This is a genomic window from Paenibacillus mucilaginosus 3016, assembly GCF_000250655.1.
Taxonomy (GTDB): Bacteria; Bacillota; Bacilli; order Paenibacillales; family NBRC-103111; genus Paenibacillus_G; species Paenibacillus_G mucilaginosus.
In genome coordinates, this window is record NC_016935.1 from 1274958 (window position 1) to 1332628 (window position 57671).

General features: G+C 55.8%; 51 protein-coding genes, 2 pseudogenes and 1 riboswitch (2 of these 54 cut by a window edge). Of the genes and pseudogenes, 37 read left to right on the plus strand and 16 right to left on the minus strand.

Translation table 11 applies throughout. From position 1 onward, the window contains the following. A protein-coding gene (locus PM3016_RS05800) for a copper amine oxidase N-terminal domain-containing protein (RefSeq protein WP_013917420.1) crosses the window boundary here: on the plus strand, positions 1-1111 show its 3' portion. The gene continues 482 nt to the left of window position 1, outside the view; 1111 of the gene's 1593 nt are visible here — the last part of the coding sequence; its start codon lies off the left edge, out of view; the stop codon is at positions 1109-1111. Positions 1112-1622: 511 nt separating this feature from the next. Here the strand turns inward: PM3016_RS05800 and PM3016_RS05805 are convergent. Together PM3016_RS05805 and PM3016_RS05810 are read right to left on the minus strand one after the other, a co-directional pair. Then, positions 1623-1823, minus strand: a complete 201-nt coding sequence (locus PM3016_RS05805) for a type II toxin-antitoxin system antitoxin (RefSeq protein WP_014368735.1) — start codon at positions 1821-1823, stop codon at positions 1623-1625. Positions 1824-1834: 11 nt separating this feature from the next. Next, complete coding sequence (locus PM3016_RS05810; RefSeq protein ID WP_013917422.1) at positions 1835-2680, minus strand: SPFH domain-containing protein; 846 nt, start codon at positions 2678-2680, stop codon at positions 1835-1837. 93 nt (positions 2681-2773) lie between these two features. Between PM3016_RS05810 and PM3016_RS05815 the strand changes: the two genes are divergently transcribed. From PM3016_RS05815 to PM3016_RS05835, 5 genes are all read left to right on the plus strand, one after another. Then, the gene (locus PM3016_RS05815) at positions 2774-3178 is read left to right on the plus strand and encodes a thioredoxin family protein (RefSeq protein ID WP_269083261.1); all 405 of its coding nucleotides are present in this window, start codon (positions 2774-2776) and stop codon (positions 3176-3178) included. A gap of 270 nt (positions 3179-3448) precedes the next feature. Further along, complete coding sequence (locus tag PM3016_RS05820) at positions 3449-4399, plus strand: COX15/CtaA family protein (protein WP_014368736.1); 951 nt, start codon at positions 3449-3451, stop codon at positions 4397-4399. Between the two features lie 92 nt (positions 4400-4491). Next, complete coding sequence (locus PM3016_RS05825) at positions 4492-5469, plus strand: DMT family transporter (protein ID WP_014368737.1); 978 nt, start codon at positions 4492-4494, stop codon at positions 5467-5469. A gap of 142 nt (positions 5470-5611) precedes the next feature. Then, positions 5612-6367: a Cthe_2314 family HEPN domain-containing protein gene (locus PM3016_RS05830; RefSeq protein ID WP_014368738.1), complete on the plus strand. Its 756-nt coding sequence runs from the start codon at positions 5612-5614 to the stop codon at positions 6365-6367. A 78-nt stretch (positions 6368-6445) separates the two neighbouring features. Beyond that, positions 6446-7258 carry an SDR family oxidoreductase gene (locus PM3016_RS05835; RefSeq protein WP_014368739.1) on the plus strand — a complete coding sequence of 271 codons (813 nt, stop codon included), beginning with the start codon at positions 6446-6448 and terminating at the stop codon, positions 7256-7258. 89 nt (positions 7259-7347) lie between these two features. Here PM3016_RS05835 and PM3016_RS05840 read toward each other — a convergent pair whose 3' ends face one another. Then, complete coding sequence (locus PM3016_RS05840; RefSeq protein WP_013917428.1) at positions 7348-7596, minus strand: NifU family protein; 249 nt, start codon at positions 7594-7596, stop codon at positions 7348-7350. Between the two features lie 80 nt (positions 7597-7676). On the opposite strand from PM3016_RS05840, the gene PM3016_RS05845 reads away from it, so the two are divergent. Next, entirely contained in the window at positions 7677-7931 is a 255-nt protein-coding gene (locus tag PM3016_RS05845) for a YuzB family protein (RefSeq protein WP_013917429.1), read from the plus strand. On the opposite strand, the gene PM3016_RS05850 is transcribed toward PM3016_RS05845, so the two are convergent. Beyond that, on the minus strand, positions 7932-8996 hold the full coding sequence (locus PM3016_RS05850) for an NAD(P)/FAD-dependent oxidoreductase (protein WP_013917430.1): 1065 nt from the start codon (positions 8994-8996) through the stop codon (positions 7932-7934). A gap of 29 nt (positions 8997-9025) precedes the next feature. Next, the gene (gene mqnE, locus PM3016_RS05855) at positions 9026-10126 is read right to left on the minus strand and encodes an aminofutalosine synthase MqnE (protein WP_013917431.1); all 1101 of its coding nucleotides are present in this window, start codon (positions 10124-10126) and stop codon (positions 9026-9028) included. A gap of 543 nt (positions 10127-10669) precedes the next feature. Here mqnE and PM3016_RS05860 point away from each other — a divergent pair. Next, entirely contained in the window at positions 10670-10867 is a 198-nt protein-coding gene (locus PM3016_RS05860; RefSeq protein ID WP_014649595.1) for an aspartyl-phosphate phosphatase Spo0E family protein, read from the plus strand. Positions 10868-10992: 125 nt separating this feature from the next. Then, positions 10993-11352: an iron-sulfur cluster insertion protein ErpA gene (erpA, locus tag PM3016_RS05865; RefSeq protein ID WP_013917433.1), complete on the plus strand. Its 360-nt coding sequence runs from the start codon at positions 10993-10995 to the stop codon at positions 11350-11352. Between the two features lie 251 nt (positions 11353-11603). Here the strand turns inward: erpA and PM3016_RS05870 are convergent, their stop codons facing one another. Continuing rightward, positions 11604-11900, minus strand: coding sequence for a magnetosome magnetite crystal formation protein family (locus PM3016_RS05870; protein WP_013917434.1), 297 nt, complete (start codon positions 11898-11900; stop codon positions 11604-11606). Positions 11901-12218: 318 nt separating this feature from the next. Between PM3016_RS05870 and sda the strand changes: the two genes are divergently transcribed. Beyond that, positions 12219-12374 (plus strand): sporulation histidine kinase inhibitor Sda, encoded by a 156-nt coding sequence (gene sda / locus PM3016_RS05875; protein WP_013917435.1) that lies wholly within the window; start codon positions 12219-12221, stop codon positions 12372-12374. A 102-nt stretch (positions 12375-12476) separates the two neighbouring features. Here sda and PM3016_RS05880 read toward each other — a convergent pair whose 3' ends face one another. Beyond that, a complete protein-coding gene (locus PM3016_RS05880; RefSeq protein WP_013917436.1) occupies positions 12477-13463 on the minus strand; it encodes an NAD(P)/FAD-dependent oxidoreductase in 987 nt (328 codons plus the stop codon). A gap of 425 nt (positions 13464-13888) precedes the next feature. Between PM3016_RS05880 and PM3016_RS05885 the strand changes: the two genes are divergently transcribed. The 3 genes from PM3016_RS05885 to PM3016_RS05895 all read left to right on the plus strand — a co-directional run bounded on the left by PM3016_RS05885 (position 13889) and on the right by PM3016_RS05895 (position 17051). Further along, positions 13889-15079 (plus strand): NAD(P)/FAD-dependent oxidoreductase, encoded by a 1191-nt coding sequence (locus PM3016_RS05885; RefSeq protein WP_014368741.1) that lies wholly within the window; start codon positions 13889-13891, stop codon positions 15077-15079. Positions 15080-15082: 3 nt separating this feature from the next. Beyond that, positions 15083-15355 (plus strand): hypothetical protein, encoded by a 273-nt coding sequence (locus PM3016_RS05890; RefSeq protein ID WP_013917438.1) that lies wholly within the window; start codon positions 15083-15085, stop codon positions 15353-15355. Between the two features lie 169 nt (positions 15356-15524). Next, entirely contained in the window at positions 15525-17051 is a 1527-nt protein-coding gene (locus PM3016_RS05895) for a glycosyl hydrolase family 18 protein (protein WP_014368742.1), read from the plus strand. Between the two features lie 78 nt (positions 17052-17129). Here the strand turns inward: PM3016_RS05895 and hemQ are convergent, their stop codons facing one another. Continuing rightward, complete coding sequence (gene hemQ, locus PM3016_RS05900; RefSeq protein ID WP_013917440.1) at positions 17130-17876, minus strand: hydrogen peroxide-dependent heme synthase; 747 nt, start codon at positions 17874-17876, stop codon at positions 17130-17132. A gap of 436 nt (positions 17877-18312) precedes the next feature. Here hemQ and PM3016_RS05905 point away from each other — a divergent pair, with 436 nt between their 5' ends. From PM3016_RS05905 to dnaI, 3 genes are all read left to right on the plus strand, one after another. Beyond that, a complete protein-coding gene (locus PM3016_RS05905) occupies positions 18313-18597 on the plus strand; it encodes a YuiB family protein (RefSeq protein ID WP_014368743.1) in 285 nt (94 codons plus the stop codon). A gap of 186 nt (positions 18598-18783) precedes the next feature. Beyond that, positions 18784-20292, plus strand: coding sequence for a replication initiation and membrane attachment family protein (locus PM3016_RS05910; protein ID WP_013917443.1), 1509 nt, complete (start codon positions 18784-18786; stop codon positions 20290-20292). A 43-nt stretch (positions 20293-20335) separates the two neighbouring features. Continuing rightward, the gene (gene dnaI / locus PM3016_RS05915) at positions 20336-21292 is read left to right on the plus strand and encodes a primosomal protein DnaI (protein WP_013917444.1); all 957 of its coding nucleotides are present in this window, start codon (positions 20336-20338) and stop codon (positions 21290-21292) included. 95 nt (positions 21293-21387) lie between these two features. Here the strand turns inward: dnaI and PM3016_RS37815 are convergent, their stop codons facing one another. Then, positions 21388-21537 (minus strand): hypothetical protein, encoded by a 150-nt coding sequence (locus tag PM3016_RS37815; protein ID WP_013917445.1) that lies wholly within the window; start codon positions 21535-21537, stop codon positions 21388-21390. A 167-nt stretch (positions 21538-21704) separates the two neighbouring features. Here PM3016_RS37815 and trxA point away from each other — a divergent pair, with 167 nt between their 5' ends. Both trxA and uvrC read left to right on the plus strand, forming a co-directional pair. Next, complete coding sequence (trxA, locus tag PM3016_RS05920; RefSeq protein WP_013917446.1) at positions 21705-22022, plus strand: thioredoxin; 318 nt, start codon at positions 21705-21707, stop codon at positions 22020-22022. Positions 22023-22190: 168 nt separating this feature from the next. Further along, positions 22191-24203, plus strand: coding sequence for an excinuclease ABC subunit UvrC (gene uvrC / locus PM3016_RS05925; RefSeq protein ID WP_013917447.1), 2013 nt, complete (start codon positions 22191-22193; stop codon positions 24201-24203). On the opposite strand, the gene PM3016_RS05930 is transcribed toward uvrC, so the two are convergent. Beyond that, complete coding sequence (locus tag PM3016_RS05930) at positions 24139-25821, minus strand: CPBP family intramembrane glutamic endopeptidase (RefSeq protein ID WP_014368744.1); 1683 nt, start codon at positions 25819-25821, stop codon at positions 24139-24141. The two genes, uvrC and PM3016_RS05930, sit on opposite strands and share 65 nt — an antisense overlap. 232 nt (positions 25822-26053) lie before the next feature. Next, a riboswitch (cyclic di-AMP (ydaO/yuaA leader) is annotated at positions 26054-26198 on the plus strand. Positions 26199-26272: 74 nt separating this feature from the next. Here PM3016_RS05930 and PM3016_RS05935 point away from each other — a divergent pair. From PM3016_RS05935 to PM3016_RS05945, 3 genes are all read left to right on the plus strand, one after another. Next, entirely contained in the window at positions 26273-27625 is a 1353-nt protein-coding gene (locus PM3016_RS05935; RefSeq protein WP_013917449.1) for a TrkH family potassium uptake protein, read from the plus strand. A gap of 14 nt (positions 27626-27639) precedes the next feature. Continuing rightward, positions 27640-28302: a potassium channel family protein gene (locus tag PM3016_RS05940; protein ID WP_013917450.1), complete on the plus strand. Its 663-nt coding sequence runs from the start codon at positions 27640-27642 to the stop codon at positions 28300-28302. A gap of 68 nt (positions 28303-28370) precedes the next feature. Then, complete coding sequence (locus PM3016_RS05945) at positions 28371-29600, plus strand: cation:proton antiporter (RefSeq protein WP_014368745.1); 1230 nt, start codon at positions 28371-28373, stop codon at positions 29598-29600. Between the two features lie 59 nt (positions 29601-29659). On the opposite strand, the gene PM3016_RS05950 is transcribed toward PM3016_RS05945, so the two are convergent. Then, positions 29660-30571: a LysR family transcriptional regulator gene (locus tag PM3016_RS05950; RefSeq protein ID WP_014368746.1), complete on the minus strand. Its 912-nt coding sequence runs from the start codon at positions 30569-30571 to the stop codon at positions 29660-29662. 270 nt (positions 30572-30841) lie between these two features. Between PM3016_RS05950 and PM3016_RS05955 the strand changes: the two genes are divergently transcribed. The 5 genes from PM3016_RS05955 (at position 30842) to PM3016_RS05975 (ending at position 36485) form a co-directional block, all read left to right on the plus strand. Continuing rightward, positions 30842-31498, plus strand: coding sequence for a succinate dehydrogenase cytochrome b558 subunit (locus PM3016_RS05955; RefSeq protein WP_014368747.1), 657 nt, complete (start codon positions 30842-30844; stop codon positions 31496-31498). A 16-nt stretch (positions 31499-31514) separates the two neighbouring features. Beyond that, the gene (gene sdhA / locus PM3016_RS05960; RefSeq protein ID WP_014368748.1) at positions 31515-33275 is read left to right on the plus strand and encodes a succinate dehydrogenase flavoprotein subunit; all 1761 of its coding nucleotides are present in this window, start codon (positions 31515-31517) and stop codon (positions 33273-33275) included. A 2-nt stretch (positions 33276-33277) separates the two neighbouring features. Then, positions 33278-34045: a succinate dehydrogenase iron-sulfur subunit gene (gene sdhB, locus PM3016_RS05965; protein ID WP_013917455.1), complete on the plus strand. Its 768-nt coding sequence runs from the start codon at positions 33278-33280 to the stop codon at positions 34043-34045. 177 nt (positions 34046-34222) lie between these two features. Further along, positions 34223-35296, plus strand: a complete 1074-nt coding sequence (locus PM3016_RS05970) for a LacI family DNA-binding transcriptional regulator (protein WP_013917456.1) — start codon at positions 34223-34225, stop codon at positions 35294-35296. A 49-nt stretch (positions 35297-35345) separates the two neighbouring features. Then, the gene (locus tag PM3016_RS05975) at positions 35346-36485 is read left to right on the plus strand and encodes a glycoside hydrolase family 88 protein (protein WP_014368750.1); all 1140 of its coding nucleotides are present in this window, start codon (positions 35346-35348) and stop codon (positions 36483-36485) included. 104 nt (positions 36486-36589) lie between these two features. On the opposite strand, the pseudogene PM3016_RS05980 reads toward PM3016_RS05975, so the two are convergent. Continuing rightward, positions 36590-37536: pseudogene (locus PM3016_RS05980) on the minus strand (cation diffusion facilitator family transporter). A 606-nt stretch (positions 37537-38142) separates the two neighbouring features. On the opposite strand from PM3016_RS05980, the gene PM3016_RS05985 reads away from it, so the two are divergent. After that, positions 38143-39597 carry a GMC oxidoreductase gene (locus tag PM3016_RS05985; protein ID WP_014368751.1) on the plus strand — a complete coding sequence of 485 codons (1455 nt, stop codon included), beginning with the start codon at positions 38143-38145 and terminating at the stop codon, positions 39595-39597. A 572-nt stretch (positions 39598-40169) separates the two neighbouring features. Continuing rightward, positions 40170-40817, plus strand: a complete 648-nt coding sequence (locus PM3016_RS05990; protein WP_041619386.1) for a ThuA domain-containing protein — start codon at positions 40170-40172, stop codon at positions 40815-40817. Positions 40818-40915: 98 nt separating this feature from the next. On the opposite strand, the gene PM3016_RS05995 is transcribed toward PM3016_RS05990, so the two are convergent. From PM3016_RS05995 to PM3016_RS06005, 3 genes are all read right to left on the minus strand, one after another. Further along, complete coding sequence (locus PM3016_RS05995; RefSeq protein ID WP_085979946.1) at positions 40916-42706, minus strand: helix-turn-helix transcriptional regulator; 1791 nt, start codon at positions 42704-42706, stop codon at positions 40916-40918. A 180-nt stretch (positions 42707-42886) separates the two neighbouring features. Further along, on the minus strand, positions 42887-44227 hold the full coding sequence (locus tag PM3016_RS06000; RefSeq protein WP_014368754.1) for an erythromycin esterase family protein: 1341 nt from the start codon (positions 44225-44227) through the stop codon (positions 42887-42889). 105 nt (positions 44228-44332) lie between these two features. Continuing rightward, positions 44333-44911 carry a sensor domain-containing protein gene (locus tag PM3016_RS06005; RefSeq protein ID WP_013917464.1) on the minus strand — a complete coding sequence of 193 codons (579 nt, stop codon included), beginning with the start codon at positions 44909-44911 and terminating at the stop codon, positions 44333-44335. A gap of 203 nt (positions 44912-45114) precedes the next feature. On the opposite strand from PM3016_RS06005, the gene PM3016_RS06010 reads away from it, so the two are divergent. Then, positions 45115-45330, plus strand: a complete 216-nt coding sequence (locus PM3016_RS06010) for a spore germination protein (RefSeq protein WP_013917465.1) — start codon at positions 45115-45117, stop codon at positions 45328-45330. A 92-nt stretch (positions 45331-45422) separates the two neighbouring features. On the opposite strand, the gene PM3016_RS06015 is transcribed toward PM3016_RS06010, so the two are convergent. Then, the gene (locus PM3016_RS06015; RefSeq protein WP_413783338.1) at positions 45423-46760 is read right to left on the minus strand and encodes an amino acid permease; all 1338 of its coding nucleotides are present in this window, start codon (positions 46758-46760) and stop codon (positions 45423-45425) included. Positions 46761-47081: 321 nt separating this feature from the next. Between PM3016_RS06015 and PM3016_RS06020 the strand changes: the two genes are divergently transcribed. The 8 genes and pseudogenes from PM3016_RS06020 to PM3016_RS06055 all read left to right on the plus strand — a co-directional run. Continuing rightward, the gene (locus PM3016_RS06020) at positions 47082-48635 is read left to right on the plus strand and encodes a response regulator transcription factor (RefSeq protein WP_013917468.1); all 1554 of its coding nucleotides are present in this window, start codon (positions 47082-47084) and stop codon (positions 48633-48635) included. 1 nt (position 48636) lies between these two features. Beyond that, positions 48637-50379, plus strand: coding sequence for a sensor histidine kinase (locus PM3016_RS06025; RefSeq protein ID WP_014368756.1), 1743 nt, complete (start codon positions 48637-48639; stop codon positions 50377-50379). Positions 50380-50637: 258 nt separating this feature from the next. Beyond that, entirely contained in the window at positions 50638-51555 is a 918-nt protein-coding gene (locus PM3016_RS06030; RefSeq protein WP_014368758.1) for an ABC transporter permease, read from the plus strand. Between the two features lie 31 nt (positions 51556-51586). Continuing rightward, the gene (locus PM3016_RS06035; protein WP_013917472.1) at positions 51587-52468 is read left to right on the plus strand and encodes a carbohydrate ABC transporter permease; all 882 of its coding nucleotides are present in this window, start codon (positions 51587-51589) and stop codon (positions 52466-52468) included. A gap of 322 nt (positions 52469-52790) precedes the next feature. Then, positions 52791-54416, plus strand: a complete 1626-nt coding sequence (locus tag PM3016_RS06040) for an extracellular solute-binding protein (protein ID WP_014368759.1) — start codon at positions 52791-52793, stop codon at positions 54414-54416. Positions 54417-54628: 212 nt separating this feature from the next. Then, positions 54629-56197 (plus strand): ABC transporter substrate-binding protein, encoded by a 1569-nt coding sequence (locus PM3016_RS06045; protein ID WP_014368760.1) that lies wholly within the window; start codon positions 54629-54631, stop codon positions 56195-56197. A gap of 74 nt (positions 56198-56271) precedes the next feature. Continuing rightward, positions 56272-56813: pseudogene (locus PM3016_RS39075) on the plus strand (methyl-accepting chemotaxis protein). Positions 56814-57115: 302 nt separating this feature from the next. Beyond that, positions 57116-57671, plus strand: the 5' portion of a protein-coding gene (locus PM3016_RS06055) for a Gfo/Idh/MocA family oxidoreductase (RefSeq protein WP_014368762.1). Its footprint extends 734 nt past the window's final position; the window shows 556 of its 1290 coding nt (coding positions 1-556); it begins with the start codon at positions 57116-57118; its stop codon lies beyond the right edge, outside the window.

The following is a 57671-nucleotide window of genomic DNA, read 5'->3' on the forward strand; positions in this document are numbered from 1 at the left end:
GGTTGAGGAGGCACCGGGCCTGGGCGGCTTCTTCGTGAACAACTTCCCGAATCCGAGCAAGATCACGGCCGGACAGGTGACCGAGACGGTCTATGGGGAGAGCTTATCCCTGACGAAGGTTCATGCCGAAGTGTACGGCACCGAGCTGGTTACGCTCATCAAGGGCTTCCTGACGAACGTGCTGGCGGACGATGCCGGCTTGAAGGAGTTCATCGGCACGCTGTATGACCTGTATGCCCCATTCGTGAAGACGATCCTGGAAGAGCAGAACGAGGCGGGCAGCGAGCAGATGAAAGCGGCAATCGAACCGTATCTGAACAACAAGACGCTGGCTGTAGAATTCCTCCACACTTACATCAAGACCAGCCTGCAGCAGGCGATCGCACAGTATGACCAGACGGTAGCTTCCATGACGGAAGGCGGCGGGGAAGCCCTGAAGCCGATCCTCAGCGACAAGCACTGGATCAAGCTGGACCTGTGGGTCGACAAGGACTACCTGCCGCGCAAGTCGGCCTTCGAATGGAACCTGACCCTGCCTGAGAACGGCAGCAGTGCCATTCAGGGGATCAAGGTGACGAGCACCTCGGAGAACTGGAACCTGAACAAACCGGTGTCCGTATCCAAAGTGGACGTATCGGATGGCGTCACCGAGTGGGAGCCGTCCAGCCGGATCACGGCAGGCAAGCTGCTCGCCGCACTCGAGCCGAATTCGGCGCTCTACAAGCTGCTGAAGGATGACCTGCACGTAACGCGCAAGAATATCCGTCTGGCTGCCGCACCTGCGGGAGAGGTATACGGGACGCAGCCTTACAATGATAACGGCACGGTCATGGTACCGGTCCGCTTCGTAACCGAGCAGCTGGATGCAGATGTGAAGTGGAACGGCGAGACGAAGCAGGTCACGATTACCGATCCGCTCAGCGGCTCCATCATCGAGCTGACGATCGGCAGCACGGAAGCCGTCGTCAGCGGCAAGACGCTGACACTGGAGAAGCCGGCGCAGCTCGTGAACAGCACCACTTACGTGCCGGTGCGTGTCGTCTCCGAGGGCATGGGCGCGGATGTGGCCTGGGAGCAGGAGACCCAGACCGTTGTAATCACCCGCGAATAGCCGCATAAGACGATCCCATAAAAAGCAGCAATGCCAAAAAGCCGTACCTGAGGGTGCGGCTTTTTTGTTGCACGTTGGTTCCGTGTTCGTGGAATTTTCTCTGGACATGTTCGTTACAGCTGCAGGGGGAGCATCCTTGCCCATGGAGTTCGGCCGCGTGAGATTCATGTTCATGCCGCAGGGGAAGGTAGGGGGGCCTGACACGGTCGGAAGCTAGGCAGAGGGGGGGCGTCCCGGACCCTCAGAGGCAGGAGACTCTTCAACGCTGCTGTTCACCTGCCGGATCACGGCGAAGTCCTGCCGCCCAGCGGTGGCTGCATCTTCTCCTTCTGTGAACGGAACCGCCCTGAGTCTCTTCGTGCCTTCCTGCGGATAGGCAGGGCAGGCACATCCCGCTGCCGAACCGTACCGCGGCGGTTGGCCGCATGGGCCGCGGCACGTTCAAACCGAACAGCCCCTGTGATCCCGCTCCGCGGGGATCCAGGGGCTGTTCGGTTTGCAGCTGCAGGGCTTACGGCGCTCCGTCCGGGTCCTGCTCTTCTTTGCGGGCGGCCGGCCGGGCGGAAGGCACTCGGCCGGCGCGGATGGCGGCTTCCCGCAGGAGGAATTCGATGTGTCCGTTGACACTGCGGAACTCATCCTGCGCCCAGCGCTCCAGCACCTCATAGAGCTTGGGGTCCAGACGGAGGGGGAAATTTTTCTTGGGTGCCATGGCAGGAGGGGTCAGTACAGACTGCCCGTATTGATGACAGGATTCGCGGAGCGGTCGGATACGATGGCAACGAGCAGGTTGTTGATCATGGCGGCCTTGCGCTCTTCGTCGAGCTCGATGATGCCTTCCTGCTGCAGCTGGGCGATCGCCATCTGGACCATGCCTACGGCGCCTTCGACGATCCGGCTGCGTGCGGCGATGATGGCGGAGGCCTGCTGGCGCTGCAGCATGGCGCTGGCGATCTCGGTCGAGTACGCGAGGTGGGTCAGACGCGCCTCAAGCACTTCCACGCCCGCAACAGACAGCCGATCCTGCAGCTCCCGGCTGAGCACCGTGGCAACCTCGTCGGAGTTCCCGCGCAGCGAGTACCCGCTGTCGTTGAAGGCGTCGTAAGGATACTTGCCGGCGACATGGCGCAGAGCCGTCTCGCTCTGAATCTCGACGAACTGCTCGTATTGGTCGACGTCGAAGGAGGCTTTCGCCGAATCGACGACACGGAAGACGACGACCGCGGCGATCTCGATCGGATTGCCTTCGATGTCATTGACCTTCAGCCGGGCGCTGTTGAAGTTGCGCACCCGCAGGGATACTTTCTTCCGGACGGAGAAGGGCACCGTCAGCCAGAAGCCGCTCTCCCGCAGGGTGCCGGCATAGCTGCCGAAGAAGGTGACGACGATGGCCTGGTTGGGCTGCACGATGGCGAAGCCGGACAGGATGGGGACGGAAGCGGCTATGAGAACGACGCCCAGGACGGGAAGGGTCTCCGTAATCATCAGGCTGAGACTTGCAGCATAAAGCAGCACGACGAGAAGAATACCGGCAAAGCCGCTGACGGTCCAAGCTTTTCTTTCTTGCATAGGGGGTTCGCTCCTTCGGTATTAGGATGATACTGATATGATATCACTTTTTGAAATAAATGTAAACCTGATCTCTGTCTATCTTAGCGTTGATTGACAGCTGCTGCAGGGAATGCTACCCTAAGGCCAAACAACAGAAGGTGGTGCCCGTTCATGGAACAAATCCGTACCGAAGAAGCATTCAGGGAGAAGGTCGGCGCCTCCAAGCTGACCATAGCGGTATTCAAAGCGACATGGTGCAAAGACTGCCATTTTATCGACCCGTTCATGCCCCAGCTCGAAGAAGCTTACGCCGACAAGCTCAAGTTCATCCATGTAGACCGCGATGACCTGCCGGACCTCTGCTCGGAGCTCAATATTCTTGGCATTCCCAGCTTTATCGCCTTCCGCGACGGCAAGGAACTGATCCGATTCGTCAGCAAGCTCCGCAAGACCCGGGAGGAGATCGAAGAGTTCCTGGACCGTGCCGTCCAGGTATCCGAAGCGCTTCCCCGTTAACGCCGAGGGTATGTCATCAGCCAGCCCAAAGGCCCGCCGGAACTCTGTTCCAGCGGGCTTTTTTTCATGAATACCCTAATCTGTTTCGTTTCTATGAACACTCAGCCGCGCCAAATCCTTCTTTCAGAGCTTTGTAACAATTGCGCATGGATTCCGATTCTGTTTATCGCTATAATGTAGAGGAGTCTTCAGGCTTGTCAGTTGTTGTCGATATTCGTACGGCATAAGACACAAGCAATGAAAATGAAGCGGAGCGGGTGAGGTAAGCACATGATGAATATACAGAAGAGGCTCAAGCAGTTGTCCTTCGCTTCCATGGCCGGCATGTTCCTGATCCTGGTGATGGGTGCGCTCGTGACCAAGACGGAATCGGGGCGCGGCTGCGGTGACGATTGGCCGCTGTGCAACGGCAAGTTCGTGCCTGCTTATACGATTGAATCCTTCATAGAATACAGCCACCGTTTTGTCGTGGGTGTGGTCGGTCTGATCCTACTCGCCACCACGATTCTGGTGTTCCTCTACAGCAAGCGCAAGGATGCCAAGTGGTATGTCGGCGGGGCGATGCTGTTCACGGTGCTGCAGGCGATTCTGGGCGCCATGGCGGTCGTATGGCCGCAGTCTTCGGCTGTACTGGCGCTGCATTTCGGTTTTTCGCTGCTTTCCTTTGCCTTCACGCTGCTCCTGTACCTGGTGTTCACCCGGTTCGGGGAGGCGATGAACCAGGGGGGACGCACCAGGCTGTCCGCCGGTATCCGGTGGGCGGTCTGGGGGGTTCTTATTTACTCCTATGTCGTGGTCTATTTGGGTGCTTTCGTCCGCCATACGGAAGCGGTGGGCGGCTGTATCGGCTGGCCGCTGTGCAATGGCGAAGTGATCCCTGAGATGGTGGGAGGGACCACGGTTGTCTTCATTCACCGCGTAGCGGCGGCACTGCTCGGCCTCTCGATCCTAGCGCTGTTCCTGTTTATTCGGACGCAGGCGTCACCGGGCAGCGCGGTTTACCGAGCGGCCTTGTACTCCCTTGTTCTTGTCATTCTTCAGATTCTCAGCGGCGGATTCGTAACGCTCGCCATTGGCTACGACATTTACCTGGTCGCGAGCCTGCTGCACGCCGTGCTTGTATCATGTCTGTTCGGAGTCCTCTGCTACCTTGGCATAACATCTCTTTATACTGCGGAACAAAGCAAACTTCAGGCTTACGCGGCTCCCCGGCTGCCGTAAGCCTTCTTTTTTGCAGAGGTCTGCGCTATAATACATGAAAACTGTTCCGGAGACTGACCGGACCGCTTCACTTCAAGGGAGGAACCGTCACCATGCAGGAGAGCACACCGGGATCACGGCTGCTGCCGCACCTGGGTTTTGTCATTGTCTATGTGCTGTGGGGGATCAATATTTGTTCGATGAAATTCGGAGGCCAGCAGTGGGATCCGCTCGTATTCGGCGCCCTGCGCTACGCCTCCATTCTGCCGTTCCTGTGGGCGTACACCTGGTGGTATTACCGCAAGCACCGGGGCCGGCTCAAGCTGCAGATCGCCCCGCGGGATCTGCTTCTTATCGCGCTGCTTGGCGTCGTCTCGGCGGTCGGGATGGAGGTTGTCCTGCAGTATGCGCTGCAGTACTCCAATTCCGCCAACGGCGCGGTCCTCGGGCGCGGCTTCATGCCCGTCATCACCGCGTGTATCGCGCTGCTGCTTAAGGATCTGCGGCTGACGCCCTCGGTGATGGTCGGCATTCCGCTGGCACTGGGGAGCGTTATCCTGATCGTCGCCGGCGGACCGGAAGGGTTCCACCTCGGACCGGAGTCGCTTCGCGGAGACCTGCTTCTGCTGCTCCGCAGCTTCCTTGGCGCCCTCTACCTGATCGGCATGAACAAGCTCGTCGGCCGCTATCCGCTGACCCTGCTCGTCTCGCTGGAGATGACGGCAGGGGCTCTGGCACTGCTGCCGTTCCTCTTCCTGAACGCGGATCTCGGCTATCTCCTGTCCCGCTCGGATCTCGCCTGGCTGTCCCTGGCCTACACGGCCCTGTTCGCGACCTTGATCGGCTTCTCCATCCATAACTGGAGTCTGGCCCGTCTCGGGCCGTTCAAGGCCTCCGTCTACGGCTATCTGCTGCCCGTCACAGCGGCCGCCGCAGGCTACGTCCTGCTTGGGGAAGAGCTGGGCTGGAACCAGTACCTGGGCGGGGCCGGCGTCCTCTTCGCGATGTACCTGGTCCAGCGGGACCGGATGCAGCTGCTGAAGGCTTCTGTGTCTGCACCTGCCGCCGCCGGTACGGATAAGCCTGCCTGACCCGCGCGAGCGCCCCGGAATCGTCCGAACCGAGAAGCTCCTCTGCCTTGATGCAGCAGGAGCTTTTTGTTTTCACCCCGCTCGTTTTCGGGTATACTACCTTGACATCTTCCTACACTACCAGAATACGGAGAACTGACTTATGCTGAGAGCCTTATTCGGAGAACCGCCCCGTCAGGAGACGGGAGAGCTGCAGAAGGCAAACCAGGCGATCCGGGAGTATCTGGAGAGGCTGGCCACGGTTCCTTCCCCGAAGCAGTCCCCCCGGGAACGCAAATTCATCATCTGGTGCCAGAGCTTCCTCCGCGCGATCGATGAGCTGGAGCAGAGCCAATATGCCGCGGCCCAGTACGGCCGCCGGGTGAGCAGCCCCTATATCGATCAGATGACAGTGGAAGAGCATATGAATTATCACCGGCATGTGTATTTCTACAAGAATGCGATTATCCGGCTGTTCGCGATACTGGACAAGCTGGGGTACTTCATGAACGAGCGCTTCGAGCTCCGGACGGAGCGGATCAAGACCCGCTTCTCCTATTTCACCGTGCTGCGGAACATGCATGAGAACGGCCTCTACCGGGACCTCGAAGAGATGCTCTACGAGCTGAAGATGAAGCATAAGGAGCCTATGACCCGGCTGCGCAATCAGCGCAATACGGAGATTCATACGATCAATGCGGATCTGCTCGACGACCTGATGGAAGCGGAGCAGGCCCAATTCGGAGACCGAACCCGGCTCGAAACGGAGGATATCGAAGGGAACATGAAAGACCTGGATGAAGGCTGCCTCATGACATTCCGGGCTGTGGCGACCGCGTTCCGTTATCTCGTCCATCCTCCGGCGGCCGAGGAACAGAAGGCCAGAGAGCAGGCGCGGGAGAAGGGAAAGCAGAGTTGAATCCCTTCCGGGCATCCACTATACTTTGGGATGAGACAGTAGCAAGATGAGCCATGTGGAGTCCGGAGGTAGGAGTCAATGGAACACGATAGAAGAACGGCCCTCATAACCGGAAGCGCCAAGGGGCTCGGGAAAATGACCGCACTCCAGCTGGCCGATCAGGGATACAATCTCGTCATTAACTATGTGCACAGCGAGCGGGAAGCGGAGGAGCTGAGCGGGCTGATCCGGGCCAAAGGGGCCGAGTGCCTTGCGGTGCAGGGGAGCGTGGCCCGGCCGGAAGACCGGGAGCGGCTGGTAAAGGAAGCGGCGGACCGCTTCGGAACCATCGACGTGCTCATCAATAACGCAGGGCCCTTCATTCGGGAGCGGAGGCTGTTCCGCGAATACGGAGGGGATGAGATCACGGAGCTGATGCAGGGCAACCTGCTCGGTGTGATGCATCTGGACCATCTCGTCATTCCCATGATGCGCCGCAGGCAGTGGGGGAGGATCATTCACTTTGGCTTCGGCCACGCTTCCGAGGCCCGCGGCTGGCCCCACCGGGCGGTCTATGCCGCGGCGAAGGTCGGACTGGTGTCCTTCACGAAGACGCTGGCTGTAGAAGAAGCGGCAAGCGGAATCACGGTCAATATGATCTGTCCGGGGGATATCCGCGGAGATAACAAGGAGCGGATGATTCACGAGGTAGAGCACATCCTCGATGATGAATCGCCGAGGGGACGCCCCGGTACGGGGGAGGATATTGCACGGGTCATCGCATTCCTCTGTCAGGAGCGTTCGGACTTTCTTACCGGTAATATCGTGGACGTATCCGGCGGTCTCGATCCGATCCGGGCGATGATTCCCCGCACCGCGGGCAGCGCCGGGAAGGCGGACATAAGCAAATAGCCCTGCGCTTCCGCAGGATGCTGCGGGCACAGGGCTATCGGCCTTGAGTATGAACGAGGGCGGGCTTGACGGTGATCAGGCCCTCCGGATTAGAATACCTGCATAACCTCTTGAATGCCTTCGACTTCCTCGAGCAGGGCACGCTCGATCCCGGCCTTCAGTGTGATGGTCGAGCTTGGGCAGCTGCCGCAGGCACCAACCAGACGGAGCTTCACAATACCGTCTTCGACGTCAACGAGTTCAACGTCGCCGCCGTCACGCTGAAGAAACGGACGCAGTTTATCTAGAACTTCAAGCACCTCGTCATACGTCGTGCTTTGCTGTGTATTTTCGCTCATTTGCATCATCTCCCTTCTTTCTTATATTATATTACAAACCGTCTTAAATTAAAATGGCTCAGAGGCAGGCGAGCAGGGATATGAGACCCATTATTGAATTTTGCACGAACAATATGCATCACGGGACCGCGAAGCTGATGAAGAAGCTCGAAGAGAATCCCGATTATGATGTGATTGAATACGGATGCCTGGGCAACTGCGGCGAATGCTACCTGGCGCCCTTCGCTTTGGTGAACGGCGAGATTGCCGCCGCTCCGACGGCGGAAGAGCTGGAGGTCCTTATCGCCCGGAAAATCAAAGAGATCGAGGATATGCTCGATCTCTTGGGCGGCTGATCAGCCGAGGTGGAATTTGGACATCCACAGGACGCCGCTTTTGAGGGCGCGGGGCATTTTGCCCGTCATGACGGTCCGTTTGCCCATCAGGCCGAAGCCCGATTTTTTGCCGAGTGAACCGAGAACTCCCTTGAGCTTGATTTTGCCGAGCCGGGGAGTTTCGTTTTTCCATAAAGCTTGAAGTACTTCCGCGACCTGCTTCCCCTGCGCTTCGGCGGCTTGGCCGCTCGGAGAGAAGGGAAGCGACGCACAGTCGCCCACGACATAAACGTTGGTGTAATCCGGAAGCTGATGGTATTCGTTAATGGTTAGCCGTCCTTGATTGTCTTTGGGCAGATCGAGCTGCTGAACGATCGGGCTTGGCTGAATGCCTGCGGTCCAGATCGTCATGTCCGTATGGATAATCTCCTGCTGGTTGTACAGCAGCCCGCTCTCCAGTCTGGCCAGAGAGACATGGGTGCGCATCTCGATGTCGTGATCCGTCATCCACTCCCGGACGAAGCGCTGCAGCTTCTCAGGGAAGGGGGAGAGAACGCTCGCTCCACGGTCGATAATCCGGATGTTGAGATCCGGACGGCTCTCGCGCATCTCCGCCGCCATCTCGACCCCGCTGAGTCCCCCGCCGACAATGGAAATCTGGCCGTAGGGTGCGATGTCGTTGGCACATTGATACGTCTTGCGCGTAGAAGACAGGGATTGAATACTGTGAGAGTATTCCTGAGCACCCGGGATATTGTGGTATTTGTCCACACAGCCCAGGGCGATGACCAGCCAATCGTAAGAGAGGGGTTCATCGTTATCGAAACGCACGAGCTTATTCTCCGGATCGACGGAAGAGACTTCCCCATATTTCAGGATCAGTCTCGGATCCACCGGGAACGACACCCGGATGTCCTTGTCGGACACGGTTCCAGCGGCCAGAGCGTAATATTCCGTTTTGAGGCCCTGGTACGGCATACGGTCGACGAGGATCATGACCGTATCCGCAGGCAGGTCCCCGTCCAGCAGTTCCTGGGCTACGGTCAGACCGCCGTAGCCTCCGCCCAAAATCACAAGTTTTTTCATAGCACGGCAAACCCTTTCTGTAGTACGTATTAATAAACCTTAATCTCGTTATAGAAGGTGTCTCTTTCTACCGGGATCCGTCCGGCTCCCTTGATCAGGAAGACGAGCTCATCCCGGGTGAGGCCTTCCGGAGACAGGGCTCCCGCCGCGTGGGAAATACGTTCTTGAATAATGGTGCCATGCGCATCGGAAGCCCCGAAGTTCAAGGCGATCTGTGTCAGCTGTGTCCCCAGGTTAATAAAGTAAGCCTTGATGTGCTGGATGTTGTCCAGCATGAGCCGCGAGATGGCGATGGTCTTCAGGTTGTCGGTTGCCGATACGAAGCGCTTGAGGCTCGCACCGCTGGCCGGCTGGACCGCATTCGGAATGAAGACCATGAACCCGCCGGTCTCATCCTGCAGCTCGCGAAGGTAGATCATATGCTGAATGCGCTCCTGGAGCGTCTCGATCGAACCGAACAGCATTGTGGCATGCGTCTTCATGCCGAGCTTGTGCGCCGTGCGCTGGATTTCGAGCCACTGGTCGGTCGAAGCTTTGTCCACCAGATGCATCTTCTTGCGGTACCGGTCCGAGAGAATCTCGGCGCCGCCGCCCGGCATCGTGCCGAGGCCGGCATCCATCAGCTGCTGCAGGACCTCTTTATAACTTACCCCGCTCAGCCGGGAAAAAAACTCAATCTCTGCTGCGGTATGAGCTTTGATAGTAATGTTCGGGTAGCGCTTCTTGAGTGCGCGGATGTTCTCCAGGTAGTACTCGAACGGCACATTGGCGTTATGTCCACCGGTGATATGAAACTCCTGAAGGCCCGGATGGTAATGCTTATCGATGTACTCGAACATCTCCTCCGGAGACAGCGTGTAAGCCCCAGGCTGTCCTTCATCCCGGCGGAAATGGCAGAAGGCACAGTGCTCTTCGCAGACATTGGTAAAATAAAGGCTCATATTATCCACGAAATACACTTTCTTGCCGTTCTTGCGCAGGTTGACCTGATTGGCCAATTGACCGATGGTTGGCAGGTCGTCCGATTCATACAAAAATACCCCGTCTTCCAGGGTGAGACGCTCGCCGTGCTCGACTTTCTCGGCGATTTCAGCCATGCGTCTGTCTTGGCCGCTGATGATGGTGCTCATAAACAAACCCACCTCCGTTAACTGGATAAGCGTTCAATCGAATGAAAAACGGTGTAGAACGCGGTATGAGAACTGCAGGAAAAGTACGATAGGGTTATAGTGTATCCCGTGAAGCCGCACGTATTTGCGCACAGCGGCCGGCCGGCGGTTCGATCTTAATTGCAGAGAGGAACCGGGCCCGGCATAACGGTACTTTTCAAAAACACAATATTCCTATTATAAACCTACCACTTGTAAGGGGCAATACAGGAATCGACAAATCGAATCCGCTTGCCGCGGTACTACGGTACAGCAACCCTGCATCCTGCTCCCCCGGAGGAAAGGCGGGAGTTCATGGAGATAAACGCCTTTTTTGAGGACGATGCGCGTTTATTTCAATGATCAGATAACGGAAACGGGCTATTGTGAGTTATACATTCCGATCTTTCAAAAAACTGGGTTTCTTCCTATTTTCAATGGGGGTTGTTTCTAGTATACTTACTTCTTAGCAAATCAGAAGCTGAATTGAGCTTGGCAGGCGTTTATCATACATAAGGCGGTGCGGTGTTGCTGGTCCCGGGTTCTTTCGATCTGCAATCAAGCATTTCCCTTGAGATCGAGAAACTCAGGGAGCGGCTCGTCTCGCTCGGCATCCGTTTCGGTCTCATGCATCCGGAAGTGCAGGAGTGCAGCAGGCAGTTGGACGAACTGCTGCTCCAATATTACGAAATTGTCCGTCATCACAAGAACAACCCCTCTTGAGCCGCGCGGAGGGAAGGAGTATAATTTGGAGTAACGGATGGAATGTTCTCGATCCGCTTATTCTAGAATATCAGCGGACCTCCCTGGTCTGACGGCTTGAAATACCTTAAGGAGGTAGATGAATCATGATTACAATCAGCGAATCGGCTGCCGATAAAATCAAACAAATGCTGGCTGCGGAGGAAGCGCCTGACCTGTTCCTGCGCGTTGGTGTCAAGGAGGGCGGCTGCAGCGGCTTCTCCTACGGCATGGGCTTTGACGATGACCAGCATGATGAAGATAAAGTCTTCGATATCCACGGGCTGAAGGTGGTTGTCGACAGCGAGAGCTCCAAGTATCTCTACGGCGTGGAGATCGATTTCCAGGAGTCCGGCATGGGCGGCGGCTTCACCATCAACAACCCGAACGCCGTGGCGTCCTGCGGCTGCGGATCTTCCTTTAAGCCCGCAGGCTATGAAGGAACTCCGGAGAAATGCGACGAGTAACCCGTGAGCAGGTTCACTTCTACTTTTAGCTTGATCGATGGGCTTTCTGCTCACTCCCTTTTGAGGGGAAGGAGCGGAAGGCCCTTTGTTTCCCCTTAATTGGTGAATAATTTCACAATTAGCTGTGAAATAAATCACTTACTATTTGAGCATAAAGGAAACTCCATCATTTGTAAAGACGGTTTGCAGCAAAAAAATAAGGGAGACGGCGTATTCCGGCCGTCTCCCGCTGCGACTGTGGGGCCGCAGTGTTACCTTTCGAGCAGCACCTGAATTCCTTTGACCACGTTGTAGACGATCACGAGACCATACAGAATGGCGACAAGCACCCCGAACAGGAACAAACCGGTGAAGGTAGGTGCAGCGAGCCAAATGATCAGCAGAAGGAACAGGGAGAAAAAGGGCAGGATGTGCGAGATCAAGGCTTTCTTGGCATGCTGGCGCACTTCGTAATCGTTCGAGATAAAGTAGACGACCGCGGGAATCAGGAATCCGGCGAAGAAAATACTGAAGTAGCATAGAGCGGCGGTGATTTTACGGGTGTCCATAGGGTTGGCTCCTTTCATATATAGAAGCGGCGGGATGCAGAGTAATACGGCGGCGGAGAAAGGGAGTTGCAGGGCGGGAGCCCAAAATGGAATCTTTCAATCACAAGAATGTGATTATACTTTTTTATCGGAAAAAGGGCTTACAAGCCTGTGTATAACCTTGTCCACAATACCCCCCGTGTTCTACTTGGTATTAACCAGTTATTAACATGCTATACACATGTTGTACACAGTAAATTGTGGATAAGAGGAACGCTTGTTCTAATGTGGGGTGCATGATAATATGATGGTACTTTAAGGAATAAGGTGATTCTTCCCATGAAATTGATTAGCAATGAGATTTTGGTGGATTCTTATTTCAAAGCCATCAGCCTGAAGCTGGAAGATGAATTTGTAGAGCTGCTCCTTGAGGAAATTCAACGCAGAGAGATCAAGTTAGACTACTATAAAGATGGAGACGCCCAGGTGAGCTGATGCCTGGGTTCTTTTCTTTCTTTGTACAGGGGCGGGGAAGGAGAGGCAAAATAAAAAGTGCCCTCATCCGAAAGACGAAGGCACCTGTGCATCATTTCGTTATTACATTTTCATGTTGGAGCTGTGTCCTGGGGACAGCTTCGCCGACGGGTCGATGTAAACCTTGGCGTTGTTGATGGCGGTTGGCGCTTCACCGAAGCCTACAGCGATGAGCTTCAGCTTGCCCGGATAGGTCGTGATATCGCCGGCTGCGAAGATCCCGGGGATGTTCGTTTCCATGCGGGAGTCGACGACGATCGAACCGTTCTCGATGTTCAGGCCCCACTCGGCGATCGGGCCGAGCGAAGAGACGAAGCCGAAGTTCACGATGACGGCGTCCACTTCGTGAAGCGTTTCTTCTCCGCTCTTCACGTCCTTCAGCGTAACCTTCTCGATGCGGCCTTCACCCTCCAGCTTGGTGATCTCCGTCGGGGTGATTACCTGCACCTTGGAGTTCATGAGGTTCTCTACGCTGTGCTCGTGGGCACGGAACTTGTCACGGCGGTGAATCAGCTTCACGGATGCCGCAATCGGCTCCAGCATAAGCGCCCAGTCGACCGCGGAGTCGCCACCGCCGCTGATCAGCACGTGCTGGTCCTTGAATTGGTTCAGATCGCTTACGAAGTAATGGAGGTTCTTCTTCTCATAGCCTGCCGCTTCCGGAAGCTCCAGTCTTCTTGGCTCGAACGCACCAACGCCGCCCGTGATGATGACCGCCTTGGATTGGTGCGTTCCTTTGTCCGTCGTCACTTCGAAGAGACGCTCATCCTTCTTCTCCACCTTGAGCACTTTCTCTTCGAGGCAAACCGAAATAGGGAAATGCTTCATCTGATTGTGCAGGTTGTTCACGAGCTCCTGCGCCGTTACCTTCGGGAAGCCGGCTACGTCGTAGATATACTTCTCCGGATAAAGGGCAGCGAGCTGGCCGCCGAGCTGCGGCATGCTCTCGATAATTTTGACCGATGCCTGACGCATCCCGCCGTAGAATGCCGCGAACATGCCCGCCGGGCCTCCGCCCACAATAATAATGTCAACCACTTCGCTGGTCATGATGAAATGATGCACCTCCGTTACATGTTAATCCACTACATTATAATCGGACTCCTTAGGGTATGAAAATACGAGTTCCTTTTTTCACGTGAACGATATAATTGATGTGGGTGATAATTTATTTTGATGGGCATGCGCGGAGCGGGATGGAAAATGGCCTTCAACACTAGATAGATTGCCGATTTACGCGGGTTTTTAATCAAAATAAAGCTTGCTATTTCACACGTATCATTATATTATTTCAGGTGAATTGGTTAAAACTGTTTTCTAAAACGCACTTGACAAGCTTATAATTTGCGTTAAAGAAGTGAAAAATAGGGAGAAGAAAACCTATTTTTTGTAATCGTTTGTGTAAAAATTCACAAATTGTTTTGGCAGTTCTTATAAAAATAGAGAAAATCTACTGTGATGGAAGGGATAGAACCATGAGTCGAATTCCTAGAATAGTCATTTTGGGAGCAGGATACGGAGGCATTGTAACGGCTATTCGCTTGCAAAAAGAGCTGAATTACAATGAAGCGGATGTAACGTTGGTCAATAAACATGACTACCATTATATTACAACTCATCTGCACATGCCGGCCGCGGGTACGGATAACCCGGAGAACGCGCGTGTCAATATCTTGAAGCTGATTGATGAATTCAAAATCGACTTTGTGAAATCTACTGTGGTCCAAATCCGTCCTCAAGAGAAGAAGGTCATTCTCGAGGAAGGTACGCTGTCTTACGATTACCTGGTGATCGGCCTGGGCGGGGAGCCCGAAACCTTCGGGATTCCGGGGCTGAAGGAGTATGCGCTCAATATCCGATCGATCAACAGTGTCCGGTTTATCCGCGAACACATCGAGTATCAGTTCGCACGCTTTAAGCGCGAGCCATCCCGTACCGACTACCTGACGTTCATTGTAGGGGGCGCGGGCTTTACCGGCATCGAATTCGTCGGCGAGCTGGCTGACCGGATCCCTGAGCTGTGCAAAGAGTTCGACGTGGATCCGTCTCTCGTAAAAATATACAACGTGGAAGCTGCTCCAACGGCTCTGCCGGGCTTCGATCCGGAGCTTGTGGAGTATGCGATGAACGTGCTCAAGAACAAAGGTGTTACGTTCAAGATTGCGACAGCGATCAAGGAATGCACGCCGGAAGGCGTCGTTCTGGCTACGGGCGAGGAGATCAAGTCCGCAACGGTCATCTGGACCGGCGGTATCCGCGGCAACCATATGCTGGATGAAGCGGGCTTCGAAACGATGCGCGGACGGATCAAGGTGGACGAAACGCTGCGTGCGCCGGGACACGAGAACGTCTATGTGCTTGGAGACTGTTCGATCGTCATGAGCCCGGAGGGGCGTCCGTATCCTCCGACAGCCCAGATCTCGATGCAGCAGGCGGATGTCTGTGCGCACAACCTGGTGGCCCAGATCCGCGGGTCCCAGCTGAAAAGCTTCGAATACAAGCCGAAGGGGACAGTGGCCTCCCTGGGACGCGGCGAAGCGATCGGAATTGTCGGCTCCAAGAAGATCAAGGGCGGCACGGCGGCGGTCATGAAGAAGATCGTCGACCTGCGGTACCTGTACATCATCGGCGGCATTCCGCTGGTTCTGAAGAAAGGCCGTTTCTAGAACGTGAGGCACTGCAGCGTCCAAGTTCGGGGGCTTCTGACCCGCGACGAACTGGACCGCTACAACGCGCTGATCGATGTGGGCCACTACCTGGAAGCGCAGGACCGGTATGACCTGGTGCATACCGTCCAAAAAGAAATCGATATTCTGATTCTCCCCGCCATCGAGCGGCTCAAGGAAAAATCCCGTCAGCGCGACCGGGATACCGAAGAGTATCTGCGCCGCAAGGAGATTGAACGCCAGATGGCTCTCCTGGAAGCTGAGGACGAAGAATAGCAAGTGCAGCGAGCCCTGTTTTACCGGTACTCCGGTAGCAGGGTTTTTTGCATGTGATCCTACCCGGGTCCTGATATCACTTTTGGAATCAACTGCTTGTATCTTTCTCCCGAAGTTTCTCTTACTCTAGTGCTATCAAGCTACATATTCTACTAGAGGAGAAAACATCATGAGGAGAAGGTCCATCCTGGCCGCATCGCTTGCCCTGCTGATGCTTGGCTCGCTGACGGTTCCCGCAAATAAGGCGAAAGCGGTTACCGGCAAGATCGTTCTTGGCTATTACAACGTCTATTATTCCGGAGATACCCAGTCGTACAACTCGGTCTCCAGCTACGGCTCCTATTTTAACTCGATGTCCACGATGACGTTCCATGCGGATGCCTCGGGGAACATCACCGGCACGGCGCCATCCAGCGCCATCACGCTGGCCGCATCGAAGGGCATCCAGTCGTTCGCAGCGGTCACGAACCAGGCGAACGGCGCATTCTCCTCCTCTGTGGCACACGCGATCGTCAGCGACCCGGCGGTCCGCACGAACGCGGTCAACCGGATTCTGAGCACGGCCAAGGCGAACGGGTACCAGGGTGTGAACATTGATTTCGAAGATATGCTGGCTTCGGACCGTCCTTATTTTAATCAATTCATCAGCGAACTCTCCTCTGTCATGCGTGCCAATGGACTGAAGACGATTGTTTCAGTGATCGCCAAAACCAGCGATATGCCTACGAGCGCCTGGTCCGGGGTATATGATTACCATACGCTGGGGCAGTACGCGGATCTGATCCAGATCATGACGTATGACCAGAACGGTCCCTGGGGCGCTCCCGGCCCTGTAGCCGGACTGCCGTGGGTGGACTCCGTGCTGAAATACGCGGTAACCCAGATTCCTTCAAGCAAAATCATGATGGGGCTGCCGGCTTACGGGTATGACTGGAACACCACGACGAATACGGGGCACAAAGCGGTGGCGTGGAAGAATGTGCCTGCCCTGCTGACGAACAACGCCGCTTCCGTGAAGTGGGATTCCGTGCAGCAGTCTCCTTATGCGACCTATACAGCGGCTGACGGCACCTCCCATACCATCTGGTATGAGAATGCGGACAGCATCCAGGCGAAGACGCGTCTCGCGGGTACGTACAACCTTGCGGGCGTGTCGATGTGGTGCCTGCGTCTGGAGGACGAGTCGTTCTGGAAGGCCGTGCAGGCAGGCTTGGGTACGACGGCGTCTACGACGAGCCCGACAACGAGCACAACGACCACGAGCACGAGCCCGACGACAAGCACGACGACCACGAGCACGAGCCCGACGACGACAAGCACGACGACCACGAGCACGAGCCCGACGACAAGCACAACGACGACGACTACCAGCCCAATGACCAGCACGACGACACTCACGCCGAGCAAGTCTGCTTATGCCGCCGGCGAGACGGTATATGTAACGGCCAAGGTCACCGACTCGTCCGGCAAAGGGGTCTATGGGGCGTCCGTGACGCTCTCCGTGACGCTCTCCGTGACCTCACCAACGGGTGCGGTGACGAAGTACACGGGCACAACCGATTCCACCGGAGTCAAAAAGTTCGTGATCTACACGTCGAAGAAAACGGTGAAGGGCACTTATAAAGCCCAGGCGGTAACCGCCGCTTCGACGAAGATTGCCACAAGCTCGGCAGCTGCCTCTTACATCATTAAATAATAGAAGAAAGCCGGATGCCCTTGGCGGGACATCCGGCTTTCTTGTATTCCTCTGCAGAGCGATGCTTAGCCTCTCCGATTACAGCTTCAGCATAGCGGCCATCTTCTCCTGGTTGAGCAGGTTGCCCACATAGAAGTCGCCGAACTCGCCGAAGCGCGCGCTGGTCTCGTCGAAGCGCATCTCGTGCACGATCTTCTTGAACTGCAGCGGGTCCTCCGCGAACAGCGTGACGCCCCACTCCCAATCGTCGAGGCCGATGGAGCCGCTGATGATCTGCTTCACTTTGCCGGCATAGTTGCGGCCGATCATGCCGTGGCCGCGCATGAAGTTGCGGCGCTCTTCGGCCGACAGCATGTACCAGTTGTCATTGCCTTCGCGGCGCTTGTTCATCGGATAGAAGCAGATATGCTTCGCCTTCGGCAGCGTCGGCTTCAGGCGGGCAAGGATGTCCGGATCCTGCATCGGATCGGTGCCGGGCTTCGCCATGTAACCGCCGAGCTCGACTACGGACACATACGAATACGTCGGTACGGTGACCTGGGCGAAGATCGTTTTGTTGAACTCGGTCTCCAGTTCGTTCAGCTCATCCAGTGTCTCGCGCAGGTGCATGAAGACGAAGTCCGCCTTCTGCCCGACGATCGAGAAGAACGCGGTGCTGCCCTGCTTGGCGTCTTCCGTGTCCTGGTAGCGGCGCAGCAGACCGTACAGCTCGTCCTCTGCGCGGCCTCTCTCCGAAGCGGTCAGGCTCTTCCAGGCGTTCCAGTCGATCGCGCGGAAGTCATGCAGGCAGTACCAGCCTTCCAGGGTGTTGATGACTTCACTCATGGGGATCTCTCCTTTGTATGTAGGGGGATAGGTTGCTCCGACAGACAGTATTTCTTGCCTCACCATTGTAGCGAAAAGCGCCCCAAAGGGCAAATAAACCCAGGTGAAGATTCTCTGAATTCTTGGGCGGAGCAGTGGTGCAGGGTAAACATTGGATGGGCTCCTGCCGATATATTCTATAGAAGAAAGAGGGGGACTGCCGCATGCGGACGATCAGCACATTTCATCTCGGTATTCTGTGGGGAGTCCTCCTCAGCCTGCCCTTGTGGGCGGCGATCATCGGCTGGTTCAGGCTGATCTGGTCGCTGCTGGCCGGGTAGTTCCCGTACGAAGCCGGGAATTTGCCGCCGTGAAAACGAGTTCAACAAGCGTTCACTTTACCCTGATGCCGTTTTTTTATACAATGGGACCATAAGGATAAAAGGGAGTGTTCGCCTTGCTGCAGTTGATTATCGTAACCGTGCTGCTGTTCGTTCTCTTCTTCGGGCTCGGTTTTATACTAAACATGCTCATGAAAACCACCTGGTTCCCGATCTACGGGTACATTGCCCTGGTCATCGGGCTTGTCGTCTACTGGGGCTGGGGGACCGGTTCACTGGCCTCGAACCTCTCCGAGTACTCGATCGTCGACTATGTTCCTGCTGTCGGAGGTCTCATCGGGGCGGTCCTGAGCGGCTCCACGATCAAGTACCTGCGCACGAACGGCTACAAAATGTTTTAATGAACTGCGGATACAGCATGCTTTCATGAACGTTGGACGACGGGCCCTGCCTACTAGGCGGGGCTTTGCTTTTCAAATAAACGAGCACCCTGGACGCCGCTCCTTCTTTTTCCTCCTACAAGGATAGACCCGCCTATGCTAAAATGAAGAGTAAGACTCAACACACGGATGGGGTTTTGACCAGAAATGCGGATTACAAATGGGCTCCACTTTAGTGAATATCACCGCTTCTGCGTGCTGCGCGATTTCTCGCTGAGCCCCTTGGACTACAAGGTGCTCGCGACGATGTACCAGCCGATGATCGGTGCCTACGCGGTCGCCGTCTACCAGACGCTCTTCCAGCAGCTGCCTGCGGACAAGGTCGGATGCTCGCCTATGGAGCAGCAGCGCAAGCTCTTCATGGCGCTCGAGCTCGAGTCCGGGGAGCGGGGCCGCCAGCAGTTCATCGAGATGACGTCGAAGCTCGAGGCGGTCGGCCTGCTGAAGACGTGCAGACGGTTTGCTGCCGCTTCGGAAGACTATGTTTATGAATATACGCTGTTCCCGCCGCTTCCGCCGGGCGAATTCTTCCGCAACCAGCATCTGACGCTGCTGCTGAGGGACAAGGTCGGCAAGTATACGGTATTCGCTCTGCGGGACGACCTCCTGATGCCGGCGGCCGAGGATCTCAAGGATGCGAACACGGAGAATCTCTCGGTTCCGTTCTACGATCTGTTCCGGCTCAATACGCAGGTGATCGACTACGAGCTGGAGCAGGCCTTCTTCGAGGCATCCGCTGCGGGGGCTAAGGAGAGCAAACCGGAGCTGGCTCCGAAGGGCTTCCAGTACGCGGAGATCATCATGCACTTCCCGAGCTATTCGGCGAACCGCGAATACGTGGAGCAGCTCAAATATGAGCCGGAGCAGATGGCGACGCTGAATTTCGTGGCGAAGAAGTACAACCTGTACCTGACCGACCTGTGCCGGCTGCTCGATGAGGACGGGGTGTTCGACGAGCGGGGGCAGATCAATCTCGATCTGCTGCAGGCGAAGGCCAACCAGACCTTCCTGGCCGACCGCAAGCGCAGCGACGAGCGGAAGCTCGTGCTCGCCAAGATGGAAGGCACGAAGCCGAAGTCGGATCAGGCCGCGGGAGAGGCGGACGGGGAAGCCTCGGGCGACAAGGTCGTCGAGATGGAGTTCTATCTGGAAGTGCCCGACAAGTTCGTGGGCGAATGCAACCAGCATCAATACAACTATATTCTGCGCAATGAGCCGTATACGTTCCTGCTCGACATGATCTTCTCCAATGGCTCGGTGCCGACGAAGCTGCTTGAGATCATCGCCGAGATCGTGCTTGTGAACGGACTCCCGGAACCGGTGATTAACGTACTTATTCATTATATTTATGTCAATAAAAGATCTTGGTCCAAATCGTCGATCGTCGTGACCGCTACCGACATGCTCGGCAAGCAGGTCACGACGTTCGAAGGGGCGGTCCAGTATATCCGGGAGCAGGAGAAGTTCCAGCAGCAGCAGAAGGCCCGCGGGGCGGCGGCAGCCGGCGGCGCGAGTGCCAGAGGAGGACGCGGGCGACAGAAGCCGGTGATCCCGATTGTGAAGGAGACGGCGCCGAAGAAGCTGTCGGCGGCCGAGCAGGAGGAGCTGCGGCGGATGGCCGAGCAGCTCGACAGACAGCGCATCCGCAAGGAGTAGCGGCGTGAGAGGAACAAGGACATCTTGGGAGAGGTGAAGCCGGATGGAATCGCTAGGGGAATTGCTGAGCAGAGGGCAGGGACGCAGACTGCTGCAGCAGGCGGAGGACAAGCTGCGCGAAGTGGCGACCAATCCGCTGATCGTGAAGCTGCGGCAGAAGCACCCGCAGCTCGATTATCAGACGATGAAGCTTAACCTGAACAAGCTGCATCAATATGTGAAGGAATACGAGAACTGTTCGAACTGTCCGGGGCTGGGCAGCTGCCCGAACGACATGCAGGGCCATTACTCGATGCTCTCGGTGGAGCCGGGGGAAGACCGGACCCGTGTGCATGACCAGAAGGTGGCCTGTAAGAAGTTCGTCGCCCACGAAGCCCAGCAGGCGGTCCGCAAGCGGATCCGCAGCTTCTATGTGGACGAGCGGGCGCTCTCCGAGGGTTATTCGACCCTTGAGATTATCGACAAGGACGATGAGCGGCAGCCGGCGGTGCAGCAGCTGCTGCGCTACATCTTCCGCACGCGCCAGGAAGGGCTGCAGAAGACCGGCCTGTACCTCGAGGGGCACTTCGGGACGGGCAAGACGTTCCTCATGTGCTACATGCTGCATGAGCTGGCGCTCGACGGGTTCACCGGGGCGATCGTCTATATGCCGGATTTTGCGGAGGACCTCAAGTCGATGTTCAATGATCCGCTGAGGCTCAAGGAGACGATCGACATCCTGAAGGAGACCGATCTGCTCGTCTTCGACGACATGGGGGCGGAGAACCTGAACCCTTGGCTGCGGGACCACGTCATGGGCGCCATCCTCAACTACCGGATGAACCGCAAGCCGACCTTCTTCACTTCGAACCATGACCTCGATGCCCTCGAGAAGCACTTCAGCTTCACGAGCAAGGACGGGGACGAGGAATTCAAAGGGCGGCGCATCATGGACCGGATCCGGCCGTTCGTGGAAGTCGTTTCGGTGTCCGGCTATAACAAGCGGGGCTCGGTCTCCTGAAGAACCGCCCCCTGCTGACCGGCAGGGGCCGGCATACAAAAAAGCCTCTTTCGCCCAGCGGGCGGAAGAGGCCTTTTTATACTGTTCAGGAATCGTTACTTGACCAGCAGCGAGATGACCGTTGCCGCAACACCGATCAGGAAGAGGATGATGAAGAATACGCCGAAACCCATGGCCGTATCCATCAGATCGTCCCGGCCTTCCTCATACACGTGCAGCTCCGGGTGTTTCGGATCGTTCGTCATGACAAGTACCTCCTTGACACACATATAGAATTAGTATACCCAAATTTCAAGAGGCATGTAAAGGACAGGAAGTGACAATTGTGCAAACTTTGGTCCGGTTGAAATGTGGGACTGATGTGGTATACTTTACATGTTGACTTTATTCCGCAAAAGGAGAGATTTGAACTATGGCTATCGTGAATGTATCTGACCAGTCCTTCGGCGCTGAAGTAGAAGGATCCGGTACGGTTCTTGTTGATTTTTGGGCTCCTTGGTGCGGACCGTGCAAAATGATCGCTCCTGTCCTCGAGGAGCTGGATAAAGAGATTGGCGAAAGCGTCAAAATCGCGAAAGTAAACGTGGACGACAACCCGGAATCCGCATCCCGCTTCGGCGTGATGAGCATCCCGACGCTGATCGTCTTCAAGGACGGCCAGCCGGTGGATAAGGTTGTCGGCTTCCAGTCCAAGGACGCGCTGAAGAACGTGCTGAGCCGCCATCAATAAGAGGCAGCGACGCATCTCGCCGTGATGACGAAAGTGTAAGGGAGCAAGGCTTGGCGCGATTTTACACTTTCTGAGTCATGAACCAAAGCTCTTTTTCTGCTATGCTGGGAAAAAGAGCTTTTTGCCGTTGTCCTCCGCGGACCGGCAGGGAAAGGGGAGAAACCGAAGATGACGACAACACAGGGGGAGCTGACTCCGGAGGAGCGCCGCAAGGTGCGGGAGAGCATCAAGAACAAGCTGGCGCTCGTACCGGAGCAGCCAGGCTGTTATTTGATGAAGAACCGCGACGGCAAGGTGATCTATGTCGGCAAGGCGAAGGTGCTGCGCAACCGGCTGCGGTCCTATTTTACCGGGAGCCATACGATCAAGACGCAGCTGCTCGTCAGCGAGATTGTTGACTTCGAATATATTGTAACCGCAAGCAACATGGAAGCTCTCATTCTGGAATGCAATCTGATCAAAAAGTACTATCCGCGTTATAACGTGCTGCTCAAGGACGACAAGTCCTTTCCCTATATCAAGATTACGAACGAGAAGCATCCGCGCCTCGAGGTGACCCGGCGGGTGGTGAAGGACAAGGGCAAGTATTTCGGCCCCTACCCGAACCCCTATGCGGCGAACATGACGATGAAGCTGCTCGAGCGCCTGTATCCGCTGCGCAAGTGCCGCACCCTGCCGGATAAAGTGTGTCTATATTACCATCTCGGTCAATGCGTCGCCCCCTGTGAGTATGAGGTAGAACAGGAGACCTATGACAAGATGGTCACGGAGATCGCGAAGTTCCTGAACGGCGGGCATAACGAGATCAAGAAGGAGCTCAGCCGGAAGATGCAGGAGGCGGCGGAGGAGCTGAACTTCGAACGGGCGAAGGAGCTGCGCGACCAGATCCAGCATATCGACACCGTCATGGAGAAGCAGAAGATCACGACGACGGATGCGACGGACCGGGACGTCTTCGGCTTCGCGGTCGAGAAGGGCTGGATGTGCGTTCAGATCCTCTACATGCGCCAGGGCAAGCTGATCGGACGCCATGCGTCGATGTTCCCCTACTACGGCGAGGCTTACGAGGATTTCCTGTCGTTCGTCACGCAGTACTACAGTGATAATCCGGCGCTGCCGAAGGAAGTGTTCCTGCCTTCGTGGGGCGAGGACGAGGCGGGGGCGGAAGGTGAAGCGGCCGCTGCGGCCGAGCGTGCGGAAGGGACCGGAACAGCCGAGGCCGCAGCCCCGCAGGGGGACGAGGAAGCCGCGCCGGAGTCGAAGAAGTACATCAAGGAAGCGCTCGAGAGCTGGCTGAAGGTCAAGGTTCATGTGCCGCGCCGCGGACTCAAGAAGAACATGGTCGACATGGCGAACGAGAATGCGAAGGTCGCGCTCGATGAGAAGTTCCGGCTGCTCGCCCGGGACGAGGAACGGACGGTGAAGGCCGTCGAGAATCTCGGCGAATATCTCGGCACGGGCACGGTCCGGCGCATCGAAGCGTTCGACAACTCGAACATCCAGGGCTCCGACCCGGTATCGGCGATGGTCGTCTTCACCGACGGCAAGCCGGACCGCAAGGAGTACCGCAAGTACAAAATCCGGACCGTACAGGGCCCGGACGACTACGAGACGATGCGGGAAGTGGTCCGCCGGCGGTATGAGCGCGTCCTGAAGGAAGGCCTGACGATGCCGGATCTCATCGTCATCGACGGCGGCCGGGGCCACCTGTCGGCTGCGGTCGATGTGCTTGAGAACGAGCTGGGTCTCTACATCCCGGTCTGCGGTCTCGTCAAGGACGCGAAGCACAAGACGGCCCAGCTCCTGATGGGCGACCCGGCCGAGGTGGTTCCGCTGCCGCGGGACAGCCAGGAGTTCTACCTGCTGCAGCGCATCCAGGAAGAGGTGCACCGCTTCGCGATTACGTTCCACCGGGAGACCCGGGCGAAGTCGATGGTCGTCTCGACGCTTGATTCGGTGCCGGGGATCGGCGAGAAGCGGCGCAAGGCGCTCCTGAAGCACTTCGGCTCGCTCAAAAAAATAAAAGAGGCTCAGCCCGAAGACTTTAAGCCTCTTGGTATTGGAGAAAAGCTGGCCTTGACCATCCTCCAGACCTTGAACGGGACGGAAGGGGAGGCTACGGCTGGGGAGCCGGAGGAAGCGGATCCGGCGGCAGCTCCAGGGGAGCACGCGGAGGCTTAAGCTTCGGCCCGAAGCGGGCGTGCAGCCAGGAGAGCAGCCAGCCTGCCAGAGCAGGTACGAGCAGGTATCCCGCTCCGATGGCGGTGTTCACGCTGCTGCCGGTGATCATCAGCGACAGGCCCATCAGGATGGAATCCATCGCCGCATGGGCGAAGATCGCCGTCAGGAAGCCGTAGCGCAGGAACACATAGCCGAAGATGAGGCCGATGACGGTCACTTCGATGAGCCGGGTGTACACCGGGTAGATCGGATACTGGGTGTGGCTCATCGCCCAGACGATGCTCGGCAGCAGGACGGCCAGGAAGCGGCTGCGCGTGACCGCCAGCACCAGGGCGATGCCGAGCAGGCGGTATACGGCCTCCTCCGAGATGGAGGCGGCCCAGGCCATCAGCGGGAAGATGCCGGGGACCCGCATGTTGTAGACGGAGTCGGCCGGGTCGCTCACGGCCCACACATCGAACAGCTCGGCGGCGGCGAAGAACATGACCTGCTGCAGGCCGAGCACGAACAGGCAGAAGAGGTACCCGCGGACCATGGCCGTACGGACGCTGTCCCCGAAGGAGACATCACTCCAGACCGGCCAGGGGTTCAGCCCTCTCCGCAGCCACAGCTGCCTGCCGGCCAGCAGGGACAGGTAAGTCGACACGGCCATGAACAGCACGAAGATGTTGACGAACCAGAGGTAGAAGACAGCCTGGGGTTCGGACGGTCCGCTGCCGTGCTCGGTACGGAAGGCCGGAAGCATGTTGAAGTTGTTGAGCACGTAGACTCCGGCGAAGATCAGGGTCAGGATCAGCCCGCGGCCGAACCGGATGTCGCGGCGCCCGCGGATGACCAGGATGAAGGCGGTCAGGGTCATCACGGTGGACAGGCCCATCGAAATCCAGGTCATCAGGGAGGCCCTGTCATCCTGGGCGTTCTTCCAGGCGGTGAAGGTGTCAGGAACAGGAAACTCGGGACGGAACAAGGTGATCCGGCCCCGGGTTTCTTTGACGTGCAGTTCGAGGGGCGCGGAGCCGATGGAGTCCTCCTTGCTCCGGTAGATCCGGAGCGTATTGGGACCGGTCGCATCCGAGCCGCCCGAAACCAGTGCAAACGTATCGGGGGCATATCCTTGGTCGGCCATGGTTTTTCGGATCACCGCCTCGGCATCCGGAGCGGGTTCCGAGAAGACGCCTTCACTGCGGGCTGTGGCCGAACGGCCGGTTTCCCAGCCGATGATGCGCCGGTTCGTATAGTTCACCTGGATGTAATGCGTCAGTCCGGTGCCGGGCTCGCCGATTTCGACCTCATAGAACTCCAGAGGCAGCTTCTCCCCGAAGCGTTTCTGATAGTCGTCGTACAGCCGCTCTTTTTGCAGGTACCCGCTGCGCTCCTTGACGGCCTGATAGATGACGATAGTTTCAGGCTCCGCGGCCGTCAGGCCCAGATGTTCCCGGGCAAAGCCCAGCGCCGCGCCTGCAGCCTGTTCCTTCGTAACGGAGGGAACGCCCTCGGTCACCTCCTCCATGCGTTCGGCATCTTCCATATAGGGGCTGAGCAGGTTCACGCCAAAATAGAGTAGGCATCCGATGACGGCCAGCAGCAGAAGGGACGGCTCCTTGAATCGCTTGGACATGGTCAGCTCCTTCTTGGACAGGAATGGATGAGGTATATTATATTCTTCTAAATTAGCATACATGCTTCTGCGAAATCCAATGATTTCAAGAGCATGCGTTGGAAAACAGGTGATTGGGAGAGCGTCAATAGGTAGATAACGCTTACAAACAGCCTTTCCAGGGGATTATCGTGACTTTTAGGTGAATTAGGGCTTTGTGCTGCGGGGGAAAGAGGATTATAATTCAAATCAATTGAATAACAAGCCGAATTTCTTAATGAAAACGGGGGAACCATGAGTTTAGGGGTGAATTCATCCAAGCCGCATATGGCTGGATGATAGGGTGCCTGTACATCCGAATCCGTCAGCTAACCTCGTAGGCTTTGTTACAGGAACCTATTTTTTGGCATTGGGTTTCCAGTGTCTTTTTTTTGTGCAAAAATCCTGATTTAAGAACCGAGGTGTTCGTTATTTGAAGCCAGCCGCCAAGAAATTCGAGCTGAAGCCGCCGCAAATTCTGGTACTCGGATTCGCAGCCATCATTCTGATCGGCTCTATTCTCCTGTCGCTGCCTGTGGCCTCAGCCAGCGGTCAGCCGACGCCGTTCCTCGATGCGCTGTTTACCGCGACCTCAGCTACCTGTGTAACGGGGCTGGTCGTAGTCGATACGGGTACCCATTGGTCCGTTTTCGGGCAAATCGTCATCATTCTGCTGATCCAGGTCGGTGGACTGGGCTTCATGACCATGGCGACGCTCTTCGCCTTTGTGCTGAAGAAGCGGATCTCGCTGAAGGAGCGGCTGATTCTTCAGGAGGCCATGAATCAGGGCTCGATGGAAGGGATCGTCCGGCTGATCCGCAAGGTGATCCGGTATTCGCTTACGATCGAGGCGATCGCCGCTGTCATTTTCTCGATCCGCTGGTCCTTTGACTTGGGGGTGTCACGGGGGATCTATTATGGGATTTTTCATGCGATTTCCTTCTTTAATAATGCAGGCTTCGATCTGTTCGGATCGGTGACGGGCAAATTCAGTTCCCTCACAGCCTATGCGGACGACTGGGTGATTAACCTGGTTTCGATGATGTTAATTATTCTTGGGGGTCTCGGGTTTGTCGTGATCTCCGATTTGATTGAATTCAAGACAGTGAAGAAGCTGTCTCTGCACTCTAAGGTCGTGCTGAGCGCTACCGGTATACTGATCGGCGTAGGCACGATTGTCATCTTCGTGTTCGAACTGACGAACATGAAGACGCTGGGCCCGCTGAGCTGGTCCGGCAAGTTCCTCGCCTCCCTGTTCCAATCAGTGTCTCCGAGGACGGCGGGAGCCAATTCGGTCGATATCGCGGGGCTGCGGCAGGCGACGCAGTTTTTCATCATCATCCTGATGTTCATCGGCGCTTCGCCGGGGTCCACCGGAGGCGGGATCAAAACGACTACCTTCACCACCCTGGTGGGAGCCATTGTCGCGATGATCCGCGGCAAGGAGGACATTGTGCTCTTCCATTACAGGCTCGGCAAGGACCGCATTCTCAAAGCCATCACGCTCACGATGATCGCGCTGTTCCTGGTGATCTTCGTAACGATGCTTCTCAGCACCACCGAGGATCATTCTTTCCTCATGATCTTGTTTGAAGTGACTTCCGCCTTCGGTACGGTGGGTCTCTCGATGGGGCTGACGCCGGATCTGACGGAGTTCGGCAAAGTGATGATCGCCCTGACGATGTTCGCCGGACGTCTCGGCCCGCTGACCCTTGCATATGCGCTCGGACCTAAGGCTGAGAAGGAGCTGTACCGTTACCCGGAAGGTAAAATTACGATTGGATAGGGGAACAACAACACATGAAACGCAGCCAATACGCTGTCATCGGACTGGGCCGCTTCGGCTCCTCCGTAGCAATGGAACTCATGAAGCTTGGCTATGAGGTGCTCGGCATCGATAAGGATGAGGAGTCTGTCGAGGAGATGGCTGACAAGCTGACCCATGTCGTCGTAGCCGACGCTACCGATGAAGAGGTGCTCCGGTCGCTGGGGATCCGCAACTTCGATTGTGTCGTCGTGTCGATCGGGGATGACATCCAGTCAAGCATTCTCACGGCCATTCTGCTAAAGGATATCGGTGTGGGCAATGTCGTGGCCAAGGCGCTATCGGAGCTCCATGGCAAAGTATTGAGCAAGATTGGTGTGGACCGGGTCATCTATCCGGAACGCGATATGGGCATCCGGGTGGCGCACCAGCTCGTCTCGCCGAATCTGCTCGATTATATCGAGCTTTCGAAGGAGTATACCATTGCCGAGCTGGCGGTGCCGCGATGTCTGTCCGGCCGCTCGCTGAAAGAGCTCGATACGCGGGCGCGTTATGGCTGCAGTGTGGTGGCGATTAACAAGAAGGACGGCGTGATCATCGCGCCGACGGCAACGGATACGGTGGAAGAGAAGGATATTATGGTCATCATCGGAACGAACCAGCAGATCGAGACCTTCGAGAATGCGGTCATCCGTTAATGGCTTCTTCCTAATGGGACCCCTTATGGACCGTACCGATCAATTACTAAACTGATGGGATGAGGAAGATGGAACAAGGCGTTTCATTGGAACACGTGCTGTACCTGCTCGTCATCATCCTGCTGACCGGCATGCTGGTGGGACGTCTCTCCGGTCTGCTGAAGCTCCCGGACGTGGCTCTGTTCCTGATTGCCGGAATTGTGCTGGGTCCGCTGCTGCACTGGATTCATGAGCCGAGCAGTTCCTTCACGAACCAGTTCATCCTGACCGTGGGATCTACCTTGATCCTCTTCGACGGAGGACGGAATATCCGTCTTGCCGGCCTGAAGAAGGTATGGCTCACGCTCACGCTGCTTAGTATCCCGGGAGTTCTGATTACCTGCGCGATTGTCGCGGCCGCTTCACACTGGCTGCTTCATCTGCCGTGGATGTATGCGCTGCTGCTGGGCGCGATCATTTCGTCGACCGATCCGGCGACGCTGATTCCGGTATTCAAGCAGGTAAGGGTTCGGACGAAGGTCAGGGAGACGGTCGAGAGCGAATCCGCCTTCAACGATGCGACAGGATCGATTCTCACGTTCACTCTGCTTGGTGCTCTGACCGGAGGGGGAGCGATCTCCCTTGGCGATTCGGTGAAGGAGTTTTTGATCACCGCTCTCGGCGGGATCGGCGCCGGTGTCTTGATCGGTCTCGCGCTTGCCTTCTTGACGGTGCACCGAAAGTTTGGGTTCCTCCGGGACTATGCGGGAATCGTTATGCTTGTAACGGCTGCAGGCGCATATCTCGCAGGGGATCTGCTCCATGTGAGCGGTTTTATGGCGACATTCACGGCTGGACTGATCTGGGGGAATGCCGAGCTGTTCGGGCTGGATTTCGCCGATCGGAAGCAGGAACTGCATCATGTGGCGGAGAACCTTACGGTGCTCCTTCGGATGCTGATCTTTGTCCTCCTTGGAAGCCAGGTCGACTTTGGGGTGATCGGGGAGTATCTCGTGCCGAGTCTTGGCGTGATCGCCATCTTCATGCTGATCGCAAGGCCGATGACCGTGCTCTTATGTGCTCTTCCGGACACGCGTGCGAAATGGGAGCGCAATGAACTGCTCTTCATGTTCTGGGTGCGCGAGACCGGCGTCATCCCGGCGGCCTTGTCCGGCATGGTGGTGGGGATGGGCATCGCCCACGCGGACATCATCGCGTCGGTGACCTTCCTCGCCGTGCTTGTCACGATCCTGCTGCAGGCCGGGACGACCGCCTATGCGGCCAGGCGGCTGGGTCTCGAAGAGAAGGCGGAGCCTTAGGCTCCGCCTTCTCTCTATATAATAGAAGAAACATTATGGCTGCCGGCAGCGGCAGGCGATCAGCTGGAGGAACTTCCGCCCTCGGAGCGGAAATGATGCACCGCATGGTCGATGAAACGGCGGATGGACGGCTCCAGAACGGCTTCCTCTATGAAGAGCAGGGAAGTCGTTCTTTTCGTTTGTTCCAGCTCGGGGATGTATCTCACGGTGACCTCGTTGTCCGCCAGCCAGTTGTGCCGCAGGTAGGATTCGGGCAGAAGCGTGGCCGCCTTACAGGTGGAGACCAGCCGGATGATGGCCTCGAAGGAGTCGATCTCCATCTTGACGTCGGGATGCACCTCGTACCGGTGGAACATCTCGTCCATGAGCACGCGGTACCACGTGCCGCGGGAGAAGAGGATCATCGGCAGTTCGTGGAGGTCGCGGATGTCGACCTCCTCCTTGTCCTGCAGCGGATGGACCTCGGGCAGGACGAGGCAGAGATGGTCGTCGAACAGCGGCACACAGGTCAGCGCGGGATCCGACATTTGGGAGGCGACCAGTCCGATGTCGACCTTCTTCTCCTTGACGAGCGGGACGATCTCATGCGTCTTGCCGGTCACGGCTTTGATATCCGTATGCGGGTAAGCCTGCGTATAGATCGTGATGAGCTCCGGCAGGGTGGACTGCAGCGTCGTGAGCGAGGCGCCGATAATAATGCTGGCGGGCTTGCTGTCGGTGGAATAAGCCTGCAGGGCCTGGCGGAGCTTGCGCTCAAGGCGCTTCTGCTCGATCGCATACTCGTAGCAGATCTCGCCGGCCCGGGTGAGCTCCAGCCGTTTGCCCTTGCGTTTGAAGAGCGCAACCCCGAGCTCTTCTTCGAGCCGCATGATTTTGCGGGAGAGGGCGGGCTGCGAGATGTTCAGGAGCAGGGAGGCTTTGTTCAGGCTCTGCTGCTCGACGACGGCCGCGAATTCGATAAGATGTTCCATGGGACGGAGACCCCTTTTTATGAGAATAGTTATGCGCACCGGTTATAAGGCGATATAAATAATCTGCACTTCCATTATAAGCGAAACGGGAGTAGTATGGTATTGTCACGACATGTTCACAAAAATTGCCGCGAACTGCATAAAAGATTGTCGATTCATGGAAAATAAGATGGGGTTTCTCGGTTGACGCTCTATGTATGCGGGAGTACAATGGTAAATGGTTTTGACGAATCGGTGACAAGCCTTATCTTGAGGGGGGAACGGATTGTAATGTTTAAAAACTCGTATTATTCTCGAAAGCTGCATTCATTGTTGGGTGTTATCCCGGTCGGTTTCTTCCTGATCGAGCACCTGCTGACGAATTACTCAGCGTTCAAGGGCGGGCACGAGGGATTCCTGGAGCACGTCGAATGGCTTCACGGTCTTCCGCTCGTGCTTGTGCTTGAGATCTTCGGGATCTGGATTCCACTGGCCTACCACGCCATCTACGGATTGTATGTGGCTTACACCGCCCGCAACAACGTGAATAACTACGGTTACTTCCGTAACCAGATGTTCTTCCTGCAGCGCGTAACCGGTGTCATTACCTTCATCTTCGTGGCGTTCCACTTCTTCCAGACGCGGTTCCAGATTACACTCGGGAATGTGGCGCAGGAAGCGATCGGCGTGCAGATGCATCACATTGCTACCGACACCGTCAACTTCGTATTCTACTGTATCGGCATCGTTGCTGCCGTGTTCCACTTCAGCAACGGGATGTGGTCGTTCCTCGTCAGCTGGGGCGTTACGGTAGGTCCTCGGGCACAGCGCGTCTCCACTTACGTGTGGATGGGTGTGTTCGTAATCATGTCTATTATGTTCATTCTGTCTCTGACGGCCTTCACGGATCCGCAGTTCCAGCAAGTGCCGCAGACGGCAACGCATTAAGGGGGAACGGACAATCATGGCGAATTCTAAAATTATCGTAGTCGGTGGAGGCCTGGCAGGCTTGATGGCGACCATCAAAGCAGCAGAGGCCGGCGTTCACGTCGACCTGTTCTCCTTGGTACCGGTTAAACGTTCTCACTCCGTCTGTGCTCAGGGCGGCATCAACGGTGCCGTCAACACCAAAGGGGAAGGCGACTCGCCTTGGGAGCACTTCGACGATACTGTATACGGGGGCGACTTCCTTGCGAACCAGCCGCCGGTTAAAGCCATGTGCGAAGCCGCACCGGGCATCATCCATCTTATGGACCGGATGGGCGTTATGTTCAACCGTACGCCGGAAGGTCTCCTGGATTTCCGCCGTTTCGGGGGCACGAAGCACCACCGTACCGCGTTCGCAGGCGCAACCACCGGCCAGCAGCTGCTGTACGCGCTCGATGAGCAGGTACGCCGCTGGGAGACCGCGGGTCTCGTCAAGAAGTACGAGCACTGGGAGTTCCTCGGCGCGGTTCTCGATGACGACGGCGTATGCCGCGGGATCGCAGGGCAGGATCTGCGAAGCATGGAAGTCAATACCTTCAAGGCCGATGCGGTCATCCTGGCTACCGGGGGCCCCGGCATCATTTTCGGCAAGACGACGAACTCCGTCATCAACACCGGTACGGCAGCGAGTGCCGTGTACCAGCAGGGTGTGCACTATGCCAACGGCGAGTTCATCCAGATTCACCCTACGGCGATCCCGGGCGACGACAAGCTGCGCCTGATGTCCGAATCCGCACGGGGCGAAGGCGGCCGCGTATGGACGTACAAGGACGGCAAGCCGTGGTACTTCCTGGAAGAGAAATATCCGGCGTACGGCAACCTCGTACCGCGTGATATTGCAACACGTGAGATTTTTGCGGTCTGCGTAGACATGAAGCTCGGCGTCAACGGCGAGAACATGGTTTACCTCGACCTGTCGCATAAGGATCCGAAGGAGCTCGACGTGAAGCTCGGCGGGATCATTGAGATCTACGAGAAGTTCATGGGCGACGACCCGCGCAAGATTCCGATGAAGATTTTCCCTGCGGTACACTATTCGATGGGCGGCATGTGGGTCGACTACAACCAGATGACGAACATCCCGGGCCTCTTCGCCTGCGGCGAGTGCGAATACCAGTACCACGGTGCGAACCGTCTCGGTGCGAACTCCCTGCTGTCCGCGATCTTCGGCGGAATGGTTACCGGTCCGAAAGCGATCGAGTACATCCGTGGACTCGACAAGTCGGCCGATGACATCTCCTCCTCCGTATTCGACCGTTACGGCAAGCTGCACACGGACAAGTACGAAGGCATCCTGAATATGGACGGCAAAGAGAATGCATACGTGCTCGGTAAAGAGCTCGGCGAATGGATGACCGATAACATGACGGTTGTTCGTTATAACAAGAAGCTCGAGCAGACGATCGACAAGATCAACGAGCTCAAGCAGCGCTACAAGAACATCAATATCAACGACTCCGCGCGCTACAACAACCCTGGTGTGGCGTACACCCGCCAGCTGTGGAACATGCTCGAGCTCGCGCATGCGATGACGCTCGGCGCCCTGCTGCGGAACGAAAGCCGCGGAGCCCACTACAAGCCGGAGTTCCCTGAGCGCAACGACGAGCAGTTCCTGAAGACGACCAAGGCGGCATGGACGGCCGAAGGCCCGCAAATTTCGTACGAAGAAGTCGACGTGTCTCTCATTGCACCGCGTAAGCGTGACTATACGACCGATAAGAAGAAGGGAGGTCATTAATCATGGCCGAAGCAACCGCAACTGCAAGCAGGAAGGTTAAATTCATCGTCACCCGCCAGGATTCCGCGGACGGCAAGTCCTACACCGAGGAATTCGAAGTGCCTTACCGCCCCAACATGAACGTCATCTCGGCGCTGATGGAAATTCAGCGTAATCCGGTGAACGCTTCGGGCAAAACAACGACGCCGGTATGCTGGGAATCGAACTGCCTTGAGGAAGTATGCGGCGCCTGCTCCATGGTTATTAACGGCAAGCCGCGCCAGGCGTGCTCCGCGCTCGTCGACAAGCTCGAGCAGCCGATCCGCATTGCTCCGATGTCCACGTTCCCTGTCGTGCGTGACCTTGTCATCAACCGGGAGCGTATGTTCTCCGCGCTGAAGAAGGTCAAAGCATGGATCCCGATCGACGGTACGTACGATCTCGGTCCGGGGCCGCGTATGGCGGAAGCGAAGCGCCAATGGGCTTACGAGCTGTCGAAGTGCATGACCTGCGGTGTCTGCCTGGAGTCCTGTCCGAATGTCAACGACAAGACGGACTTCATCGGACCTGCGGCCGTATCGCAGGTGCGTCTGTTCAACGCTCACCCGACAGGGGAGATGAACGCGCACGAGCGTCTCGAGGCGCTGATGGAAGACGGCGGGATCGAGGGCTGCGGCAACTCGCAGAACTGCGTGCGTTCCTGCCCGAAGGGCATTCCGCTGACGACCTCCATCGCAGCGATGAACCTCGATACGACGAAGCATCTGTTCAAGAAATGGCTCGGCATGTAACTGGTCTTATCCGGCTTCTCTTCACTGCGGCAGCAGGGAAGGGAAGCTTTTTTCGTAGCGGCTTCAAAAAGCATTGACGGGTAGAAATGGAGAAGGTACAATGTGTTTAAACGTTTCAATCAACAGGATGAAGGATTATTTCGTTCATTTCATTAAGGAAAAGGGGTTGTGGGTGACATGAGCAGAAAACGCCAGATTACTATCGTAGACCTTGCCGAAGCGGCTGGCGTTTCGATCGCAACGGTCTCGAATGTGCTCAACCGCCGGAATGTCCCGATGTCCGAGGAGACGATCCGCAAGGTAGAGGAAGCCGCAGAGCAGCTCGGCTACCGCCGCAACGTCATGGCGGCCAGTCTCAGCCGGCGCAAGTCCTACGAGCTCGGCATGCTGGTGCCCGGTTTCGGCGGCTATTACGGCCGTTTCGCCGAGGAGATGCAGCGCATGGCCCACCTGCACGGCTACCACTTGTCCGTGTTCTCGGCTGCCGGGTTCGACCCGGAGATCGAGAAGCGGCATCTCGACGTGCTGCTGCAGCGCCGGGTCGACGGCCTCTTCTGCCACGGCCTTGCCATGTCACAGGACGCGACACGGCAGATTGTCCGCGACGGGACACCGCTCGTGCTGTTCAACGGCTGGGGCTGGCCGGGCGATATCGCCATCGGGGCCGTCAATCTCGACTTTGCCGGCGGCGTGGAGGCGGCTGTGCTGCATCTCTATGAGAGCGGCTGCCGGCGGATTTATTACCTCAGCCGGCCGGAAGCGCACGCGGTGGACGCGCAGCGCCGGCTCGGGTTCCAGGCGGGGCTCGCCCGGCTCCCGGAGCAGGTAGAGTCCGGTATTCTCGAGACGCAGCGGTACCCCGGGTCTGTTGAAGAAGCTGTGGACGGGATTGGAAAGCTCGGTGCGGGTGAGGGACCGGTCGGCATGATCGGTTTCGATGACTTCACGGCGTTCACCTTCATGTCGGCCGTCCAGAGCCAGGGACTCCGGGTGCCGCAGGATTACAAGATCATCGGCATCAACAATGATCCGCTGTCTGCGCTCTGCTATCCGGGACTGTCGACGCTGGACATTCCTTACAACGATCAGGCGAAGCTTGCGATGGAGCTCATGCTTCAGAAGCTCGGCGGCAAAGAAGCGGAAGGGGAAGAAGGTCAGCCGCCTCAGGCGGAGGAGAAGAACGACGCTGCCGATACCCCGGAGATCCGTATTCCGCTGCAGCTCATGGCCCGCTTGTCCACCCAGCCTTAGGTGAAATGATGAACAGTCCCATCCCAATCCGAAGAGGAGTGTCCGGCTAATGACCTTGTGGCAGCAGGCCATCGAAGATGCGGTAGGGAAGACAAGAGAGAATATCAACCGGTTTGGCGACAAATTCCCTCATGTAGGCGCAGGAGACAAGTACATTCTGAACGACAATACGGACTGGACCGAGGGCTTCTGGTCCGGTATGCTCTGGCTGTGCTACGAATACTCGGGCGATGCAGCGTTCCGGCAGGCCGCAGGCCGTACGGTCGACAGCTTCCGCCGCCGGCTGGATCAGAACCGCGTGCTTGATCACCATGATATCGGCTTCCTGTACTCGCTCTCGGCCAAAGCCCAGTGGCTGATCGAGGGGGACGAAGAGGCCAGGAAGCTTACGCTGGAGGCAGCCGATGTGCTCATGCGGCGTTGGCGTCCCCAGGGCGGCTTCATCCAGGCCTGGGGAGAAGAAGGGGACCCGCACAACGGGGGCCGGATCATCATCGACTGCATGATGAATCTGCCGCTGCTGTATTGGGCTTACGGGCAGACGGGGGAAGAGAAGTACCGTAACGTCGCCGTCATCCATGCGGATAAATCCCGTCGCTTCCTCGTCCGGGGGGACGACTCATCGTATCACACGTTCTACTTCGATCCGCAGAACGGTGATTCGATCCGCGGCGGAACGGCCCAAGGCTACCGGGACGGCTCCACTTGGACGCGCGGGCAGGCCTGGGGCATCTACGGCTTTGCCTTGTCCTACCGTTACACGAAGAACCCTCTGTATCTCGAGACCTCCCGCCGGCTGGCCCGCTTCTTCTACGAGCATCTGCCCGAGGACAGCGTAGCGTACTGGGACTTCGATGCGCCGGTGAACGGAGAGACGCGGCGCGACAGCTCCGCTTCGGCCATTGCCGCAGCCGGCACCATCGAGCTGCTCGCGCATCTGGACGGTACGCATCCGGACCGCGCCTACTTCGAGGCGGCCCTGCAGCGTTCGGTCACCTCGCTCGTGGAGAACTACTCCACGATGGGCCGGCCCGACGCCGAAGGTCTGCTGCTGCACGGCTCTTACAGCGTACGCGAGAACAAGTCGCCGGACGACTATATGAGCTGGGGCGATTACTTCTATCTGGAGACGCTGCTCCGGCTGGAGCGGGGCATTCCCGGGTACTGGTACGAACGGGGACAGGACTGATTCATTCCTTATTGATATAGGTTAGATGCATGGCCATAACACCCTTTCTCCGGCCGGGCGCCGGGGAAAGGGTGTTTGACTTGTGGGGACCAGGGAGGAATGCCTCAAGAGAAGGACTGGCCTTCTTCCTTGCTGCGAAGGAATTCTCTGCCATAGTCACCGTGCGGATGGATTGTCGCATGCTCCGTTTGGATGGTGGAATGCTCGATGCCGAATTTCTCCTTGAGGGTCTCGTTGATGGCGAGGATGATGCAGAAAGGCTGCACTTTTTCGTCTACGAAGACATGGGCGGTCAGCGAGTAATGGTCGCTCGATACGGCCCACAGGTGCATTTCATGCACGTCTTCGACGCCTTCCACGTTCCCGATGGCCGAACGGATCTCATCGAGATTGAAGCGGTCAGAACGGATTCCATCAGAATAAGATAGGACTCCTTCAGAATCTTGACGCCGCCGGCGAAGATGATGCCGCCGATCAGCATACTGACCAGGGGATCGACCCACTGCAGGCCTGTAAAATAAATGACGACTGCCGATACGATGACACCGGCGGAGCTGAGCAGATCGCCGATGAAGTGCCACAAGGCGCTCTGGATATTGAGATTCTCTTCTTCCTTCATGCTGCGGCTGAGGACGAGCGTCAAGGTCAGATTCACCAGAAACCCGATGGAGGCGATGGCCAGCATCAGCTTGAAATCGATCGTCTGCGGCTCGATGAACCGGCGTCCACCCTCGATGAAGATGCCGATGGCGATGACGGCGAGAGCCAGCCCGTTCAGGAACGAGGCGATAATCTCGAAGCGCAGATAGCCGAACGTGAACTGGGCGTTGGGCGGACGCGAGGCGAGATAGATGGCGGTCATGCTCAGCCCGAGGGCAATGACGTCCGAGATCATATGAGCCGAATCCGAGAGGAGGGCGAGCGAGTTGGAGAGCAGGCCGCCGACGATCTCCACGACCGTGAAGAAAGCCGTGAGGAGCAGCGTAATCCATAAGGTTTTCTTGGAACGGGACTGTTCCTTGACATGGTGCAGATGATGGTAGTCGTACATGGGATCACCGACCTTTCCTACAGTGTATTCTCCGGAGGTCCATGCTGTATGTTGTCCGGATGACGGGATAAGCCCGGTATCTTCTAGCAGACATCACTAGAGAAAATAGAGGGGCTGTATGTCTCGGATTATACGTCAAGCCTGAAATTTTGGCAAATACTTTAATTGATAGCGATTTTCAGCGATTTGATAGTGATTTTCATTATGATGATAAGTTTTATCAAAGATTTGAAAGTATTTCTCAGTATCTTGAGATTCATTCTCAGATGAACTGCAGCGCTTTCAAAATTGTTACATAACTGAAATATGTTTGTTACACGCTTTTCATCTTAAGGCTGTATGATAAGTCTCAAGACCCCCTTTTTAATATATACACCTTAAGGCCCTCCCCGTTGGAGGGCCTCTTTTTTTTGTGCAATGCGTCAAAACATGGATAAATAAGAACTTTTAGTGGGAGGGGAATGCCCGGATTTTAGGCTTGGGGACGAATTGGGGACGAGGGGGCGAAACGAACCATATTGCAATAGAAACGGATTCATAGCGGCTGGCACTGTGGAATATATAATAACCGAGGCTTAATACACTTGGGGATTGAGGAAAATACGAATGAGCAGTCCATTCATCTCTGAATGTCCGGAGGTTGCACAAGCGATTCAATTGAATTGGCTGCCGTTAGCATCGCTTGACGAGATGGAGCACCGGGAATATGATGTTCTCATCGTAGGTTCAGGTGCGGGGGGCGGTGCGGCTTTATGGCGAATGTGCCAGCGATGGGGGGCCGATAAGCGGATTGGTGTAATTGAAGCCGGGGATACTTTATTAGATACACATGCCCGCAATATCAGCACACTATCCGATGAATTCCGCTTTTCAAGCTATTTGCGAGCCGTCAAACAACCGGTTGAAGGCAGCGCTCCAGACATGTTAGGTGCAACGCAAGTGACTGCGCTGGGCGGAAAAACGCTGTTCTGGACCGCTATCGCCCCTCGGCCATACGCAGGTGTGCTGGCCGATTGGCCTGTACCGATGCAGGAGCTGAATTATTACTTTGGGATTGCTGAGCAATTTATGAACGTCCGAGACTATTTTTCTTTCAAATACCCTATGTGGGAAGTACTGTTGAATCGGCTGCAAGTGAATGGATTTCCGCAGGCGAAATATGCACCAAGGGCACTTGATTTTGAGCCGCTTAATTATAAAGGCACCATTAATTCCAACGTTTATTTCAGCTCTATCCAATTTTTGGGTGAAAGCTTAAACTTGCATCCCTATGATCTGGCTGTACAGGCGAGGGCCACCCGGATTCTCACCTGCGGCGGCAGAGCATGTGGCGTTGAAGTGATGAGGAAGGACAAGAGTTTTTATAGGTTGAAGGCTAAAAATATTATCCTGGCAGCCGGCGCTTTTCAAACCCCGAGACTTCTTTTGCATTCGGCAATTCCTGGACCTAGCATCGGCCATTATTTGCAAAACCACTCTTATTTGCGGGTCACCGTGCAGATGAGGCAGGAGGGGTTCGCGCAAGGAATCAGTTTCGAAGCATTTCCTTACGCATTGATTATTCCCCAGACGGAAGGCCACCCCTATCAAATCCAGGTTTATCCTTCGGGATTAGCAGATGAAAAGAAACTGGAATTGAACGCTTTTGGGAGCGTGGAACCTCGTTATGCAAACCGTATAACGCTTGATCCATATAAGAGGGATGAATATGGCGTTCCGATAATCAAGGTGGATTTCAGCTATAGTTACAGGGACTGGGCCGTTATGGCCCAAATGTCACAAACGCTGCTGCGTGCTGCCGCTGCCTGGGAGAGCGTAATTCAACCTCCCGGCATATGCCTGCTGCCTCCCGGCGCAGACAACCATGAATCGGGAACGTGCCGGATGGGCATCGATCCCTACACCTCGGCAACGAATCCATTCGGGCAAATTCATAACATAACCGGATTATTTGTTGCAGACAATAGTGTGTTTCCTGGTACAGGAGGAGCCAATCCAACGCTTTCGACCATTGCGTTAGCCATCCGGACTGCAGATTATATCGCAGCATCGAATCCCTAAGAAATGGAAAGAAAGCGTTTTACGTCAAATGTCCAGCTGTTATCGAGTTATGCCATTGCAGCCGCAACATTCGCTAGGTCCTCATCTGATCCTCTGCCGAAAACAATAAAATGGGCGCCTCGCCTGTGCAAAGTAAGCGTCAAATAGCCCCCACCTTGTCTAACAAGATGAGGGCTTTTTGAAATTATAGCTAAGGGTGTCTGACTGCTCGGAAAGCGGAAAAAAGCGACGCTGATTTATGGTATCCATGTTCATCAGAACATCGTACTCGACCTGGCTCATCTTCTCCAAGGAAGCCAAGGGGATCCATTCGACCTTGGATACCGGGCTTTTGATGGTTGTGGAATGCGTGTGGTGTGAAGCGGGGATTGCTTCGGAGAGGGATGGTTAACCAGCTTGTCTTTGAGAGTTCGCAATGTATCTTCAGGGCGATTCCGAACACATTGAGTGTTCAGTTGTGTCATACACTTAGTGGAGAAGAGAAGCTAATTATAGAAAGAAGGGAGAGGCTTCGCATGGCTGGATCTCTCTTGACGAGCACCCCCTTTTTTACCTACTGGAGAAAACCGGAGATGAAATATGCCTTAATTGTGCAGGGAGGATATTCAGGGCATCAGCCCCGCGTTATTGCCCATATTTTAGCCGGAGTTTTGCGCGAGCAGAACTTCGAGGTAGAAATTGCAGATTCACTTGATGTCTTTTTGGATGTAGAAAAACTAAGAAGAACTGATTTAATCGTGCCGATCTGGACCGCCGGCTCACTGACCCCGGAGCAGCTGAAAAATTTTACGAGCGTGGTTCAAGCGGGCACAGGAATCGCGGGCGTTCACGGGATGGGCGATGCTTTCCGTTGTGAAATTGAATATCAAGGGATGGTTGGCGGTCAGTTTCTCCGGCATCCTGGAGATGCGGGTGTCACCTACAAGGTTCATATTACCGAGCCATACAATCCGCTTGTCATGGGGATCGGTGATTTTGTCGTAACGACGGAACAATGGTATATGATGTTTGAACCGTCCGTTCAAGTACTCGCTAATACATATTTTGAACAGATAGATCCACCGCTGGTTTGGAGACCGGTAGGGATGCCGGTTGCTTGGATTAAGAAATACGGGAATGGGCGTGTGTATTTTAACGCCTTGGGACATTCCCCGGATATTTTGCTAATTCCTCAGGTGCTGACCATGGTTCAAAGGGGGATGGTCTGGGCTGCTCGGTGACATAGCACAGTACGTTCGCAGAAATCCTGAGGAATTCATAATCTGGATTCAGCCTCGATTATGCTGTAGCTTGCATAGGCTTGCATATAGGCCCTAACTTAATGAATGATCCCGATATCCAATGCTTTCTGGTAAGCTTCTTCCTTATTGTGTACTCCTAGCTTTATATATGCGGAGGAGGCGTAGTTTCTGACCGTACCGTCCGACAAATTCAGTTTAGAAGCTATCGTCTTGTACCGCAGTCCTTTGGCAACAAGCTGCAATATTTCTACTTCCCTGGCTGTCAGCTCATAGTCAGCGGCAGCCTTCAATTGCGGAGATTGGATGCTCCCATCGAATTTCTCGAATATTTTGTGGGACATCTCCTGATCGATCAACGTACCTCCTCGGTGAACAAGCCGGATTGTATCGGCCAGCTCAAGCAGTGCGGCCGATTTCAGGAGGAAACCGTCCGCACCGTTACGCAATAAGTCCAACGCTTGGTCCGTATCCTGAAACGTCGTCAAAATCAATACACGGATATGCGGCCATTGCTGCTTGATCAATTTGGTTGCCTGGGCTCCGTCTATGTGCGGCATATCTAAATCCATAAGCACAACGTGGGGCTGCAGAGGTCCGCACAGGTCGACGGCTTGCTCGCCATCCTCAGCCAAGCCGACTACGTTTAAATCTGGGCAATTGTCGAACAATGTCCGCAGACTTTCCCGAATAAACGGTTGATCGTCGGCCACCAGCAGACGAATAAGTTCGTCCGCCTTTTCCGCTGGTCTCGGCAAATTACAGACGACAAGCGTCCCATCTCCCGGCTTCGTATAGACGGACACTTGACCTTGCAGATTCATCGCCCGCTCCTTCATCGCGTTCATGCCAAAGCCCTCCCGCCATTCTTCCATCCCTCTTCCGTTATCCTGCACCTCGAGCCTCGTATATTGCTGCCCGAATTGCAGAGTAACGGTAATTCCCGTTGCCTGGCCATGTCGAACCGCATTGGTCAGCGACTCCTGCAAGCAGCGAATGAATGTCATTTTCGCTTGCCGGGACAGCGGGTACTCCTCTCCGTACGCGCTAAAGTTCACATCGACTTGAGCATGCTCCTGAAATTCATCTCCAAGCTTTTGCAAAGAAAAGACCAATGAGAGCGACTGCTGTGCAGACTCCATTTGATGCAAGTAGCTCCTCACTTCCTCGATACTTTTGCGGCCCAGCTCCAACAAGGAATCCAGCCTCTGTGTACCGGTATCGGTAGCAAGCTCGGAACGCAGTGTTTCCATTCCCATGATGATGGATGTATAAGCATGGCCGACGGTATCGTGAAGTTCCCTCGACAGCCTGTTTCGTTCTTCTGCCAGCGTAATGCGTTCGATTTGGGACATATATTGCTCAAGTACCTTATTTTGCTTGCGGATCGTTGTATTCTGCCGATGATTGACGATCAGCAAATGAAAAGCGAATCCCATCACATAAGCAAGTCCATAGTAGGTGACCATGAACCAATAGCCGTTGCTTGGTGCAACCATATGGAAAACTCCCGGCAATATAAAGACGGTTGCCGGGGCCGTCCAGCGATAGGACTGATGAGCGCTGTTCGCCGCGGTAAGAAACGCTGATACCAGGAAGGTAAGATAGGCTTCCGGAAATAGCGATGTTAAATGAATACATAGTCCGCCAAATAGCAGGATTTCCGTGAATAAATAATATTTATAGTTCAGCTGCAAACAAACCCATGGAATAGAGAAAGCGGCAATCTCTAAAAAAATGACGATCCACAGAGGCAGCGCCAGACCTTCTTGAAAACGTATCGTCGTGAGGATGAGTGAAAGGCTGGTAATAAGGCGGAGCCCCAGCATAATCCAATCATACCAAACCCATTGTTTCACCATATCCAACAAGTCGTTCCACCCCTAAGCAGCTTTCTGTTTGGTTTCCTATCATATTATAGTCTAAACCTAAATGCGGTGCCTAATTTGTTATCTAGTTACCCCTGATCTGGACAACCCAGCATTCTCGCTGCGCACGCTTCGCATCGCGGGTGGACTTCATCGTTGACTAGAAATAATGTCACTAAGATTTTATTGATTCAGTTGAGATGGGTTCACTTTCTGAATTTGAACCATGATGTCAAATGTTTTACCTAATGATACATCAACAGTTGTTGGGATATCTGGACCTACGGTAGTGATTCCAGCGAAAATGGGATGCTGCTCGTTTAGCCAAGTTTTTGTCACTCCGCTTGCCTTACGTAAATCAACAAAAAACTGGTCGTAATTGACTTGTCCAAACGAATAGTTATAGCTATTCGGGTCATCTAATTTTAATGTTCCATAGGGCCCAAATTCGTGGTTACTGTTATAAACATTGTAACGTCCCTCATAGACAGATGTTCCAATGGATACATACCGTTTTCCATAATGTTCTGCTAAATGCTGCCCCGCTACTTTAGGGTATACGAAAGGGATCATATTTGTTTTCGAAACGTGTCCATTATGGCCCCACACCATTGTTTTTCCTACATGTTCTTCTGTCCACTTCGCATTTTCATACATGGAAATATCGTGTTTCAAATAAAAATCTTTCGGGTTATCGGGATATGAAGCTGCCATTGTCGTAAATTGCTCGATAATACGAGCATTTTGTTTGATCCATGCGAACTCTTGGGATTTTCCATTCAGTTTACTTTTATTTTGTTCTAATAAAGTGCTGATTTGTTTCGCATCTGAAACATATTGCTCTTTATTTTCTTTCGTTAGGCCGCCAAAGGTATCTATATCCTTTGTTACAGGAATAAGGCCCTCCATCTTTTTTTCGAAACGGGTTACAAGTTTTGGATTATGTTTCTTTACATACTCTATGATATTGTTATACACATTTTCGTTTACTGTTTGTATATCCATCCCGATGATCCGTATTTTGGATTTATGCTTTGGATCAGCATTATATTGGCGTATCCATTGAAGTAGATCTATGATTTCTTTCGTGTTAAATACAGGCGATAGATACTGGCTCGGGTCCCCTTTACCCGTAAGAACATAGCGATCGAGTCCCAATGCTCTGTCCCATCCCTCTTCTAACACTAAGGCGTTAAAGCCCATTCCAAGTACCAAATAATTAACAATGCGATGTTTCATTGTAAAAACTTCATGAGCTCCATGCATCGCTTCACCGATACCAACAATTGCAGCTGATCCTACCATATCCTTAAGCGGACTTAAATCATGAAGAGATGCGGTTGGATCCGTTGTTTTTAATGGCACTGCATGCTCTTCTAACCATTTTATCTGTTCGGCTGTTTGATTTGTGTTGTAGGGAGCTGTAACAGTAGCTTCTGCTTTCGAAGCTGCATTGGTACTTCCTGTAAAACTAGTCAGTGTAATCATCGAAGCAGCAATTGCGATAACCATTTTCTTTTTCATAACATCCTCCTTAAATAGTTCCCAATACTCTCAGTAAGTCCCGGCCGGCACAGCCGGACGCACGCGATGCGAAGCGTGCGCAGCGAGAAAGCTGCGTTGTCCAGGCTACCGGTTTAGCTCCCTAATCATGCTGCGTGTGTAACCTCCGATTTTTTTCGCCAAACCATCAGCCAGCTTGGAGCTTATTGCTGCAAGCACCACTCCCACGGCCATGAAAAGAAGGGATTCCGCAAACGTGTCGACCTCCATGAAAATGAAATTCATCTTGACGTGCCGATACAACACTGGTGCCAACAGGCAAGCAAGGGGGGTTACATAGATTACGGCCGCACAGACGAGACTAACGAGTCCAATCAGAAATTTTCGCATTAACCAAAAGACGGCGTACCAGTTGCGGCGGTCCGTAAGTTCTAATTTGGATTGAGCCCAGACCGATGCACCTGTTGTTACTTTACTCTCGTAAGGCTCTGTCGTTATATCGGTATACAATTTTGTCTGCGTCCGTTCGAATTGGATGAACGTTGTAGTCGTTCGCAATACGCGTGTAACCAGGGGAATGCCGATTACTGTAAATGAAAGACTTAAACTGAACGACAAAGCCACCATGTAAAAGCAAAAGTAAAAAAATCCTGTAACGAAAGTGAACAATAAAAAATAACCATTCTGGATGAAACCTGATTTCATGAGGTTCATCGCTCCTCTCCGTGTCATATCCGCATCGTACGGCTTATTGCGTCAACCCTGCCAGTGTAAAAATGTCATATGACATTATTAAACGAAGGACCTGCTGCCAGTCGAAAGAAAACCACAAGGAGGGAGGCAGGCACCGATCGGGCGCTGGGCGAATATCATGGATCACGAGAATGGAAAGGGGAGTGGTTTGACGAATGCCGTCCATTGTGGGGAATGTCAAAGTCGACAGCGTCGGACCCAGCTCTACGGTACACATCGGAGATGCCGTGTGCATCATCTTGTCGAGTGCGTCCAAAAATTACGGGGGAGCGAATTCCTTCTCTCCTGGAGACAGCTACGGCAGCGTCAGCAACAACCAGAATAACCGGGTAGTGACGTATGATCCCGATGTCGTCGATAACAGCGGCTAAAGGGACCCCGGCTGCAAAATACAAGAAAACATCCCTCAGGGCACGCTGCCGTGTCCGGAGGGATGTTTGGGGTTCGTTCTGCGTTCTACGTCCTACGTCCGCTTGAACTTGAAGATGGAAATAACGGTCAATGCCGCAAGCACGACAAGCGAGGCCGTGATACTGATGCGGTTGCCTTCGTCCAGTACGAAGAGCAGGGCAATGATGCCAAGAGCCGCCGTAGTGAATAGGGTGATATACGGGAAAGCCCAGATTTTGAAGCTCGGATTCGTCGGATACGAACGGCGCAGCTTGAGCTGGGCCAGGCAGATCGCGATCCAGACGAGCGATACGACAAAGCCCGGGAAGGCCATCAGCAGCCCGAAGACCTGGTCCTGCGCCACGTAAGCGATCATGGAGCCGGAGACCAGGGCCGCCGCGGTGAGGGCCAGGCTGTAGACCGGCACGCCCTTGTCCGATACCTTCGCGAAGGCGCGCGGCGCCTCCCCTTCGGCAGCCAGGGAATGCAGCATCCGTGTACAGCCGTAGATGCCGGAGTTCGCCGCCGACAGGACGGCGATGATCAGGATGAAGTTCATGACATGGGCCGACCCCTGCAGGCCGGAGATCGACAGCACCTGGACGAAGGGGCTCGATTGGTCACTGAGCTCATTCCAAGGAATCAGACCGCAGATCACCAGGATCGGAAGCGTATAGAACAGGATGATTCTCCAGACAAAGTTCTTGATGACCTTCGGCAGGACGCGCTCCGCATCCTTGGCTTCCGTGACCGACACGCCGATGAGCTCCGAGCCGCCGAAGGAGAACATCACGATCAGCAGAGCGGAGAAGATCGACGCCACCCCGTTCGGGAAGAAGCCGCCGTGCTCTGTGAAGTTGCTCCAATAGTCGGTTTGGCCGCTTGGAATGACGCCGAACAGGATGCAGCCGCCCAGAACGATGAACACGATGATCATCGCAATCTTGAGGCCGGCGAACCAGAATTCGAATTCACCGTAATGCTTGACATTCATCAGGTTCACTCCGATGAGGAATGCGGTACAGCCGAGGCTGAGCAGCCAGATCGGAATCTGCGGGAGCCAGTACTGCAGGAAGCTCCCCGCCACGACCACTTCAATCACGCATACCGCCAGCCAGAGCAGACAGTAGAGCCAACCGATGACAAACGAGGCGCGGCTGCCGAAGGCCTTGAGGACAAAGCCCTTGATATTGGTGTTCGGATAGACGATCGCCATCTCGGCAATCGCTCCCATGACCACAAGCAGCAGCAGGCCAGCAAATACATAAGCCAGGACCACACCCGGTCCGGCGAGGGAAACGGTTTCGGCACTGCCCTTGAAGATGCCGGTGCCGATCGCGCCGCCCATGGCCATCATGCTGATGTGCCTGGGCAGCAGCTTCTTTTGAAGTTCTCCATTCGTTGCCACGATGATTATTCAGCCACCCTTGGTATGAAAATATTTCCATGTCGTGCCCTTGTTTGGCCCCTGCGCCAACAAGTTCCGACACTGAATTCTAACAAATTCTGAGGAAAGTGGAAAGGTGGAAAAGGTGGTTAATTTACAGTTGGTTGATAATGTAAGGAAAGTCGTCTTTCGGGGCAGATGACGCTCGTACGGTGCGGGGCCATCCCCAACAAGAGGGCCGGCAGGAAAATCCTTGAGAACCGTTCACTGAATATGCTATACCTGTACAAGGAGCACAGAAGTGCAACATATGATGAAAGCGATTGCAAAAAAGGGGGATCAAGCATGCTGCAGATCCTGATCGTGGACGACGAAGCGATAGAGCGGGACGGCATCAAGTTCCTCATCCGCAAGTTCGGGCTGGAGCTGGCGGTACTGGAGGCGGAGAACGGCGAAGAGGCGCTGGAGGTGCTCGCCGCCCATCCGGTGGATATTCTGTTCACGGATATCAAGATGCCGTTCATGGACGGGCTGGAGCTGTGCCGGAGCGCCAGGGAGCGATACGCCGGGCTTCGGATCATCATTTACAGCGCCTACGGGGAGTTCGAATATGCCCAGCAGGCGATCCGCTACGGCATTCATTCCTACGTGCTGAAGCCGATCGACGTGCAGGAGTTTACGGCTGTCCTGACGGGCGCAATGGAGCTGTGCCGGCAGGAGAAGGCATTGGAGGCGCAGCAGATTACGCTCAGGGAGGGCTACCATAAAGGGCTCGTCTATGAGAAGGAAAAGCTGCTGCTCGACCTGATCGGCGGCCGGGCGGACGGTGAAGTGCTGGAGGCCTTGTCGCAGGCGGGCGTCGCACTCAGTGGGCGGCTGGTACGGATGATCCTCGTCCACTTCGAGGGCCGTTTTTTTGGCCGCAACGATGCGGCCTTCCAGGAAGACATCCGCGAGACGGTGAGGGAAGACTGGGAGCTCCTCCACTTGAATGAGAGCCAGTGCCTGCTGCTCGTTCTGACCTCCGGGGAGCAGTTGGCCTTGAGCGAGGCGGAGGAGGGGGTCGGGGAGCGGCTGCGGCGCAGGCTGCTTGAGGGGTACGGGCAGCCGTGTACGGTCGTTGTCGGCAGGCCGGAGACGCCCGAAGGTCTCAAGGACGAGTACGAGCGGATGGAGGGGCTGCTAGAGAACCAGTTCTTTTACAAAGAAGGCACCGTGTTCTACACCGATCGGGCACAGGCGGGGCGGCCGCTCCCGGCGGATGCCCTGACGAAGCTGCTTGACCGGCTGTACTGGCATCTGGAGGCGAAGGATGACTACGGGTTCCGCCGCGGCATGGGGCTGTTCTTCGAGACGGTCCGCCGAAGCGGGCAGCACTCGGTGATCTATACGAAGTATCTGTGCATGGAGCTGACCCGGAAGGCGCTGCAGACTGCAGGCAGGGAGGCTGAGCTGGAGTGGTCCCACTATGTCGAGGGGCTCTTCTCCTGCCGCTCCCTGGAGGAGCTGGAATTCAGCGTGCAGAAGGCGCTGGACTTGATCCCTATAGAAGACACCCATGCGGGCGGTGCCGTTCACACGAAGAAGGTCATCAAAGATGTCGTGGGGCTGATTGAGGACAACTACATGCACGATATCTCCCTGAGCTGGATTGCCGAGCAGGTGCACCTCACGCAGACCTACCTCAGCTACCTGTTCAGCCGGGAGAAGGGTCAGCCCTTGATCAAATACATCACGGGGCTGCGCATGCAGAAGGCGGCAGAGCTGCTGCGCGAGACCCATCTGACGGTGGCGCAGATCAGCGAGCGGGCGGGATATACGAGCGATTCGTACTTCGGCAAAATCTTCAAGAACCACTACGGCGTCTCCCCGGCCAAGTACAGGGAGATGAGCTCCTGAGATGGGGATGAACCGGCTCCTCCATTATTTTCAGAACCTGAGGTTCAAACAGAAGCTGTTCAGCTCCTATCTGGTCGTCTGCATCATCCCGCTGATCGTGCTAGGGGCCTTCTCGTACTACCAGGCGAGCCGCTTCCTTCTCCAGCAGGCCGAGCAGAACCTCGACGAATCGATCGGCGGTCTGGCCGAAGGCTTGGACTTCCGGACACGGCAGTTCGAAGCGGTGATCAACTCGGTGACCCAGAATATCGTATTCAAGCAGATCTTCGTCCACCATAACGGGAACATCACGGGACTGTACCGCGATTATGTCGATCCGTTCTTCAGCAACATTCTAGACTTCAACCCGGATCTGCTCCAGATCTCCGTCTTCACGGATAATCCCGATATTCTTCGGGGGAACTACATTCTGCCGTTGGAGCTTATTCACGGGATGCAGTGGTCCCGCAGCCTGAAACAGGACGGTACGCAGTGGATGGGGTATAACGGCAAGGTGTTCGCTACCCGTCTGTTCGCGGACAACGACAGGGGGACGAATACGGCCTCTTCGGCTGTGCTGTTCCTCAGTCTCGACGAGGACAGCCTGTTCCAGGGGCTCCGTGAGATTCAGGCGGATGCCTACCATGTCAGCATCCGGGACGGGGAGGGCCGGACCGTCACCTCCCGGAGCGCCGCCATGCCGGAGGACTTCCAGCCGCCTGCCGTGCTTGCAGCGGACGGGCCTGCCAGCGGCTACCTGACCGTAGGGCAGACGGAGTACCTGTACCTCCGCAAGGAGATCCCGGGCGCCGGCTGGGAGCTGCTCTACTGCACGCCGAAGGATGCCATTGCCGTCGATGCCCGCAGTATCGTCGGGGCCACGGCGCTGATCATTGCGGTATGCCTCCTCATCCTGGTGTTCCTCATCCGGATGTTCTCGAACACCTTCGTGAACCGGATCACGAAGCTGAACACGACGATGATGCTGGTCGAGAACGGGAACCTGAAGGTCGAGGTCTCGAGTCCTTCGCGCGATGAGATCGGGCAGCTCACCAACCGGTTCGGCCGGATGCTGAACAATATCAACACCCTGATCGAAGAAGTGTACCAGAGCAAAATTACGCAGAAGGAAGCCGAGCTGAAGGCGCTGCAGACGCAGATCAATCCCCATTTTCTCTACAACACCCTGTCCATTATCAACTGGAAAGCCCTGCAGGCTGACGCGATGGAGATCAGCGAGATCACGACGAACGTATCGAAGTTCTACCGCACGGTACTCAACAAGGGCCGGAATATCATCCGGGTGCGGCACGAGCTCGAGAACGCCAGGGCCTATATGCAGATCCAGCTCGTCATGCACAGCCACAGCTTCGACTTCCTCTGCGAGGTGGAGGAGCAGGTGCTGGAGTTCGATACGATCAACCTGATCTTCCAGCCCATCCTCGAAAATGCGCTCGAGCACGGTATCGACCGGATCCGCAAAGGGGAGCGCCGGGGCCGGATCGCCATGCACGGGTTCCTGGAGGGGGACCGGGTGACCTTCACCATCGAGGATAACGGGCCGGGCATGGATGCGGAGACGGCACGGGAGGTGCTGATCGCCAGCTCCAAAGGCTACGGCCTCAAGAACGTCAATGACCGCCTGCAGCTCCGCTTCGGCGCAGCCTATGGATTAAGCTTGCAAAGCTTACCGGGGCAGGGGACGAAGGTGACCGTTACCTTTCCCCGGTATATCGAAGGAGTGTCCCTTCCGGAAGAAGGGTAGTCCGAAAGTCCAGTTTACGCGCTTCGGAACTTCTTCCGTTGAGGAGGTACTCCGTATGCTCCCCTTTCACAATAACGACGTCTGTGTTGATCGGATTCCGATCGGCGCAGGCGTCTTTTTGTATGCCGAGTGCCCTAAAAAAGTACCGGAAATCGAAAGAATCTCCGATTTCTGCGTAAGAAAGCGTTTGCTACACTTGCTGTACAAGGAACGGGACGGTACCTTCCGTTCATTCATCCGGGAAGGAGAAGGGTGCATTTGGACAATAAAGGAATTCCCCTCGGGAAGCTGCTCCGAAGGGATAAAGCACTGATTCTGATGTTTTTGCCGATATTCCTGTACTACTTCATCTTCTGCTATCTGCCGATGCCGGGCATTCTCATCGCCTTCAAGAATTACACACCGGGCCAGGGCATCTTCGGCGGGGACTGGGTCGGGTTCAAGTGGCTGCTCCAGTTTGTGAACTCGCGGTACTTCTGGAGGCTGCTGCGCAATACGTTCCTGCTGGCCTTTTATCCGCTGGTGATCGGCTTCGGGGTCCCGATCCTGTTCGCGATCTGCGTGGTCGAGCTGAAGAACGGCCTGTTCAAGCGGTTCGCGCAGACCGTGACGTACCTTCCGCACTTCATCTCGACGGTGGTGATCGCCGGGATGATCATCAACTTCCTGTCGCCGACGGACGGCATCGTCAATACCCTGCTCGCCAGCCTCGGGATGGAGCGGATCAACTTCATGATGGCCCCCGAGTGGTTCCGCACGATCTTCACGGCTTCGGGCATCTGGCAGAGCTTCGGCTTCTCCTCGATCATCTACATTGCGGCGATCATGGGCATCGACCAGGAGATGTACGAATCCGGGCGGATCGACGGCGTGAACAAGTTCCAGGAGGTCTGGCATCTGACGCTGCCCAGCCTGAAGCCGACGATCGTCATTCTGCTGCTGCTGTCCATCGGGAGCATCATGAGCGTGAATTTCGAGAAGGTGTATCTGCTCTACAACGGGGCGACTTACGAGACGGCGGATGTGATCTCGACCTATGTCTACCGGCAGGGCATCGAATCGCAGAATTTCGGTTTTGCTACGGCGGTGGGCTTGTTCAACTCGGTAATATCGTTCGCATTGGTCTTCTTCGCCAACCGGTTGAGCCGGCGGGTGAACGATATGTCGCTGTGGTAGAGGCCAAGCGAAGGGAGGTAGTAAGGCGGTTATGCAAAAATCACGGATCGATCAAAGCTTCTACGTATTGGTGTATGCGCTCACACTTCTGGCGGTCGTCATCACCTTGTATCCGTTCCTGTACGTGGTCAGTGTCTCGCTGAGCTCGGTGGAGGCGATCGACAAGAAGCTCGTCACGCTATTTCCGGTCGACTTCAGCCTGAGCGGCTACCGGATGGTGCTGCAGTATCCGGATTTGTGGAGGGCCTACTACAACACGATCTGGTATACGGTGGTGGGTACGGTGTTCAACATTGTAGCGACGTGCCTGGCTGCGTATCCGCTCTCCAGGAAACGGTTTTTCCTGAGGCGCAAGCTCAATTTCTATATCGCGTTCACGATGTACTTCTCGGGCGGGCTCATCCCGCTCTACATGGTGATCACCGAGCTTGGGTTGTACAACACGCGGTGGGCGATGGTGCTGCCGGTGCTGGTGAGCACGTTCAACGTCATGATCCTGCGCTCGGCCTTCGAGAATATTCCGAATGAGATCTTCGAAAGCGCCAGCATGGACGGGGCCCGGGAATTCACGCTTCTGTTCCGGCTTGCGATTCCCCTGACGAAGCCGACGCTTGCGGTGCTCACGCTGTATTATGCGGTCGCCCACTGGAACGATTTCTTCAACGCGCTGCTGTATCTGGGCAAGCAGGAGCTGCAGCCGCTGCAGATTTTCCTGCGGCGGGTGCTCATCATGGCGTCGCCGGAGGTGCTGCAGAAGATGGGCGGGGAGACGGCGGCCACGTCGCTGGCCGTCTCGACGCTGCAGGTGCGGTATGTGGCGATTGTCGTGAGCATTCTGCCGATCATCACGATTTATCCGTTTATCCAGAAGTATTTTGTAAAGGGGATTACGCTGGGGGCGGTCAAAGGGTAGCTCAATATGTCATTTTGCGCTCCGATGAGCTTCGCTCATAGGTCGCTACCAAAATGACATATTTTCGCCGGCAAGGTAGGGGCAAGGGCAAGAACATCAGAGCAGACAGAACAGCAGAAACCAAAATCAAAAACCAAACGCGCATTTTGCGCTCCGTTGAGCTTCGCTCAAAGGTCGCTCTCAAAATGAGAGGCTTTTTTACAACATCAAAACATCAAGACACCAGAACATCAAGACACCAAAACATCAAAAGACCAAAACCGCAAAACCCAAACAGCAAAAGGCATAACAGCAATACATAAAACCCAGGGAGGCAAAGACGATGAACCAAAAGAGTAAAGCAAAAAGCATGGCCAAACCGGCGGTGATGGCAGGCTTGGCGGCGGTGCTGGCGGCGGGATGTACCGGTACCGGAGGAGCGCCGGCGGGCGGAGGGGAGACGGCGGGGGCGCAGGGAGGAAGCAGTACGGCGTCGCCGAGCTTCAACTATACAGGGGCGGGGCCGGTGACGGATCAGCCGGCATCACTGAAGATCCTCGCGACCAATGCGTGGAGCAATAATGTGGATCTGACGAACGCGCCGATCGTGCAGGAGGTCACGAAGCGGGCGGGAGTGACCGTCAACTGGGAGCTCATCCCGCCGACGACGTACCAAGACGCCATCAGTCCGCGGCTCGCGGCGGGAGCGGACCTGCCGGACATCGTCTACCTGCTCGATCAGGACCAGACAATGAAGAATATCCAAGGCGGGCTGTTCAAACCGCTGAACGAATACATCGACAAGTACGGTGTCAACATCAAGAAGCTGTTCGAGAAATATCCGGAGCTGAAGGCCAGCCTGACGACCCCCGACGGCAAAATTTATTACATCCCGCAGCTCGCGGTCACCAAGAACTACATGCCGACTTTCATGGTCAACATGCGCTGGCTGGATAAGCTGGGGCTGAAGGAGCCGACGACGCTGGATGAGTTCACGGAGATGCTCCGGAAGATGAAGTCCGGCGATCCGAACGGCAACGGCAAGCCGGACGAGATTCCATTCTCCGTGCAGCCGAAGCTGCTCGCCAGCGCCTTCGGACCGGTGTTCGGCATGGATCTGGCCAACAGCTTCTATACGGATAAGGACGGCAAGGTGCACTATGCTTACTACGAGCCGGCTTACAAGGAATACCTCACCTACCTGAACGGGCTGTACAAGGAGGGACTGCTCGAGCAGGACTTTGCTTCCACGACGTCGGATCAGATCACCTCGAAATTCTCGCAGAACCTCACGGGGGTTACGTTCAACTTCAGCTACTATACGTCGATGGTCTACAGCAAGCTGTTCAAGGATTATGATCCGAACACGCCGCTGATCAAGGGCATCGCCCCGCTCAAGGGGCCGCACGGGGACCAGTTCTACATGGGTCGCAACCCGATTACCGGGGTATTCGGGATCTCGAAGAACGCGGCCGATCCGGAGCTGGCGTTCCGGTTCCTCGACTATGCGAGCAGCGAAGAGGCCAAGGAGATCTATGCGTGGGGCCTCAAGGGAGAGACATATGAGGTGGTCGACGGCAAGAAGCAGTTTACCGAGAAAGGGAAGGACAACGATTTTATACAGAAATTCGGCATCAATCCGGTGAACCTGCCGATCGAGCAGTCGGTCGAATCGACGGATGTCCTTGTGGCGCCATGGCATGCCAAGATCGACAAGGAGATGGAGAAGTACATCAAGCCGCCGTTCCCGTTCGTCTACGCGCTTCCGGATGAGGCCGGCACCGAGAATACGGTCATGCCGGATATGACGACCTACGTGAATGAGATGAATATCAAGTTCATCACAGGCAAGGAGAGCCTCGACAACTTCGACGCTTACCTCAAGGCACTGAAGGGCATGGGCATTGAGGACGTCATCAAGGGAAGACAGGCGCAGTACGACCGGTATCAGGCGGCAGGCAAAAAATAAAGGCCCGTTCACGGCACGGCAGCTCCTTTCAGAGGGGCTGCTGTGTTGTGGCTTCCTGCGGCCCTGAGCAAGGATTCGCGGGACGGACCGAATTTCGGTTTCCCGGGAGGGGAGATTGCGGTACAATCGGGGGAAGAGGCGGGCGGTCGGCCGCCGTGTTCAGGCCATTATTGTATCCGTTTTCAAACAGTCGGAGGGAAGGGGAAGCCGCATTGCAAAAGAAAGTGTACGTTCCGATCCTGGTGCTGCTCGCCGGGCTGCTTGCTGCAGCGGGTGTGCTCTTCCTCGCGGTCCGTCACCTCACCCGCGCGGACGGGTCAGGACAGGCGGCCTCCCGGCAGGAGGCCGACCGCGCCACTCTTCAGCCGGCAGTGCTGAAGATCGTCTTCCCGCTGGAGCGGCCTGCGAACGAGGCGGAGGTGATCCGGGCCGTTGAAGCGAAGCTGGCGCAGGACGGTCTCCCTTTGAAGCTGGAGATTACCTATATCCCGTACGCCCAGTACTGGAATAAGATATGGCTGCTTGCCGCCAGCGGCGAACCTTATGATCTCGTGGTGACGGCCTACTCGAATATACCGGATCTCGCAGCGAAAAAAGTGCTCGCCCCGCTGGATGAGGCGCTGGAGGGCTACGGCCCAAGCCTGGTGAAGAGCACCCCGGCTTACGCATTCAAGGGAGTGACGGTGAACGGCCGCATCTACGGTATCCCCCGTGTGATGCCGATGGCGGAGTTCCAGAGCTTCCTGCAGATCCGGGGTGACCTTCGGAAGAAGTACGGCCTGCCGGAGATCCGGACGATAGCCGGCATGGATGCCTATCTCGAGGCGGTGTCGAAGCATGAGAAGGATATCGTCCCTTACTATTATGATACGGGCAAGTTCTTGCTGCGCGAATACGGCAATGCAGCGTTCCTGGCCGGGGGATTTTTCAATTCCCCGGTTTATATTGATCCAGACGACCCCGATCTGCTGGTCAGGAACACCTACGAGTCGGACCGCTTCCGGGATATTATGGCGAAGATGCATGAGTGGCAGGCCAAGGGCTATGCGCCTTATCCGCCTTCCGTCACCTCGCAGTTCCCGGACCCGGAGCAGGCCTTCCTTTCGGGGCGGGTGGCTGCCACATGGAGCGTGGTCATGAAGCAGACGGAGCGGGTCGATGACTTCAAGGCGGCCCATCCGGAAGGGGAGCTCGAGAATGTGTATCTTCATCCGGAGAAGCCCAAGTATCTCTTCACGGCGGCGGATAACATTCTGTCCGTGCTGTCCACCAGTGCCCATGTGAAAGAGTCGGTGGCTTTCGTGAACTGGCTGAGAAGCAGCCAGGAGAACTTCGATCTTTTTACCTATGGAATCGAGGGCGTTCATTACAAGCTGAAGGACGGAGCCTTATCTTATGAAGGAATTCCCCCGGAGCGGCGCTATACGCCGGTCCACTGGGCCTGGGATGATATCCGGTATGCCCGGTTCAGCGAGCATATCCCCAAGGAGTATGCGGCGGCGCTAAGGAGTTGGGACCAGGACGCCGTGCTCTCGCCCACGCTGGGATTCGTACCGGACCTCGCGCCCGTCAAATCCGAAATGGCCCAGCTCCAGGTGATCACCGGCGAATATCTCCCGCAGCTCTATGATGCGGGGGTGGACTGGGAGTCCGTCATGGGCGCCTTCCGCGCGAAGCTCAAGGATGCGGGGATCGACCATGTGGTGGAGGAGATCCAGGAGCAGTTCGACCGGTTCAGAGAAGAGGGCGGCGGTGCATCCGGCATCCCGGGCGATTCCTGATCGTCGAAGGGCTCGGCGGGACGATCAAATCTCTCGGGGAGCGTTCCCAGGAGATCGGCCAGATCGTCGAGGTCATTACCGGCATCGCCGGCCAGACGAACCTGCTCGCCCTGAACGCGGCGATTGAGGCGGCAAGGGCAGGAGAGAACGGCCGCGGCTTCGCCGTAGTGGCCGGCGAAGTTCGCAAGCTGGCGGAGCAGTCCGGGTATCGGCCCAGAAGATCTCGCAGCTCGTATCGCTCATTCAAGAAGAGGCGAACAAGGCCGTCCTCTCGATGAACAGCGTAACGCAGGAAGTGACGCAGGGTATGGGCGTCGTGGCCGATGCCGGACAGTCGTTCCGGCAGATCCGCTCTTCCGTAGGCGACGTGACGAGCCAGATCGAGGAAGTGTCCGCTTCGGTGCAGGAAGTCACCACGGGAGCGGAGCAGGTCGTCCACCATATGGGCGAGATTACGAGAATGGTGGAAGAAACGGCTTCCGGCACCCAGGCGGTATCCTCGGCGGCCGAAGAGCAGCTGGCTTCCATGCAGGAGATCCGCGCTTCCTCCGAAGCCCTCTCCGAGATGGCCGAGGAGCTGCAGCGCCTGATCGTTAAATTTAAAGTGCAGCGTTAAGTTCAAAGTGTAGCGTCAAGTTAATAGCATAGTCTTCACCCGGAGCACCTGGTTCATCCCTTTCCTTGGGAGAGCCGGGTGTTTTTGGCGTTTGGCCGGCGGGTACCTGACCAACCGATCCGCCACGGCACCAACCGATCGTGCAGGAACGGGGCTTCTGCCGCAATGGTCCATGGTCTGGGCAAACGGGCCATTGAGACGCACATGGTCCCGAGGTACGATAAGGCCCGAGAAGAACACCGGAGCTGCGGTTCATTAGGAAGGCGCGGAAGCCCGGTGGAACTTGGGGAGGAATTGGAGTTATGGGAGCGAAAAAAACGTACGTGCTGGTAGGATCCGGAGGGCGGGCGGAGTTTTATTGGTCCGCGATTGCCACGCAGTTCAAGGAGACGTCGGAGCTGCTGGCTTTTTGTGACACGAATGAGACCCGCATGAACTATGCGAACAAGCGTCTTACGGAAGTGTACGGAGCGGCAGCCGTTCCGGCGTACAAGGCGGAAGACTTCGACCGGATGATCCGCGAGGTGAAGCCGGATACGGTGATCGTGACCACGGTGGACCGCACGCATCATACCTATATCATCCGGGCGCTGGAGCTCGGCTGCGACGTCATTACGGAGAAGCCGATGACCGTGGATGAAGACAAATGCCAGGCGATCCTGGACGCGGTGGAACGGACGGGCCGCCGGGTGCGCGTGACGTTCAACTACCGGTATGCCCCGCACCATACGAAAGCGCGGGAGCTGATTGCAAGCGGCACGATCGGGGATGTGTTCTCCGTGCACTTCGAGTGGCTGCTGAATCACAAGCACGGAGCGGATTACTTCCGCAGGTGGCACCGGGACAAGCGCAACAGCG

Bases quoted from the DNA above. Each gene is read 5' to 3' on its own strand.
- PM3016_RS05820 (WP_014368736.1), top strand. From the start codon at position 3,449: ATGATGAATATACAGAAGAGGCTCAAGCAGTTGTCCTTCGCTTCCATG.
- PM3016_RS05845 (WP_013917429.1), top strand. From the start codon at position 7,677: ATGAGACCCATTATTGAATTTTGCACGAACAATATGCATCACGGGACC.
- PM3016_RS05940 (WP_013917450.1), top strand. From the start codon at position 27,640: ATGAAACGCAGCCAATACGCTGTCATCGGACTGGGCCGCTTCGGCTCC.
- PM3016_RS05985 (WP_014368751.1), top strand. From the start codon at position 38,143: ATGAGCAGTCCATTCATCTCTGAATGTCCGGAGGTTGCACAAGCGATT.
- PM3016_RS05870 (WP_013917434.1), bottom strand. From the start codon at position 11,900: ATGGACACCCGTAAAATCACCGCCGCTCTATGCTACTTCAGTATTTTC.
- mqnE (WP_013917431.1), bottom strand. From the start codon at position 10,126: ATGAGCACCATCATCAGCGGCCAAGACAGACGCATGGCTGAAATCGCC.
- PM3016_RS06010 (WP_013917465.1), top strand. From the start codon at position 45,115: ATGCCGTCCATTGTGGGGAATGTCAAAGTCGACAGCGTCGGACCCAGC.
- PM3016_RS06005 (WP_013917464.1), bottom strand. From the start codon at position 44,911: ATGAAATCAGGTTTCATCCAGAATGGTTATTTTTTATTGTTCACTTTC.
- erpA (WP_013917433.1), top strand. From the start codon at position 10,993: ATGATTACAATCAGCGAATCGGCTGCCGATAAAATCAAACAAATGCTG.
- PM3016_RS05895 (WP_014368742.1), top strand. From the start codon at position 15,525: ATGAGGAGAAGGTCCATCCTGGCCGCATCGCTTGCCCTGCTGATGCTT.
- sda (WP_013917435.1), top strand. From the start codon at position 12,219: ATGAAATTGATTAGCAATGAGATTTTGGTGGATTCTTATTTCAAAGCC.
- sdhA (WP_014368748.1), top strand. From the start codon at position 31,515: ATGGCGAATTCTAAAATTATCGTAGTCGGTGGAGGCCTGGCAGGCTTG.
- PM3016_RS05910 (WP_013917443.1), top strand. From the start codon at position 18,784: ATGCGGATTACAAATGGGCTCCACTTTAGTGAATATCACCGCTTCTGC.
- PM3016_RS06000 (WP_014368754.1), bottom strand. From the start codon at position 44,227: ATGAAAAAGAAAATGGTTATCGCAATTGCTGCTTCGATGATTACACTG.
- PM3016_RS06020 (WP_013917468.1), top strand. From the start codon at position 47,082: ATGCTGCAGATCCTGATCGTGGACGACGAAGCGATAGAGCGGGACGGC.
- PM3016_RS05970 (WP_013917456.1), top strand. From the start codon at position 34,223: ATGAGCAGAAAACGCCAGATTACTATCGTAGACCTTGCCGAAGCGGCT.
- PM3016_RS05805 (WP_014368735.1), bottom strand. From the start codon at position 1,823: ATGGCACCCAAGAAAAATTTCCCCCTCCGTCTGGACCCCAAGCTCTAT.
- PM3016_RS05830 (WP_014368738.1), top strand. From the start codon at position 5,612: ATGCTGAGAGCCTTATTCGGAGAACCGCCCCGTCAGGAGACGGGAGAG.
- PM3016_RS06040 (WP_014368759.1), top strand. From the start codon at position 52,791: ATGAACCAAAAGAGTAAAGCAAAAAGCATGGCCAAACCGGCGGTGATG.
- trxA (WP_013917446.1), top strand. From the start codon at position 21,705: ATGGCTATCGTGAATGTATCTGACCAGTCCTTCGGCGCTGAAGTAGAA.
- PM3016_RS05850 (WP_013917430.1), bottom strand. From the start codon at position 8,996: ATGAAAAAACTTGTGATTTTGGGCGGAGGCTACGGCGGTCTGACCGTA.
- PM3016_RS05955 (WP_014368747.1), top strand. From the start codon at position 30,842: ATGTTTAAAAACTCGTATTATTCTCGAAAGCTGCATTCATTGTTGGGT.
- PM3016_RS05945 (WP_014368745.1), top strand. From the start codon at position 28,371: ATGGAACAAGGCGTTTCATTGGAACACGTGCTGTACCTGCTCGTCATC.
- PM3016_RS05825 (WP_014368737.1), top strand. From the start codon at position 4,492: ATGCAGGAGAGCACACCGGGATCACGGCTGCTGCCGCACCTGGGTTTT.
- PM3016_RS05840 (WP_013917428.1), bottom strand. From the start codon at position 7,596: ATGAGCGAAAATACACAGCAAAGCACGACGTATGACGAGGTGCTTGAA.
- PM3016_RS05810 (WP_013917422.1), bottom strand. From the start codon at position 2,680: ATGCAAGAAAGAAAAGCTTGGACCGTCAGCGGCTTTGCCGGTATTCTT.
- PM3016_RS05990 (WP_041619386.1), top strand. From the start codon at position 40,170: ATGAAATATGCCTTAATTGTGCAGGGAGGATATTCAGGGCATCAGCCC.
- PM3016_RS05880 (WP_013917436.1), bottom strand. From the start codon at position 13,463: ATGACCAGCGAAGTGGTTGACATTATTATTGTGGGCGGAGGCCCGGCG.
- sdhB (WP_013917455.1), top strand. From the start codon at position 33,278: ATGGCCGAAGCAACCGCAACTGCAAGCAGGAAGGTTAAATTCATCGTC.
- hemQ (WP_013917440.1), bottom strand. From the start codon at position 17,876: ATGAGTGAAGTCATCAACACCCTGGAAGGCTGGTACTGCCTGCATGAC.
- PM3016_RS05950 (WP_014368746.1), bottom strand. From the start codon at position 30,571: ATGGAACATCTTATCGAATTCGCGGCCGTCGTCGAGCAGCAGAGCCTG.
- PM3016_RS37815 (WP_013917445.1), bottom strand. From the start codon at position 21,537: ATGACGAACGATCCGAAACACCCGGAGCTGCACGTGTATGAGGAAGGC.
- PM3016_RS05835 (WP_014368739.1), top strand. From the start codon at position 6,446: ATGGAACACGATAGAAGAACGGCCCTCATAACCGGAAGCGCCAAGGGG.
- PM3016_RS06035 (WP_013917472.1), top strand. From the start codon at position 51,587: ATGCAAAAATCACGGATCGATCAAAGCTTCTACGTATTGGTGTATGCG.
- dnaI (WP_013917444.1), top strand. From the start codon at position 20,336: ATGGAATCGCTAGGGGAATTGCTGAGCAGAGGGCAGGGACGCAGACTG.
- PM3016_RS05975 (WP_014368750.1), top strand. From the start codon at position 35,346: ATGACCTTGTGGCAGCAGGCCATCGAAGATGCGGTAGGGAAGACAAGA.
- uvrC (WP_013917447.1), top strand. From the start codon at position 22,191: ATGACGACAACACAGGGGGAGCTGACTCCGGAGGAGCGCCGCAAGGTG.
- PM3016_RS05885 (WP_014368741.1), top strand. From the start codon at position 13,889: ATGAGTCGAATTCCTAGAATAGTCATTTTGGGAGCAGGATACGGAGGC.
- PM3016_RS05930 (WP_014368744.1), bottom strand. From the start codon at position 25,821: ATGTCCAAGCGATTCAAGGAGCCGTCCCTTCTGCTGCTGGCCGTCATC.
- PM3016_RS06025 (WP_014368756.1), top strand. From the start codon at position 48,637: ATGGGGATGAACCGGCTCCTCCATTATTTTCAGAACCTGAGGTTCAAA.